This window comes from Gilliamella sp. Pas-s25, assembly GCF_009795885.1.
GTDB lineage: Bacteria > Pseudomonadota > Gammaproteobacteria > Enterobacterales > Orbaceae > Gilliamella.
The window spans coordinates 62,707-120,377 of record NZ_WTEV01000007.1 but is presented as its reverse complement, the minus strand read 5'-3'; the positions used below and the strand labels follow the sequence as shown (position 1 = coordinate 120,377).

Genomic DNA, 57,671 nt, shown 5'->3' with positions numbered 1-57,671 from the left:
ATGGTTGCCAGCCGATGCGGCAATAACGCCACATTTACGTTCGTCTTCATTTAGACTGGCTATCATTGCTTGGGCACCACGGATTTTGAAACTGTGGACTAATTGCCGATCTTCGCGCTTTACAAAAATTTGGTTTTTTAATCGTGTCGAGATTTTTTCCATCTTTTCTAGCGGGGTGACTTCGGCCACGTCGTATACGGCGCTACAGAGTGTTGCTTTTAAGTAATCAGCACCAGTGAGCTTGTTGTTATTTTGTTGTTTCACGTTAACCACCTAGTTTGCTTTTATCACGAACGGCACCTTTATCTGCACTTGTTGCTAAACTGGCGTAAGCTTTTAGTGCATAAGAGACATAGCGATCGCGATTGTGAGGGGTAAAGGCTTTGTCGCCACGGGCAAGTTCGGCTACGCGGCGGCGTTCAAGTTCGTCATCAGGGACTTTTAATACTAATTTGCGATTTGGAATATCAATATCAATAATATCTCCATTGCGCACAAGACCAATAATACCGCCATTTGCGGCTTCGGGTGAGATATGACCAATTGATAAGCCCGAAGATCCACCCGAAAATCTGCCATCGGTGATCAGAGCGCAGGCTTTGCCAAGCCCCATTGATTTTAGGTAGCTTGTTGGGTAGAGCATTTCTTGCATACCGGGGCCGCCTTTTGGACCTTCGTAAATAATGACAACTACATCACCAGCCACAACCTTGCCCCCTAAAATGGCCTCAACAGCATCTTCTTGGCTTTCAAATACTTTGGCTGGGCCTTGGAAAATTAAATTTTCAGCAGCAACGCCTGCGGTTTTAACAATTGCGCCATCAAGGGCTACGTTGCCATAGAGTGTGGCAAGCCCGCCGTCTTGACTATAGGCGTGAGCTTTATCGCGAATACAACCATTTACACGGTCGTCGTCAAGTGTCTCCCAATAGCAATCTTGCGAGAAAGCTTTGGTAGTGCGAATGCCAGCAGGCCCACTGCGATACATTTTTTTGACCGCTTCGTCGCTGGTTTGGGTAATGTCGTATTGGGCAAAAGTTTCTTGCAACGATAAGCCTAGTAGGTTGTGAACGTTACGGTTGAGTAGGCCAGCTTTGTCTAATTCAGACATGATTGAGACAACCCCACCTGCACGGTGTACATCCTCCATATGATATAACTGAGTACTCGGTGCCACTTTACATAAATGTGGCACTTTACGTGATAGTCTGTCGATATCAGACATGGTGAAGTCGATTTCGCCTTCTTGCGCGGTGGCAAGTAAATGCAGTACCGTATTGGTTGACCCCCCCATAGCAATATCAAGTGACATGGCATTTTCGTAAGCGGCTTTAGTGGCAATTGAGCGTGGTAGATACGAAGCATCATCATGTTCGTAATAGCGTTTTGTGATTTCAACAATGCGCTTAGCGGCATTTAAAAAGAGCTGTTCACGTTGTTTATGGGTAGCAACTAATGAGCCATTGCCCGGTAGTGAAAGCCCTAATGCTTCGGTTAAGCAATTCATGGAATTGGCGGTAAACATGCCAGAGCAAGATCCACAAGTAGGGCAAGCGGATTCTTCAATCGCTTTGCTATCTTCGTCACTAACATTTGGGTTGGCACTTTGGATCATGGCATCGACCAGATCTAATTTAATAATTTGATCGGAAAGTTTGGTTTTACCCGCTTCCATTGGCCCACCAGATACAAATATGGTTGGAATATTTAAACGAAGCGAAGCCATTAACATGCCAGGGGTGATTTTGTCGCAGTTTGAGATGCAGATCATAGCATCGGCACAATGCGCATTAACCATATATTCAACAGAATCAGCAATGAGTTCACGCGATGGTAATGAGTACAGCATACCACCATGCCCCATGGCGATGCCGTCATCAACGGCGATAGTGTTAAACTCTTTGGCAATACCACCCGATGCTTCAATTTGTTTGGCAACTAGTTGACCAATGTCTTTTAAATGGACATGTCCCGGTACGAATTGCGTGAATGAGTTGACCACCGCAATGATGGGTTTACCAAAGTCTTCATTTTTTACGCCAGTTGCACGCCATAATGCGCGGGCGCCAGCCATGTTTCGGCCTTCGACTGACGTTGCTGAACGATATTTAGGCATTTCTTGCTCCCAATTTTTTATGCAAGTGACCGTGTTTAACGGTCTGTAGTTCTTTAAAATCAATCATTAAGTGAAAATGTTATCCGCCAAGTGAGTTGGCGGAGTTTGATTTTTCGTTTTATTTAATCAGATCTAACCAACCGTATTTATCTTCGGTTTTACCATTAAATAAGCCAAAGAATGCTTGTTGAATTTGTTTAGTGATTGGGCCACAGCGACCAATGCCAACTTGGATGCGATCAACACTACGCACTGGGGTAATTTCAGCTGCGGTACCAGTCATAAACACTTCATCGGCTAAATAAAGTGATTCACGTGATAGTGTTTGTTCACGTACTTCAATACCCATATCACGCGCTAGGGTTAATACAGCATCACGTGTAATGCCCGGTAGCGCAGAAGATGAAAGAACCGGTGTGTATAAGATACCGTCTTTAATGATAAATAGGTTTTCGCCAGCACCTTCAGATAGGTGACCATGCACATCTAACGCAATGCCTTCTTGGAAGCCGTTAGCACGAGCCTCAGATCCGATTAATAATGACGATAAATAGTTACCGCCCGCTTTAGCTGCTGCTGGAATGGTGTTAGATGCCACGCGATGCCAAGAAGAGACCATGGCATCAATACCTTGATCTAAGGCTTCGTCGCCTAAATAGGCACCCCATGGGAATGCGGCAATCATGACATCGGTTTTATAACCCTCACGCGGGTTTACGCCCATACCGACATCGCCAATAAAGACTAATGGGCGAATATAGGCGCTTTCTAATTTGTTTTTCTTGATCGTTTGGCGTGTAGCTTCCATGATTTCTTCAAGCGAATAAGGTACAGGAAAACGATAAATCTTGGCTGAATTTAATAATCTTTGGGCATGTTCTTTATGGCGAAATATAGCCGGTCCTTTGTGCGTGTTATAACAACGGACGCCTTCAAATACCGATGTGCCATAATGTAAGGCGTGTGACATGACGTGTACTTTGGCATCTGCCCATGGAACCATTTCGCCATTAAACCAAATATAATCCGATTTTGCTGTAGAACTCATGTTGTTTTCCTCTTTATTTTTTCAATTTGCTAAGTAAGTACTTTGCTTTAGGTATTTTCGCTTTAACGGCTAAGCATCATACTATACTTGTTTATTTAACGTATTATTTAACAATAAGTTGTTTGTAAAAATTATTATTCAACCGCTATGACATCTTCTAATTTTGCTACTTGATTTTGTAGTGTCGATAGCGGTCTTTCGGTGGTTAATATTAATGTCATAGTCAGTACATTATTTTCAATTGTTTGCATTTGCAATGATTGAATATGCCCACCTCGATGCCGGATAACTCGTAATATACGTTCAAGTGATCCCAATTTGTCATAAGCCCTTATGGTCAATTGATATTGCGCTTGTTCGTTCATCACTTACTCCTTGCAACTTTTATCTAGCATGTTTTCGTTTGCTGCCCCAGGAGGTACCAGTGGCCATACGTTTTCTAATTCATCTATGCAGACATGTAACAAATAAGCGCCTGTTGAGTTAAATAGGTTATCAAGCGCTGTATCAATTTGTGATTTTTTGCTGATGCTTTGCCCCGGTATGTCAAACGCGTTGGCTAACATTAAAAAGTCGGGGTTGTCTGATAGATTTGTTTCGCTGTATCTTTCATTAAAAAATAACTCTTGCCATTGGCGAACCATGCCTAGACGTTGGTTATCTATTAATACGATTTTTATGGGTAGTTTTTTACGTTTAATGGTGGTGAGTTCTTGGACATTCATCATAAAAGATCCATCACCCGATACACAAATCACACAGTCATTAGGCCTTGCCATTTGTGCGCCAACTGCAGCCGGTAAACCAAATCCCATTGTGCCAAGTCCACTTGATGTAATAAAGTTTTGCGGGTGAGTAAAGCGCATATGCTGGGCTGTCCACATTTGGTGTTGTCCAACATCGGTAGTAATAATTGTCGTTGCTGATTTTTTTTCTGAGATAGTTTTTAATAAAGCCGGTGCGTAGATAGCTTCGCCAGGATGATCGTAACGAGTTGGGTGCTCTGCTTTTAATTGATTAACTTTTTTATGCCACTCTTGAATCGAAACCGTTTGATTTAGTTGTGGTAAAACTTGCTTTATATCACCTTGTAATCCTAAATGGGTTTGGCGTAATTTGTTGATTTCAGCCTGATCGATATCTATATGAAGTACTTTAGCATGTCGCGCAAATTCATTAAGATTGCCGGTCACTCTATCATCAAATCGAACACCTAAGGCAATTAATAAATCACACTCTTGTACGGCTAAATTGGCGGCTTTGGCGCCGTGCATACCAATTAATCCTAAGTAATAAGGATTATTCAAATCGGCAACACCAAGTCCTTTTAAGGTTGATACACTTGGAATGTGTGTTAAGGCCATAAAGTCTCTTAGCTCGGATATAGCACCAGAAAGTCCAACACCACCACCAATGTAAAGTATCGGTTTTTGCGCTTGGGCGATCATTTCTTTGGCTTGTTTTATATCATCAAGCGAGATTGGATATAGTTGATTGTTATCTTGTGCGGTTTTTAATGACGATGGCGTAAAATATTGTTGATAGTCAAGATTTGCAAGTTGTATATCTTTGGGCACATCAATCAATATTGGTCCTGGTCTGCCTGAATTGGCTAAGTTAAATGCCTGTTCTAAAGTATTTGGTAGGTCTTTAGCGTCATCAATTAAATAACTATGTTTGGTGCAGGCTAGTGATAATCCTAATACATCCACTTCTTGAAAGGCGTCAGTACCAATAAGTTTGGTTGGTACTTGACCGGTTATAGCAACAATCGGCACTGAATCAATTAACGCATCGGCAAGCCCTGTGATGATATTTGTTGCACCTGGGCCTGATGTGGCAATACAAACGCCGGTTTTTCCGGTTGCACGAGCATAGCCGATTGCGGCCATTGCAGCACCTTGTTCGTGACGACAAAGTACATGCTCAATTCCACCATCATACAGTGCGTCATATAGAGGCATAATTTGTCCACCGGGATATCCAAAAACGGTGGTAACGCCTTTTTCTTTTAAGGTTTTTACTATCCACTGTGTTCCTAACATTTATTCCTCACTTGTTCTTATTTTATTCATTTACTGTTTATAAAACATTGCTTATAAGCCGTTTGTAAAAAATATTCATAAAAAAACCCCCGCTTTTTGGGGAGCGGGGGTTTTTGATTTTATGTATGAACACATTTTTAATTCAAAAAACGCCCCCGCGTTGGAATAATGACCACGCTGACAATAATGTTGATGAGGACGATTTTGAGTGAAAATTTCATAATGCGATATAATTAACTTTTTTGTCATTTTTAAAAATTATTTTTAACAAAATACTCGTTTTAAAAAAAAGTGCAATAGTTTTTTGTTGTTTTTGTTATGTAAAATAAATCAGCTGTAAAAAAGTTTCAGGAAAGCTGGTGTTTTAGTATAAAAATATTATGGGATAATGATTTATTTTGGTATTTTTTATAATGTAGCTGTAGGAATTGTCCGTGTTGTTTACAGTAATTTGAGAAATGGCGGTAATGAATATACAAAAAACAAAACTAACACCGTTTACAGACAAGAGATGTGACGCTTATATCAAAAAGAAAAAATAGCGGTTACCGATTTGGCTAAATGCTTTATGGTCAGTTAGCTGACCATGTATAACGTGCTAAAAAAAGCCTGATTGAAGGTGTGTGTTCTTTCTCATGACCAGTAACAACGAACCTTATAAAACCATGCGATGTGGTATTAAATGTAAGGCTAAAGTTAAAATTTTTTTGTAAAAAATATTCAGGATTCTATACCGTTTCGTGATTAATTGAGCATTCGTAGCATCTATTGGTTAAAACGTGTGATAAACATCGTATCAATCAAAAACTCTTCAAAATAACCTGACCGCAAACAAATGGCAAAGCCTAAGGGCAATAGATACTTTAATGAAAATGTAGTATTCACTTTTAGGTTATATTTTTGTAAAAAATATTCAGGATTCTATACCGTTTCATGATTAATTGAGTATTCGCAGCATCTATTAGTTAAAACGTGTGATAAACATCGTATCAATCAATAACTCACAAAAACATCTTGACCTAAAATGAATAGGGGAGCCGAAAGAGATCGCTACTTTAAAAAAGAGATGTAGTGAAGATAGTGACTAAATAGACAAGCTTAAGAACAATTTTTTTATGGTGTTAGCTATCGCTACGATATTAATAATAAGTAAATTTAAATATTTTACATAAAATCAATGTGTTAATTAAAATAATTTAATTTGTTATCGCTAGCTTAGTTAAATTTAATTTGATACACTAAATCAGGTGCAAGATTATGCAATATTTACGGCTTAGGCATTACAACTTCCTCTGACCTCGCCAAGCCTATCATGGAAAGCCACCTTTATTAATTATTAGCCTCAGTTGTTTATTTTTAAATTTTGGGGATGATATTGAACAATACGATTAAGTTTTAAGAAAGAATATTCTAATTTATGTTGTCAGTAAATATAATTTATTGAATTAATTGGGTATTTTAAAGATTAAAATATGCTTAGCAATAGGATTTTGTGATTATTAATTGATTTCATTTAAGTTATATTGAATTTGTTTTCAAATACATGTTTAACTTAGGAGAAAATTATGAACAAACAAATCTATAATCCACTTACCAAATATCATCATGATAAGTTTCCAAAACAAAAACAGGAGGCGCCAGCTTTACAGTGCGAAATGAATCCGCTTCCTGATTGTGGGGAAAAAAGCTATCAAGGTCATAATCGTTTAGAAGGGCGCAAAGTGCTTGTGACTGGTGGCGATTCAGGTATCGGCCGAGCCGCAGCAATAGCTTATGCTAAAGAGGGGGCAGATGTGGCAATAAATTACCTTCCTGTTGAACAAAAAGATGCGGAAGAAGTCGCTAAAGTTATTCAAGCTGCTGGGCGCAAAGCCGTATTAATTCCTGGTGATTTAAGTGACGAGGCTTTTTGTAAAAAATTAGTTGATGAAGCACACCATAAATTAGGTGGATTAGATAATTTGACATTGGTTGCCGGTAAGCAAACTGCAGTTGAAGATATTATGGCGCTTACCACCGAGCAAATTAAGAAAACCTTTGAAGTTAATGTGTTTTCGCTTTTTTGGATCACTAAAGCCGCTTTAGGATATTTAAAACCAGGTTCAACAATTATTACAACTTCCTCTGTTCAGGCTTATCAACCTAGTGGTAATTTATTAGATTATGCTGCAACTAAAACAGCTATTATCGCGTTTACTCGTGGCTTAGCTAAGCAATTAGCGCCAAAGGGCATTCGTGTAAATAGTGTCGCTCCAGGTCCAGTTTGGACACCATTACAAATTTGTGGTGGTCAACCAAGTGATGTTATTCCTGAATTCGGTCAACAAACACCATTACAACGAGCAGGTCAACCGGTTGAACTTGCTGGTGTTTATGTGTATTTAGCCTCAGAAGAATCAAGCTATACAACGGGCGAAACGTATGGTGTTACTGGCGGTATGCATATTAACTAATTAATATTTGAGACGGCAAAAGGGCTTAATAAGTCCTTTTACTATTAATGTTATAAATTATTAATTTTTAAAATCAACGGACGATGATGAATCAATTCATCATCGTCACAATATAAAATAGAAAACAGAAAGGACAATAAAATGAAACTTTTTAAAGTGACTACTTTAGCAGTGTTAGGGCTTTTTTTAGTCAATTGTGATAATTCAAAATCAAATGTCGATGATATTAAACAAAAATCCGAACAAACAGGCTCACAGATGAGTGATAATGCTCAGCAAGTGGGGTCAGATTTGAGTGACAAAGTTCAGCAAATGAGCGCCGATGTTAGTGACAAAGCTAAGGAAATAGGTGCAGAGATTAGCGATAAAGCTAAACAAACAACTGCAGCCATTAGTGATAAAGCGAAAGATTTGTATGAACAAACAAAATCTGAAAAAGAAGATATGCTTAAGAAGATACAAGAAGGTAATTATAGTGTTGCTGAAAATTTGATGATTAAGGCGATTAAAGCAAAATTACCAGCGACAATTGATCAGAACACGACTTTAGTTGATGTATCGACAGATAACAAAGCGATCAATTATAAATATGTAGTGAATAATACCACAAAAGATGCGTTACAGGCTGAAAGTAATAAAAAAGAAGTACGAAACAAACTGATCGAGTCTTACTGTAGTGATGATTCTAGTATGAAAACACTAAGATTAGTATTTCCAAGAGGAGCTAATTATAATTACTATATCAATGATGATAAAGTTTTTTCAGTGGATGTAAAATCGACTGATTGTGATGATGACTAGATAGATCTTGGTTAATTTGAACAAATAGTTAGAATTTATTCGTAATAAAAGGGCTACTTGAAGCCCTTTTATTTTGACCATTCTTCTTTTATATTATTTATTTACTACTCTTTAACGGGTAATTAAAATTTATTATTAGTGTTTTGTATTTTTCTAGTCTATCTTTTACAAATTTATTAGTATTTTATAAGGTAGCGAGTAGTCATGAATTAGCTTGGATAAGAATAAAAGTGAAAGGCATGAAAGCAACAGTTGTAATGTTTATAGCAATAATATTATTTGGTTTTGATAATTCAGAAGCAAAAGTTATAGATACTGAGCAAATCGATATTCAAGAAAATATGGATATTGTTGAAAGAGGAATAAAAATTATGACTCAATCAACACCTGAAAAAATCAAGCAATTTAATAATCAAAAAGATAGTGATTATCGTTTTGCTCAAGATTCGGTTGTTGCAGGCATAAAAGAAAAGTTACCCATTGTGGTTGATAAATTTACGATGTTCGATGATATATCAAGAAATAATAATAAACTTATCTATAAATATATTATGAAAGGTCTGCCTAAAGAAGTGATATTGCTAAAGCAAAATCAGGAATCTGTATTAAACAAGATAGTTACTTTATATTGTGGTAATGACCCAAATGTTAAGGCGTTTAAACTCTTATTCCCAAATGGAGTAAGTTATAATTATTATCTTGCAAATGAAAAAATTATGTCGTTTGATTTGAAACCGAGTGATTGTGATTCTAAATAACTATTACTCAATTTAAAAAATAGTAGAAATCATCGGTACTACATGAAGCTTATTAAAGCTTCTTTTTATTTATTATTTATTTTTTGTGTTAGATTGTAATTTCTTTATGTACTTTTCTCGCTGATATTTTACAATTTTATCGCACGCCTTTTAAATAAGTGGTAAACATGTAATTTATAAAATGCACTTAAAGGAATAATGATGAAAAGTTTAAAAACAGTGTCAGCAATTTTGATAAGCTTGGTTCTTTGTAGTTGTGATTCGTCAAAAAACACCGAACTTAGTCGTTTGCAAGAAACTATTATTAACGAAGCAAAAAAAATGCTTCCAGTAAAAATTGATGCAAAAACTAATTTGATTGATATCACTAAAGATAATGATTTAATTAATTATAAATATGTGATTGATAGTTCAAAAGATGAGGTATCAATTCCTGATACTCAAAAAATGACGACAGAAAGTCTAAAAACACTTTATTGTAGTAATAGCCCAGAAGTTAAACAACTTAGGGATGCATTCCCAAATGGCGTTAGTCATAATTATTATATTCATGATGAAAAATTGTTTAGTGTTCTATTGACGCCAGCTTCTTGTACTACTCACTAAAGATAGTTTGATTTAATTTTTTGATGAAATTAATCAATAGCACATAAAAAAACAGGGCAATTGCCCTGTGTATAACTTTATTCGAGTTCTTTGCCTTTTGTTTCTGGTATTAAAAAGACAAATGCAGCAGCCGATAATAAATAAGCGGCAGACAGTAAAGCTAATGCGTAGCTAATTGAGTAAACGGTGGCTAAATAAGCAATTAGTACTTGCGATACACCGGCAATGCCTCGACCGACATTGAAAATAATATTTTCAGCACTTGAACGGGCATCTGTTGGGTAATGTTCAGCAAGTAGTGCGCCATATCCACCCATCATGCCATTGACAAAGAAGCCAATTACTGAGCCAAAGATAATTAATATAAACATATCGGTTTGATGAAAATAGAACCAAATTGAAACGGCCGAGATGAATAAAAAGAAGATATAAGAAGGGCGACGACCAAACTTATCACATAACCAACCAAAAATTAGAATTCCTAATGACATACCTATAGTGGTTGAAATAGTCCAAAACATAGTATTTTTAAATGGCAATTTGAGCTCAGTTGCAATCATATTTGGCATCCAAACCATGAGTCCATAAAAACCGAAGTTTTGTACTGCACAAGCGATGGTTAATCCTATTGTGGTTGCTATGGTTCTTGGGTTTTTAAATAATTTGCCAACGGCTATTTTGTTTTTGTTTTGGTCTTTTAGATTTTGCCATATTTCTGGTTCTTTTAGACCTTTACGTGTCCAAGCGACAAATAGCGCAGGTAGCACGCCCATGGCAAAAGCCCAGCGCCAACCATGAATTTCACCAATAAAATTGACGGTTAGTGCGGCTAAAATGATACCGACTTGAAAGCCTAATGCAACAATAGATGTTGCTCTTGAGCGTTTATTTTTAGGCCAGCTTTCAGAAACTAAAGTCATTCCAATCCCAAATTCACCACCCAGGCCCAGTCCACTTAAAAAGCGAAATATTAAAAAGCACTCGTAATTAGGTGAAATTGCACATAATCCAGTAAAAAGAGAGAATATCAAAATAGTCCATGAAAAGACTCTTACTCGACCATATTTATCTGCAAGTACACCAAATAAAATGCCACCTAATACGGCTCCAAGTAAGGTTACTGATGTTAAAGTACCTAAATCTGTTTTTGTTAAGTTGAAGCTGACTGAAATTAGACTAAAACAAACACCTAAAATCATCATATCCATACCATCGAGTGCGTAACCAACGGTGGATGCAAATAGAGTTCTTTTTTGATATGGGGTTGTGCATTTGCTTTCACTTTCTGCTTGCAGGGCTGCGTTTGCTTCGGTTTTCATGTATACCTCTAGTTTTTAAAATTAGATAGTTACTTAAAATTTCCATTTTATGATGTTTAATTTATGATTAAACGGCGGGTAAATTAAAGCGGGGGCAAGTATATCCTTAAAAGTTAAAAAAAGCCAAGCTTAAAGCACTAAATAGTCGTTTTATCTGCCGATTTTATTATCGGCAGAGACGGTATGTTACTCTTCGGTAAAGTACCAATAGCCTTTGTTTACAAAATCGTGCATGACTTGCAGTGTGTTTTTATCTTGTAACTGCTCGTAATAGAGTGTTTCAGTTTTACAAAGAAGATCAATGACGGGCATTGGTAGATTAATTTGTTCGCCATGGATGTAGCCACAATCGCCCACCTTAAGGATTCGAATACTTGGTACTCGGTTTAGTTCTGCTCCATTTTTTAGCAGTGATTCAAATTCGTTATAATCGTATGGTGGTTCAACTGGCACAATATTTAAATCGTGCATTGGTAGTGTAATGTGTTTACCGAACCAATCGTTAAATAACTCAGGTGTTTTGATTAAATCGATGATTTGATCTTGCAGTTTTGCTAGTTCATAAGGTTGAACTTGGTATGGATCTTTAGGTCGTTTTAAATTTGGATCTTGATAATAAATACCATTTGGCAGATTATCAATGACATAATCTGCAAAGCTACTTAATAGCTCTTGTGAGGTTCGTGTCATAAAACCAACAGAATAACTGAGTGATTCACCAATGGATGTGCCATTATGCGGGCAACCTAGTGGAATGTATAAGATGTCGCCAGCGGTGATTTCTTCGTCAATGATCGGTTGATATTGTTCAACATGTAATAATGCTTTATGTGCATTAAATTGTTTATAATTTTGGTTGCGATCGCCAACTTGCCAACGCCTGCTACCCATGCCTTGAATAATAAATACATCATAATTATCGATATGGGGACCAACGCCAGCACCTTGTGTTGCGTAAGAAATCATTAGATCATCAAATTGCCATTGTGGCATGCATTTAAAAGGCTCAAGTAGGCTGGCAGCTTGCTCGTGCCAGTGATCAACAGCTTGTACTAGCAAACTCCAATGCTCTTCACCTAAGTTATCATATTGAGTAAATGGTCCAAATCTAGCATCCCAAACACCATTTTTATTCGAGACAATACGGCTATCGATTTCTTCTTCCATTGCTAAACCCGCTAGTTCGTCTGGTGTAATGGGATCAATAAAATGCGCAAATGCTTTGCGTAGGATTACCGGTTTTTTTTGCCAATAGTTTGTTAAAAAATCATCCCAATCAATGGCTAATTTATAATTCATTTAATTTTCCTTGAAGATTGAATAATTGACAAAAGTTAGATGTGGTTTTGTGTGCTATCTCTTCTAAACAGACACCTTTTAAAGCAGATAAATATTGCGCAACTTCACGAACATAAGCGGGTTGGTTTTCTTTGCCTCGGTATGGAACGGGGGCAAGATAAGGTGAGTCGGTTTCGATCAAGATACGATCAAGCGGTACATATTTGGCAACTTCTCGTAGAGCTTCGGCATTTTTAAAGGTGATAATTCCTGAAAATGAGATATAAAAACCGATATCTAATAGTTGTTTTGCTGTTTCAATATCTTCTGTAAAACAGTGTAAAACGCCAGAATGAACATGCTCATCTTTTAAGATTGTTAAGGTATCTTCTTTGGCATTACGTGTATGGACAATCACGGGTTTACTTAGTTTTCGACCTAATCGAATATGTTCTTTAAATATAGTTTGTTGTAATTCTAGGTTGTCTTTTTGGTAGTAATAATCAAGACCTGTTTCGCCTAGTGCTACAACGTTATCTTCTTGCGCTAATCTTTGAAATCGCTCGGCATCGTATATTTCGTCATCAAGGTTAAGTGGGTGAATTCCACACGAAAAAGAGCATTGATTTTGATAAGCTGTAAGCTTATGTTTCATGGATTGATAGCCCGACAGTGTTGTTGCCACGCTTAGGCAATGTTTAACCTCGTTGTTGGAAGCTTCTTGTAACACATCTTTGATAGATTTAGTACTAAAGTCTAAACTATCTAAATGGCAGTGAGAGTCAATTAAAAACATAAAAATCTCTTTTTTATTTATCTGAATGTTGTTCAAAATCACGAACAGGTTTTATTGTCGACCACGAACGGCAAGCAGGGCATAACCAGTAGATTGAGTTAACCGTGAATCCACATTTTTGGCATCGATAATTGGGCACAGTTTTTATCTGTTCGCCAACCATATTTCTTAAAAGTAACAGGCTTTCTTTGGCTTTACCTTGTTCTGCATCAGCAACATGATAGTTCATTAATCGATAAAATCCCTTTAAGTTAGGATGTTTAAGTAATTCACGATACATAAAGTATTGTGCAGCGTCTAAACCTTTTTGTTTTTCAATAAGATCAGCAAGCATCAATTCGGCCACATTACCGGTATCTTGATCGACGCATAATTGTAAAAATTGCTGAAATTCATGTTGGTTATTTAGTGTTAAATAGCACTCTTTTAATAAAGGTAGTGCTTCACCAATAAAGGCTTTGTCTTGTTGTAATATTTGTTGAAAAGATTGGATGGCTTGTTCTGTTTTATCTTGTATCATAAGAACTCGACCCAACATGAGCGAAGTGCGAGCACATTTAGCATCTGCCATTGCTGATTTGTGTAATAGGCTATTTGCCTTATCAAGATCATCATTAGCAATAGCCTGTGACGCTAATTCACAATAAAATTGTGCGATATCGGTTTTGTATTTTTCATTGCCAAGTTTGACCAATTTAGTTGCCATATTAATGGCATTTATCCATTCACTGGTTGATTGGTATATGATGATAAGTTGCTGTAGTGCGTATTGTTGAAAGTCTTCTTCATCAATGAGTTGCAAAAACATCTCTTCGGCACGATCGTAAAGGCCGGCAACCATATAATCCCGCCCTAGTTGTTGAATAGCTAATAATCGTTGTTCAAATGTTAAAGATGAGCTTTCTAACAATGCTTGGTGGATGTGTATCGCTCTGTCAAGTTCACCCCGAGAGCGAAATAGGTTACCTAATGTTAAATGTGCCTCAAGTGTGCCATCGTCCTCTTTTAGCATGTCTAAGAAAAGATCGACAGCTTTGTCTTTTTGGTTAGACAATAGAAAATTTAAACCATCTACATATTCACGCGATAGCCGATTAGATTGATTTAGATTTTTTTGTTTTGCATTTCTGTCTCCCATATACCAACCGTATCCGGCGGCGATAGGAAGTAACAGAAATAACAGTTCAAACATAGTAACCTATTCTTAATTGCTTTTAGTTAAGTGTATTTGTTGATGATTAGCCATATCTTCATCATATTTTTTCTGTAATTTGCTCAGTTTACGTTTTGTTGATGAGTGTTGGAATTTAGCTTTTAAAAAGAAGATGCCAGTTAATATCCAACCGACAATAAAACCAGATCCAAATAAAATAGCTAATAACACTGATAAGCGGAGGTCAGTTTTAGCCACCAAATAATTAAAAGTTACTATTTGATCATTAGCTGAACCTATTGCTATCGAGATAGCAAAGATGATAATTATCAATAAAATTGATATAACAAATTTCATAATGTTGACCTTTCTTTTTATTTTTAATTAACGTTTTGGTTATTATACTAGACTGTTTATACAAATTGTTTTGATTAGTTAAACAGTTATCAATGATATTCAAAAAACAAATCCGTCTGTAGTAAATGGCAGTTTTTCAAAAATAGTATTTATAAATTATTTGTCTACTATATGCCATTTTCTAGCATAAAAATAGCTGATTAATGAAATTATCCAAGCGATTAATATGCTTGTTATTAGATCAATTGGACTGTGCATACCTAATAATAGCCGGCTAATTTCAATTAATATCGACCAAATAATGGTAATTGATACTATCACATAATGTTGTTTAAATTTAAGTAATGTTAAAGCTAAAAATGCCCAAGTTACAGCAAATAAAGTATGTCCAGAAGGAAAAGCAAATCCAGTTTCATTTTGCCAGTGGTTAGATAACCAACTTGGAATTGTGGATGAATTTTTAAATAACTGTTCAATAAGTTCTTTTCTTTCTGATTCCGATTTCGAATAAAATTGTTGGTTACTAATATTAAATTCTTTTGCCATCCAAAGTACATAAGGTCTTGATTCGGCTGTCTGCGATTTTAAAAAACTTTTTATTGTCTGACCACTTAATATTGCACTAACAAGAAGCAACCATAATAATATAATTTTTTTTGGGGTTTTACTGGATGATAATAGACAAAATACTAAGAATAAAATTGTCGATGTAATTATTGCCCAAGGAAAACTTGCTGTTTCAGTTATTACGAATAAATATTTAGATGTATCATTTAATGATGCTGGTTGCCAATGCCAATTTATGGCTATAATAACTAAAGGCACAACTAAGAAAATAGCCAATATGGCTATTGTTTTTTTTATTACTAACCCCATTTATAAACTCAATTAAGTACAAATTGCTTAATATTTTAGCATAAAAGATAGATTTATTTTTATAAAATCTTAGCTATGTTTTATTTAAAACGGAGACAATAATGCAATTAAAACGTGTTGCACAAGCGAAACTGCCAACGCCATGGGGATGTTTCACTATTGTTGGATTTGAAGAAATTGCAACAAAAAAGGATCATGTAGCATTGGTATTTGGCGATATATCTGGCGATACACCAGTTCTGACAAGGATTCATTCGGAATGCTTAACCGGTGATGCGCTTTTTAGTTTACGCTGTGATTGTGGCTTTCAGTTAGAAGCTGCCTTAAAACAAATTGCAAAAGAAGGTAAAGGGATTTTAATTTATCATCGTCAAGAAGGGCGTAATATTGGTTTATTGAATAAAATTAGAGCTTATGCATTGCAAGATCAAGGTTTAGATACGGTTGAAGCTAATGAGCAATTGGGTTTTGCAGCGGATGAGCGCGATTTTACTTTATGTGCAGACATACTGAATTTATTAGGGGTATCACAAATTCGTTTGTTAACCAATAACCCAGAAAAAATAAGAGTGCTTGAGCAGTCTGGCATTAAAATTACGCAACGAGAGCCGTTGGAAGTTGGCGAAAATCCGGATAATGAACACTATTTAGAAACCAAAGTGAACAAAATGGGGCATTTGCTTCATCTGCATCACGGCAATTGTAAACATTAATTATCTGATTTAATAATAATCAATTTATCTGTGATTAATTTTAGTTAATTTAGTCAAAATATTGGAATAAAAAATCTCAAAATATATTTTCTATTTTGAGATTTTTTTATGGAGCTTGATAGACAAAAATGGCTTTTAACTTATTTATACCGTTATTTTGCCCATTATTAGACAACGTTAAAATTAATCTTTATCACTGCGTAACACGCCACCATTAGCAATCTGCTCTTTAGATATTTCGTGCATGATGATTTGAACAGCTTCTGGTTTGCAGTTAAGGGTTTCGACAATTGCATCTGTCACACGTTTTGCCATTTCCCTTTTTTGTTCTATAGTACGACCTTCTAAAAAGTCGATAACAACATTTGGCATAAATATCTCCTAGTGATTACTAATTTGGGCAAGCTGTTCATCAGACAACGCGATTTCATTATTATGGCATATGCCTATACCAGATTTTATAATTTGTTCAGCGATGGCTTTGGCCTCATCTAGTGAGTGCATTTTATAAGTACCGCATTGATATTCATTTAATTCTGGAATTTGATTTTGCGATTTAACCCCTAATACATCATGCATTGATTTGAGCCATGCATCAACAACTAATCCTTCGTCGGGTTTACCTATTAAGCTCATGTAAAAACCAGTGCGGCACCCCATTGGTGAAATATCGATTATTTCAACTTTATCACTATTGAGATGATCGCGCATAAAGCCTGCAAATAAATGCTCTAATGTATGAATCCCTTTTTCTGGCAGATTGTCTTTGTTTGGAATGGTAAAGCGTAGATCAAACACCGTAATATCATCACCTTTTGGGGTTGCCATGGTTTTGGCAATTCGCACAAAAGGAGCTTTCATTTTGGTATGATCGACTTTAAAACTATCTAATAAAGGCATAATGTCCTCCTTGTTTTTTGCTTGTTATTTTAATCAATCTGCTAATAAGTACCAATGGATTTTATAGTTACTCGGCAAGTAAATTTACCATTTCTTGCTCATCAATAACTTTTATTCCCAGTTCTTGAGCTTTAGCAAGTTTAGAACCAGCGGCTTCTCCGGCAATCACAAGGTCGGTATTTTTTGATACACTGCCTGTTACTTTTGCGCCTAACTGCTTTAATCTATTTTTGGCTTCATCACGCGTTAAAATCGATAAAGTACCAGTTAATACGATAGTTTTACCTGAAAAGGGTGAGTTTGTATCGGTTGCTTGTATTTGCGGGTTAATATCTTGCCAGTGAATGCCAATTTTATCGCTAGTTAGCTGTTCTATTACATTGCGATTATGTGGCTCTTGGAAAAAGTCTATAATGCTTTCGGCAATAACGACGCCAATATCGTTTACCATTTGTAATTGTTCAAGTGAAGCGTTTTCGATTGCCGATAAACTACCCAGTTGATTCACTAAATTTTCGGCAGTCACTTCACCCACATTTGGAATTCCAAGCGCAAATATAAAACGGCTTAATGTGGTATTTTTAGATGCCTCTAATGCATTTAATAAATTATTGGCAGATTTTTCGCCAATTTTATCCAAACTACATAGCGTTGGTAGATTAAGTGTATAAAGATCTACTGGGGTTTTGACATAATCTTTATCCACCAATTGCTCAATGATTTTATCCCCCATACCGTCGATATTCATAGCACGCCTTGATACAAAATGTTTTAAAGCTTCTTTACGTTGTGCTGGGCAAATTAGACCACCGGCACAGCGCGACACCGCTTGGCCTTCGTCGCGCACTATTTGTGATCCACAAATAGGACAGTGAGTTGGGAATATGATTTCTTTTGTGTTCGCAGGTCTTCTATCCAATATGACAGCGACAATTTTAGGAATAACATCACCTGCTCGGCGTACTGTTACATAGTCGCCTTCCCGAATGCCTAATCGTGTAATTTCATCACTATTATGTAATGTCGCATTGCTAACAATAACACCAGCGACTGAAACTGGTTCAAGTCTTGCAACTGGTGTAATTGCGCCTGTTCGTCCAACTTGAAAGTCCACCTTGTTTAATTGTGTGACTTCTTCTTGAGCTGGGAATTTAAATGCAGTTGCCCATCTTGGTGCACGAGCGACAAAGCCAAGTTCTTTTTGTAGTTCAATGCTATTAACTTTGATAACCACACCATCAATATCAAAGTCTAATGACATGCGTTGCTCGCCAATTTGTTTAAAATAATCTAAAGCAGCCTGTGCACCTTGACGTTTTTGAACTTTATCACTGACTGGTAATCCCCAAGCTTTAAATTGCATTAAACGGTCATAATGAGTATTAGGTAACGTAGTGCCTTCGACAATACCCACACCGTAACAGAAGAATGTTAAAGGTCTTTTGGCGGTGATTTTAGGATCCAACTGTCGTAATGATCCAGCAGCAGCATTACGCGGATTGGCAAATACTTTCTCGTTTCGCTTTTCAGCATCTGTGTTGAGTTTTTCGAAGCCTTTATGTGTCATAAATACTTCACCACGGACTTCTAATCGGGCAGGAATGTTGTTGCCCCTTAGCACTAGCGGAATTGTTTTGATGGTTCTTACATTTGCTGTTATGTCTTCTCCAGTTGTGCCATCACCTCGCGTCGCAGCTTGTATAAAGTGACCATTTTCATAAAGTAGGCTAACGGCAAGTCCATCAAGTTTGAGCTCACAACAATATTCAACATGTTCAGCGTCGCTTAAATGAAGTCGATCTTTAACTCTTTTATTAAATGCAATAAAACTAGCATCATCAAACACATTATCGAGTGATAGCATGGGCATTTCATGTTTGATAGATGCAAATTGTGCTAATGGTGAACCACCAACTCGTTGGGTTGGTGAGTCGGGCGTAATAAGAGCTGGATGCTGTTGTTCTAATGTTTGTAGCTGTTTTATTAGTTTATCATATTCAACATCGGGAATTTCTGGTGTATCAAGTACATAATAACAGTACTCATGGTGCCTAATTAGGTTTCGTAGTGAGGTCAATTGTTCTGTTATATCTTTAATCGATTCAGATAAATTTGCTGGATTTTCGGTGTTATTCGATAGTGACATGATAATAGGCTCTTAATTAAAACGTAGGTTTTGGGAATATCATTACAATTGCATTAATCTAACTGTAAATAATGCATAGATAAATTAAATCATTTAAGTAAATGTTTTACAGCAATATCTATTTATAACCACCAACCTAAGTTGGTGGAATTTGTTAAAGCTTTATTGAAAATACTGTGGTTAAATCTCGTTACAGGCTTTTTTTATGCGATCTTTGTAACTATTGATTTTTTGTGGTGTTAGCATGTGATGCTCATCATCTAATACTACACCGTCAACATCATCAGCTATGCGTTGTGCTGTTTGTAACATTAATTTGAAATTTTGTTGGTTGTTACCTTCAGTCGGTGCAATCATAAAAATAGATACGCCAGGTGTAGTAAATTCATGCATTGTTTCTGGATCTAAATAGCCTGGTGTGACCATATTGGCTAAACTAAATAATGTTGGACCATTACCAGCAGGATCCACATGACGGTGGAAAATCCGCATGTCACCAAACTGAAAACCTGATTGCATAATACTAGCAAGTAATACATCTCCTTGAAGGAGCTTTCCGTTAAGACCAGTGACATTTAACACGATAATTTCAGTTGTAGATTGCTTGTCGTCAATATTTGGCTTTTTAGATTTGTCATTAGGCTGGGGTTCGCTATCAGTATTTACTTGGTTTTCTTTTGTTGTTTGGGTTAAATCAAGTTGTTTTTCGTCTAATTTTTCATCTTCAAAAAGATCACGATTAACGTTGATAACAGGTTCTTTTTCCGTATCAGTATTAACTTCTTGTTGGCTATCATTATCAACAAATAGATCTACTTGTTGAGGTGCATTTTCTTGTTCTTCTACGGCATCATCATTAACTACTCTATTTTTTTCAAGACTTTCATTATTTTTTATTGTGCTGGATTTGATCAAAATTACATCATCTTCTTCCATATTATTCATAGCGAAGTCTTGAGATTGTTGAGAGTTTTGTCCAAATTTTTCTTCTTTATTTGAACTAAAAAGCGAAGAACGTTCTTTTTTATTGATCCAAAACCCATGGATGAGCAATGCAATAATGACCAAGGATGCAACAACAATTAGAACAATACGTAAATTATCCATAATAACCATCTCTGTATTAAATTAAATATAGACCTAAATTATTCAATCATATTTTGAAAAAAATGATTACGGAGTACAGCAATGTAAATTTTAACTTCTTTAAAAATTTAGATTAATCTTCATTAAAGCAACCGCACTTTGATCTTTAGTATAACATCTTCTTTAAGATACGTTATAGCACTAAAAATTAATTAATATATATATTACTTGATTTCTGGCAATATGCATAATTATCAATATATTTTTTTAATATCATAATTTAGTTAGCTAATTTTTAGAACTCCGTGCTATTAACATGTAAAGTTACTTACAATTTATGCATATTTTTTGTAAAATCGCTGGTCACGTTTGAATAAAAACTATTATTTTTAAATAGATAACGATTAAGTTCACTGAGGTCATTTTTTATGAGATTTAACAAGCTATTCTTAGCCTTGCCTGTAGCGTGCGCCAGCCTACTTTTATTAACAAGTTGTGATAATGGTAAATCACAAAGCGGTAAGAATCAATTACCGAAGGTAACAGTATTTAAAGTTGAACCATTAAACTATACATTAAAGATTAGTTTACCTGGCCGTGTTGTTGCGTCTCAAATTGCTGAAATTAGACCTCAAGTTAGCGGTATTATATTAAAACGAGAGTTTGATGAAAGCTCGAATGTTAAATCTGGGCAGTCACTTTATCAAATTGATCCCGCTATTTACCAAGCTAATTATGACAGTGCTGTTGCAAGTGTAGCTAGTGCTAAAGCCAATGCCAACATTGCACAACTTACTCTTAAACGTTATGCTGGGTTGTTAAATACCAAATCAATCAGTCAACAAGATTATGATAAAGCAGCGGCGGATGCTAAACAGGCTGAAGCTGCCGTATTAGTTGCACAAGCGGCAGAGCATACCGCTAAAGTGAATTTAGACTATACAAAAGTATATTCGCCAATTGATGGATATATAGGTAAGTCAAGTGTTACTGAGGGAGCATTAGTTGCAGCTGGTCAATCAACACCACTAGCCCTAGTTCAACAACTAGACCCCATTTATGTTGATATGACCGAAGCGGCTACTCGCTACAATAAATATCTTCAAGATGAAAACGTAATTTATGAACCAGTTAAAGCTAATAATGTTGAATTATACTTTAATGATGGTTCTAAATACGCTTATCCAGGCAGTGTTAAATTTTCTGATATGACGGTTAATGAAACAACGGGCACTGTAACTTTGCGCTCGCAGTTCACAAACACTGAAGGCAAAATTTTACCAGGTATGTTTGTTAAGCCACAAATGACATTAGGTTATATCAAAAATGCTATACTTGTTCCACAACAAGGAATTACCAGTAATAAGTTAGGGCAATATACCGCAAAAATCTTAAGGCCTGATAATACAGTGGAATATCGACAAGATATCCAAGTATATACTGGAATAGGTGGTTATTGGGTTGTAACAAAGGGAATTAACGTTGGTGAAGAGGTTATTATTACAGGATTACTTAATTTAACTTCTGTCGAGAACCCCAAAGAAGGTACGCCACCTATGAAAGTAGAAAAAGTCGGACAACCTAGTAAACTTTCGCAAGAGCAATTAAATAATATCATCAAAAACAGTGTGAAATAAAACAGGGGTAGATTTAATTATGGCTAAGTTTTTTATTGATAGACCTGTTTTTGCATGGGTAATTGCTATCATGATGATGCTGGGAGGCGCTTTATGTATAAAGCTGTTAGCAGTTGAACAGTATCCTGATATTGCTCCACCAGCCGTTACCGTTAGTGCAGTTTACCCAGGTGCCGATGCGCAGACTATCGAAAATACGGTTACTCAGTTAATTGAGCAGAATTTAACTGGATTAGATAATCTCATTTATATGAAATCAACCAGTAGTGCTCAAGGTGTTGTTCAAACAACGTTGACTTTTTCGCCAGGAACGAATCCTGACTTTGCACAAGTACAAGTATTAAATAAAGTAGAAAGTATTAAGTCTCGTTTACCTGAAAGTGTGCAAAAAAATGGTGTATCGGTCGCGAAAAACAACAATAACTTTTTGAAAGTTGTCGGTTTTTATTCAACTAATCCCCAAAAAACACAGGCTGATATTGCTGACTTTGTCTATTCTACTGTGCAAGATCAAATTCGACGTGTGCAGGGTGTTGGTGATACACAATTATTTGGTTCTGAATACGCTATGCGTATTTGGCTTGATCCAAATAAATTGACCTACTTTAATTTATCCATTGAAGAAATTATAGCGGCTATTCAAGCGCAAAATGCCCAAGTAACCGCAGGGCAATTGGGTGCTTTACCAGCAACAGATGGACAAGAACTTAATGCAACAATTACTGCACAATCGCGTTTAAAGACGCCTGAACAATTCCAAAATATTCTTGTTCGAGTCAATATTGATGGCTCTAACATTTTATTAAAAGATGTAGCCACAGTTGAAATTGGTGCATCTGATTATAACTTTATTTCGCGTTATAACGGTAATGCATCAGCCGGTCTAGGGATATATCTAGCGACCGGTGCAAACCAATTAGATACGTCAGACAAGGTAGATAAAAAGCTAGAAGAGTTATCTAAAATCTTCCCTGAAGATATTAAATATGCTTTTCCATACGATACTACACCATTTGTTAAGTTATCGATTAGTAATGTAATTCATACACTAGTTGAAGCAATTATTTTGGTTGTTATTGTAATGTATGTGTTTTTACAAAACCTGCGTTCGACACTTATTCCTACTATCACCGTACCGGTTGTGCTGTTAGGTACCTTTGCGATTTTATATATTTGTGGATTTACTATCAACACGTTATCAATGTTTGCGATGGTACTGGCTATTGGATTATTGGTGGATGATGCGATAGTTGTTATTGAAAACGTTGAGCGTATTATGCATGAAGAAGGCTTATCGCCTTATGACGCAACAGTTAAATCGATGGAACAAATCACCTCAGCATTGGTAGGGATTGCGGTGGTATTATCTGCTGTATTTGTGCCAATGGCATTTTATGGTGGTGCCGCAGGTGGAATATATCGTCAATTCTCAATTACTATTGTAACTGCAATGGCATTATCCGTGTTAATGGCAATTGTGTTAACACCTGCACTTTGTGTTCAGATTTTAAAAGCACCATCTAGAAGTAAAGTAAGAAAATCTTCACTAGGTGAAAAATTAGAATCAATCCCTCCATTTAGTTGGTGTTCTATCGGTTCCAAAAAATTCTTCGTATGGTTTAACAATTTTTATGAAAAAGGATTACGCTCTTATGAAAAAGGCGTAATTAAGGTTATTCGTTATCCTTTGATTACATTTGTTTGTTATGCCTTAATTTTTATTGGTTTAATTTTTGGTTTTAATCGTTTACCCACTGGCTTCTTACCTAATGAAGATCAGGGTGTGCTTTTGGTTATGGTTGAGTTACCACCAGGATCGACATTAGAACAAACCATGTCGGTATTAAATAAAACTTCAAAATTTTATACCGAGCAAAAAGCTGATTCAGTTGAAGAAATATTTACTGTTGCTGGATTTAGTATGGTTGGGCGTGGACAAAACATGGGACTAGGCTTTGTTCGCTTAAAAGATTGGAATAAACGTAAACGAGCTGACCAGAAAATTGATGCTTTAGTTGCTAGTGGTTGGGGATTTGCATCTACTATCACCGATGGTCGAGTTATTATTGTTAATTTACCTGCAGTACCATCTTTAGGTATGGCTAATGGCTTCTCTTATATGCTTAAAGATACAGCAGGGCAAGGGCATGATGCTTTAGTTGGTGCATTTTTCCAATTATTTGGTCAAGCATCACAACATCCAGATCTACAGCAAGTTCGCCCAGGCAGTATGCTAGATGTTCCACAGTACAAAATTAATGTTGATTTTGAAACAGCGCAAGCACTTGGAGTGTCAGTCAGTAGCGTTAATACCGTATTATCCACAGCATTAGGTTCTGCTTATATTGATGACTTTGTTTATAATAACCGAGTTAAAAAAGTCTATCTGCAATCTGATGCACCTTACCGCATGTTACCTGATGATTTTAGTTATTGGCATGTCAAAAATAAAAATGGACAAATGGTACCTTATGACGCTTTTGCCACAACTTCAAAAAGTTACGGTTCACCATCATTGGTTCGTTATGATGGTGTAGCAGCAATGGGTATTAGTGGCTCTGCTGCACCAGGCATGAGTTCTGGGCAAGCAATGGCTATTATGGAAGAGTTATCTAAAAACTTACCTAAGGGTTTTTCGTTTGACTGGACAGATATTTCTTATCAAGAACGTCAAACAGGATCACAAACCACCACGCTGTATATTATTTCAATTATTGTGGTGTTTTTATCATTAGCAGCCTTATACGAAAGTTGGACTGTGCCAATTTCGATCTTATTTGTTATTCCTCTTGGAATTTTAGGTACTGTGTTTGCAACGATGTTTAGAGGTCTTGATAACGATATTTACTTTATCGTGGGGTTATTGACAACAATGGGGCTATCAGCTAAGAATGCTATCTTGATTGTAGAATTTGCCAAAGATGCGATTGAAAAAGAAGGTAAATCGTTAATTGATGCAACACTTGAAGCTTGTCGTTTACGATTGCGTCCAATTTTAATGACTTCATTTGCCTTTATTCTAGGTGTATTACCATTGGCATTAAATACTGGAGCAGGTTCTGCAAGTCAAAATGCAGTAGGTACTGGTGTAATTGGTGGTATGTTAACTGCAACGTTTTTAGCTATATTTTATGTACCATTGTTCTTCTTATTTGTAACAAAACTATTTACGAAGCATAAAAATAAACCAGTTTTATTAAGTAGAAAAAATACGCTTAAATGATTTATATGTAAATTAATATAAAACGCTTATATTTATCTAGCTTTGGCTATGCATAAGTAAGAACAAAAATATTTTTTACACTTAATTGTACCGATTATTTTGCTAATAACTTTAGAATAAAATAATTAACTTTAAAATGCGCTATTTGAGATTAGCGCATTTTTATGCTTTGCATAAAATAATTGAGGGTTGGATATAACTATATTATAATAAATTTTTATTTTATAATAATTTAAAAATTAAAGACTTGCATTAGGTTGAACAGCATATAATGATTTGTTTGATATTTGCTAAATAAAATTAGTATATGGCATACTTTCGACGAGGCTATAAACTAAATATTTATATTGTTAATAGTGGTTTATCAAAGGTAAATTAACAGTAGTCAAATTCATTGGTGTTTTTCTATCCATTGAAGAATGGAAAATGCCAAACATTTTAATTATAGAAACTTGTTTATAAATAAGGTACTCAAATATGTTAATAATATTTATCTTAATCCTAATTTTAGGGTGGCTATTTTTTTCATACAACAAACTTAGAGGTTTAGCTGAAAATGTAAAACAGAAGCAATCAAATATTTATGTGACAATAAAGAAAAGACATGATATAGCGCAAAGACTGTCTGATATAGCGTCTAGTTATGGTGATCACGAGAAGCTAACTCATTTTAATATTACTGAGAGTGATGGCGTTGCTAGTGCAAATGCTGCTGCTTTTGAAACTTCTCGAGTTATAGGCAATGTTCAAATGTTAGCTAACCGTTTTCCTGATTTAAAAGCAAACTCAACCTATCAACAATTAATGGTTCAACTTGATGAAATTGAAAATACTATCTTAAAAAGAAGAGAGGCGTACAATGCAGCTGTTCAAATCTATAATTCGACTCGTGGTAGTATTCCTCATTTATTTTATGCAAGCAAATTTGGATTTGTTGAAGCTACGTATTTTGAAGTGGATGAGAATGGAATAGAACAACTTGCTTCATTTAAAACTGATGATGGAAAAATCCTAAGAGATACAATGGGAAGAATGGCATCTGTTGCAGCTGAAAACGTTAAGAAAATTAAAGGAAAAACAGAACATAATACTGAAGAAACTAATCAACAAAATACTAATCAATAATATTATACTTAGCTTCTTTTGTTGGTGAAAAATAATAAAAAGGAACGTAGGTAAAAACTTGTAAAGCAAATATATTATTAGCTCTGTTTGATTACTTTTTGTGGAAATATTATAAAAGTATTTTACGACTCTTTCCCATTAGTTGAAACATTTGTGTTCCCTAATAATCAGATAACATTGGAATTGTTATAATTTTATTTACGAGATTTTATCAGCTGTTGACTGGTGTGGGCATGGGTTATTGCTATAGCCAAAGCATCGGCAGCATCGGCTTGAGGACTAGCGGGTAGCTTTAATAATAATTTGACCATATGTTGAACTTGTTTTTTATCGGCAGCGCCTGTCCCTACTACGCACTGCTTAACTAAACGAGCAGCATATTCAAAAACAGGTAGATTATTATTAACAGCTGCGACAATTGCTGCACCTCTTGCTTGACCCAATTTCAATGCCGAGTCGGCATTACGAGCCATAAACACTTGTTCAATTGCAAACATATCTGGTTGGAATTGTAATATAATTTCACTGACACCAGCATATACGCGTTTTAAACGGGTAGGTAAATCATCAACTGCAGTACGAATGCATCCACTGCCAAGGTAAGTGAGTTGACGTCCCGTTTGTTGGATTACGCCGTAACCCGTCAAACGAGAGCCAGGATCGATGCCAAGAATAATGGCCATTAGAGTGTTGCTGCTACCTCATCTGAAACTTCACCATTATGGTAAACTTCTTGAACATCATCACAATCTTCAAGCATATCAATTAAACGTAATAGCTTTGGTGCAGATTCAATATCAAGATCTACTTTTGTCGATGGAATCATAGATACTTCGGCCGCTTCGGCAACTAAACCTGCTGCATCAAGTGCATCTTTAACTTCACCGAAAGTTTCTGGTGTAGTAAATACATCAATAGCACCATCATCATAAGTTACAACATCATCAGCACCTGCTTCAAGTGCTGCGTCCATGACTTTATCTTCGTCTATGCCAACAGGATATGAAATAACTCCTTTTTTAGTGAATAAATATGAAACTGAGCCATCGGTACCTAAGTTACCACCTGATTTAGTAAAGGCGTGACGCACTTCTGATACCGTACGGTTGCGGTTATCACTCAAACATTCAACCATGACAGCTGTACCTGCGGGACCATAGCCTTCATAAATAATTGTTTCCATATTGCTATCATCTTCACCGCCAACACCACGAGCAACGGCTCGATTCATGGTATCTCGAGTCATATTGTTCGATAATGCTTTATCCATTGCAGCGCGTAGTCGTGGATTTGACGCTGGATCGCCACCACCAAGTTTTGCTGCGGTTACCAACTCACGAATAATTTTGGTAAAGATTTTTCCGCGTTTTGCATCTTGTGCTGCTTTGCGGTGTTTGGTATTGGCCCATTTACTATGACCTGCCATAAAATTCTCCAGATAATAATTTAAAAATCACCATATTTTAGCAAATATTTACCTAAAATTCATCATCAATATACTGATAAGTTTTTACGTTCTGTAAAATTATTATTTAACAATAAGGATTCTATTTTTATATATGTAGAAATTATTCGTATTGTTTACAGTAATTAGATAAGTTCTGTAATGAATATACATAAAAAACAAAACTAACGCCGTATCACAAATATGTGATACGCGCCTATATCATAAAAAAATAACCATCAACGATTTGGCCGAACATTTATGCTCAGTTGTCCAACCATTTATATCGGGCTAAAAAGCTAGATTGAAGTTATTTATCCCATTAACTTGTAAGAACTTTATAAAATAATTAGCTAATTAATTAAGCATCTGGTCAAAATTAAAAAATCCATTGAAAATAAAATAGGTGGCTTAATTTTATATGCAAGTTGTGTGATGCCTATGAGGTATTTACCCGATTGTTCTCTTTTAAGCTATATTTTTGTAAAAAATATTCAGGATTCTATACCGTTTGATAAATAATTGAGCTTTCACAGTAGAAAGCGATACCTACTTTAATTGATATATAACATAATCCGCAAAATAGCTAGCGATTCAACAGATAAAACGCTTTATGAGTTTTATAGGGTTATTTTAACCATGAGGTGAAAACAGCTTGGTGTTTCCCTACATATTATAAATTTTTAAAACTGTATGCTTAGCTGAATCATTTCACATTGATCAAGATCACAAGTTTAAGTTTTATATATTGCAACGGTAATCTATCCGGTAGATGATAAGTATCGAAACGTTTCGATATTGATTATTATTTAGCTATCCAAGGATTACGTTATGTATAAAGGTCAATTATTTAATTCTGAAATTATTCAGGTCTTATCCAAAATGGGGCATACAGATCAAATTGCGATAGGTGATGCTGGCCTACCCATTGCAAGTGATACTCCACGCATCGATTTAGCAGTGACTTACGGTGTACCATCATTTATTCAAGTTTTCCAAACAGTGTCACAAGATATGCAGATTGAAAAAGTGATATTAGCTGAAGAAATTATTAAACGAAATTGTGAAATGCATAAGCTAATATTAGAACAAATTAAGAAACTTGAACAGGCCCAAAATAGCAGTATAGAAACTATTTATGTTAGTCATGAAAAACTAAAACTTCAAACTCGTCACTGTAAAGCTGTTATTAGAACTGGCGAATGTTCTCCATTTGCTAATGTAATTTTACAGTCTGGTGTTATTTTTTAAACCTCAGTTATAAAGCTAAATAATGAGTGATTTATGAACGATAATCTTTTACAGCTTATAAATATTCACAAATCCTTTCCTGGTGTAAAAGCGCTTGCCGGAGTTAATTTAACTGTACGCGCAGGTCAAGTTATGGCTTTGATTGGTGAAAATGGTGCGGGTAAATCAACTTTGATGAAGGTTTTAACAGGAATTTACCAAAAAGATGAAGGTAATATTATTTATTTAGGTAATAAAGTGAACTTTCATGGACCTAAATCTTCACAAGAAGCAGGGATAGGCATTGTTCATCAGGAATTAAATTTAATTCCACAACTTAGTATTGCTGAAAATATATTTTTAGGGCGTGAATTTACCAATAAATTTGGTTGTATAGATTGGAGAAAAACATACGTTCAAGCCGATAAATTACTCGCCGAACTTCACCTGAATTATGACAGTCGTCGTTTAGTGAGTGACTTATCTATTGGTGAGCAGCAAATGGTTGAAATAGCTAAAGTTCTTAGTTTTAATTCTAAAGTAATTATTATGGATGAACCTACTGATGCGCTTACAGATACTGAAACAGTTTCTCTTTTTGAAGTAATAAAGAAACTTAAAAAACAAAATTGTGGTGTGGTTTATATATCGCATCGATTAAAAGAAATTTTCGAAATTTGTGATGAAGTGACTGTATTACGTGATGGGCAATTTGTTGGTGAAAAAAAGATTGATCAATTAAATGAAGATACGTTAATTGAAATGATGGTTGGTCGAAAGCTTCAAGAACAATATCCAAGAATTAATGTACCTCGAGGTAACATTGCATTAGAAGTTAAAAATTTAAATGGCGTAGGGGTGAATGATATTAGTTTTAGTCTTCATGAAGGTGAAATACTGGGTATTTCAGGTTTAATGGGGGCTGGGCGAACGGAATTAATGAAAATGATTTATGGTGCTAACCCTGCAAAGTCAGGTGAAATCATTTTAAATAATAAATCAGTTCAAATCAGTTCACCGCGTGAAGGTTTAACAAATGGTATTGTTTATATTTCTGAAGATCGTAAAAAAGATGGCCTAATTTTAGGCATGTCAGTGAAAGATAACATGTCACTTAATGCTCTAAATTATTTTGCCAGCAAATTTAAGAAATTACGGTTAACTGAGGAACAAGAAGTAGTTAAAGACTTTGTAGGATTATTTAATATTAAAACACCGTCAATTAATCAAACAATTGGCTTCTTATCTGGCGGTAATCAACAAAAAGTTGCTATTGCTAAAGGTTTAATGACTCGCCCAAGTATATTAATTCTAGATGAACCGACACGAGGGGTAGACGTTGGAGCTAAAAAAGAAATTTATCAACTCATTAATCAATTTAAAGAGCAAGGTTTAAGTGTCATTTTAGTTTCATCAGATATGCCTGAAATACTGGGTATGAGTGATCGTATTTTAGTTATCCACGAGGGAAGAGTGACAGGACACTTTTTAAGTTGTGAGGCAACACAAGAAAAACTTATGGCAGCAGCCGTTGGAAAAACACAGGAGAGCGCTGATGTTGCAAAATAAAACATTTAAGAACATATTAATTGAACAAAAGTCCTTAATCACTTTACTAGTTTTAATTGCTATTGTTTCTTGTTTAAGTGATAACTTTTTTACGTTAAATAATTTTTTCAATATATTACAGCAAACTTCAATTAATGCGGTTATTGCTGTTGGGATGACTCTAGTCATTTTAACTTCTGGAATTGATTTAAGTGTGGGATCAATATTTGCTTTAACAGGTGCAATTACTGCTTCTATGATTGGTGCAGATATTTCACCTTTTATTGCTATTTTTGTCTCTTTGACTTTAGGGTGGTTATTGGGTGCTTTTTCGGGGCTTATTATAGCTAAAGGGAAACTTCAAGCCTTTATTGCCACCTTAGTTATGATGCTTATTCTACGGGGGGTAACACAGGTCTACACTAAAGGTAGTCCTATTTCTACTGGTAGTAATGATAATTCTGAATTATTTGAATGGGTTGCATTTGGTCGAGTACTAGGCATTCCTGTGCCAATATTAATTATGACTATTGTTTTTATCTTTGCATGGTACCTATTAAAATATACTCGCTTGGGTCGCTATATCTATGCACTTGGTGGAAATGAGGCTGCAACTCGTCTTTCAGGAATTAATGTTGACCGGGTAAAAATTATTGTTTATGCCATTAGTGGTCTACTTTGTGCTGTTGCGAGTACTATTGAAGTGGCACGATTATCTTCAGCACAACCAACAGCGGGTACTGGTTATGAAATGGATGCAATAGCTGCTGTTGTTCTTGGTGGTACTAGTATGTCTGGGGGGCGAGGAAAGATTATCGGAACACTGATAGGTGCTTTAATTTTAGGCTTTTTAAATAATGGATTAAATATGTTGGGTGTGGATGCTTACTACCAAATGATTGTAAAAGGTGTTGTTATCTTATTAGCAGTTTTAGTCGATAAAAAGACCAATAAATAGTTGCTTTAAACTAGGTGTCTTATTTTAGGAGAAAGTTATGAAATTCGGAAAAATTTTTACAGCTATTGTTGCCATTACATTAAATTTTTCTTTTGCCTCTCAAGCTTTAGCAAAAGAAAATATAGCTTTAGTTGTTTCAACCCTTAATAATCCTTTTTTTGTTAATTTAAAAGAAGGTGCAGCAAATAAAGCTAAGGAGCTTGGTTATGAATTAGTGATATTAGATTCACAAAATAATCCCGCTAAGGAACTTGCAAATGTTGAAGATACTATTGTTAAAGGGACTAAAGTAATACTTATCAATCCAACCGATTCAGAGGCAGTTGGTAATGCAGTACTTGCTGCAAATAAAGCGGGCATTCCTGTTATAACACTTGATCGTGCTTCTGTTAAGGGAGAGGTTATTAGCCATATTGCATCGGATAATGTTGCAGGAGGTAAAATGGCTGGTGATTTTATTTTTCAAAAATTAGGTGCTAGTGCAAAAGTAATTCAATTACAAGGTATAGTTGGTACGTCCGCTTCTCGTGAACGTGGTGAAGGTTTTATCAACTCAATGAAAGATAACCAATTTACTATTTTAACTGCACAACCAGCTGATTTTGATCGTGCTAAAGGTATGAATGTTATGCAAAATTTATTAACTGCTTATCCTTTAGTGCAAGCGGTATTTGCAGAGAATGATGAAATGGCATTAGGGGCTGTGCGTGCAATTCAAACTGCTGGACGAAATGATATTTTAGTGGTTGGCTTTGATGGTACTGAGGATGGCATTAAATCTGTTGAACGTGGAAAAATGGCAGCAACGGTGGCTCAACAACCAGAAAAAATAGGCTCAATGGGTATTGAAATTGCAGATAAAATTATAAAAGGTGAAAAAGTTGATACAAAAATCCCTGTAGAATTAAAACTTATCACTAAATAAACTCTTTTAGGACGCATTCTCGCGTCCTATTGCTATGTGATTATGGAGTAGTTATATGAATTTAAATAAATTAATTGTGATTGGTAGCGTAAATATTGATCATATCTTAAATGTAAATGAATTTCCTAAACCAGGCGAAACATTAAAAGGTTCAAACTATAAAATTTCATATGGAGGTAAAGGTGCTAATCAAGCTGTTGCTGCTGGGCGTTTAGGTGCCAATGTTCAGTTTATTGCAGCGGTGGGAAATGATGATTTTGGTAAGAAATTTAAGCAACAATTAGAAAGCGATCATATAGATACCCATACTGTTGCTGTAGTTGAAAGCAAAAATACCGGTGTTGCATTGATTTTAGTCAATAAACAAGGAGAGAATCAAATTGCCATCCATGAAGGAGCAAATTCAGCCGTTACACCTGAATATGTAGGTCAATTTGAAAATGATATAATAAAAGCAAATGCGGTATTAATGCAACTTGAAACACCATTACAAACTATAGAGCATGTAGCAAAATTAGCTAAACAAAATAATACCAAAGTAATTTTAAATCCAGCGCCCGCACAAAATTTATCAGATGATTTACTTAAACACATTGATATTATTACACCAAACGAGACAGAAGCTGAGTATTTAACAGGTATAAAAATTGTTACAGAACAAGATGCACAAAAAGCATCAGCATTTTTACATAATAAGGGTATTAACACCGTTATTATTACACTTGGTAGTAAAGGCGCTTGGGTAAGTTATTGTGGTAAGGGTGAAATCGTGTCAGGATTTCATGTTAAAGCTGTTGATACTATTGGTGCTGGTGATACCTTTAATGGCATGTTAGTAACAGCCTTATTAGAAGGAAAAGCACTCAACCAAGCTGTTAGATATGCTCATGCTGCTGCGGCACTGTCGGTGACTAAAGCGGGAGCGCAGACATCAGTGCCAACACGTAATGAAGTGGAAGATTTCGTTAAATTACAAGGTTTATAGGAGAGTAATAAAAACTTGGTTACAATAAAAGATGTCGCAAAATCTGCGAATGTATCAACTTCAACTGTTTCTCATGTCATCAATAATGATCGTTATGTTAGCCCTGCTAAACGTGAAAAAGTTGAGCTGGTCATCAAACAGCTAAATTATACCCCTTCAGCTATTGCTCGCAGTTTGAAAAGCAATAAAACTTATACGATTGGTATGTTGGTGACAGCAAGTAATAATCCTTTTTTCTCAGAAGTAGTGCAAGGTGTTGAACGTAGTTGTTATGAGCTTGGTTATAATTTGATTTTATGTAGTACCGAAGGTGATCATCAGCGTATGCTTGATAATATTGAACATTTACTGCAAAAGCGTGTTGATGGTTTACTGGCTATGTGCACTGAAACTTATTCAATTCCAAAGCAGATATTTGCTCGATATCCCAAGCTTCCTATCGTAATGATGGATTGGACACCATTTGATGGTATGTGTGATATCATTCAAGATAACTCTTTTATTGGTGCAATGATTGCTACACAATATCTGATTAAGCAAAACTACAAACAGATAGCTTGCATCACAGGTCCTTTAAATAATACTCAAGCGCGATCTCGCCTACAAGGATATCGCCAGGCTATGCAAAATGCTAATTTAGCAATTTTAAGAAAGTATGAAGCACAAGGTGACTTTCAATTTGCATCAGGAATTGTTGCTATGCAAAATTTATTAAAACTATCTATTCCCCCACAGGCAGTGTTTTGTTCTAATGATGCTATGGCTATTGGTGCTTATCAAGCACTTTATCAAAATGGCCTTGAAGCAGGAAAAGATATTGCAATTATTGGTTATGATGATATCGAAATTGCACAATATATGACACCACCTTTAACTACTATCCATCAACCAAAAGAAGAATTAGGACAATTGGCTGTTGAAACATTATTAAATCGATTTCATAACCCTACAGATTCACTCCATACATTAACTTTAACACCTACATTAATTAAACGTTTGTCTGCTTAGTAAATATTATAAAAGTAGATCATTGAATGAATTTTGTAATTGTTTTCTAAAATACAAAAAAAGCACCTTATATTAAGGTGCCTTTTTATATTATAAGTATGTTAAATAATAGATGATTAACTCATTCCGTATTGTTTTAATTTTTTGCGAAGTGTACCGCGGTTGATACCAAGCATATTTGCTGCTCGAGTTTGATTGCCACGTGTATATTGCATAACCATATCAAGGAATGGATGTTCAACTTCAGCTAACACTAATTCATAAAGATCTGTAGGATCTTCACCATTTAATTGAGATAAATAGTTTTTTAAAGCTTGCTTTACGGAATCTCGTAATGGCTTTTGTGTTATTTGGTCCTGAGAATTTACAGTTGTAAATTTAAGTGCTGCAGCTGTAACGCGTTGTTCTGACATAGTATTCTTAACTCTTTGGGTTGTTTCTAATTTGACTAAAAAATGCTTTTAGAGTGTTTACTTGCTCACTTGTATTGCTAAGTACACTAAATAAGCGCCTGAATTGATCGCTGTCAGCATAATTCTTGGTATACCAATTTACATGCTTTCTGGCAATCCTTAATCCTTTGTATTCTCCATAAAATTGATAAAGTTCATCAAGATGTGACAATACAACTTGTTCTACTTCATCAATACTTTTATTTTTCTGTAACTGTCCATGTGTTAAATAGAATGCAATTTCTTCAAATATCCAAGGTCGCCCCTGTGCCGCTCGGCCGATCATTATAGCATCAGCTTGCGTATATTGAAAAACATCTTTTGCCTGTTCAGGTGTACAAATATCCCCATTGGCAATTACAGGAATTGTAACTTTTTCTTTCACTGCCTTAATAGAATCATATTCCGCCACACCATTGAATAAGCAAGCACGTGTTCTTCCATGAATAGTAATTGCCTTTATGCCACAGTCCTGTGCAATTTGTGCGATTTCTATGCAATTTCTATGATCTTTATTCCATCCAGTCCGCGTTTTTAATGTTACCGGAACATCAACTGCACCGACAACTTTCTGCAAAATTTTTTTAATAAGTTCTGGATACTGCATTAAAGCAGATCCTGCCAACTTTTTATTGACCTTTTTAGCTGGGCAACCCATATTGATATCAATCAATTGAGCGCCATGTTTGACGTTAAATTCTGCAGCTCTAGCCATTTCGTCGGGATCAGAACCAACAATTTGTACTGCACGAACACCAATATCCTCGCTTGCAACCATCCGCAGAGCTGATTTATCGGTATGCCAAACATCCGAATTTGCTAAAAACATTTCTGAAACTGTCATACCAGCACCAAACTGATAGCACAAATTACGAAATGGTTTATCGCTGATTCCAGCCATTGGCGCAGCAATTAAATTATTTTTTAATTTAATTTCACCAATGTTAAGCAAATTAAGGCCGGCTATATTACGCATTTTTTCTCTAACTTAAAAGGGGGTAACGTTATTTTTTTAAATTTTTTTACCAGTAATGCGACACCACTCTTCCTGTTCAATAACAGGATCTAATGTAAAATGAGGTTTATAAGCCATGCAAACACTTGGTGATTGAGTTGCTAAAATACCCGATAAGCCTAGCTTACCTTGAGGTTTTACTAATTTGCTTATATGTGGTTCAAGTTCTTTTAATGGACCGGCTAAAATATTGGCAACAAGAATATCAGCTTGTAAATTATCAGGGACATCTTTTGATAAATAAAGTTCTAACTTTTCGCTGACATCATTACGCTGCGCATTGTCACGGCTAGCTTGAATGGCTTGAGGATCAATATCGATACCAATTACTCGCTTTGCGCCTAATTTAAGTGCTGCAATTGCCAAAATACCAGACCCACAACCGTAATCAATTACTAGTTTATCTTTCAGATCTAAACTATCCAGCCAAGTTAAACATAATGCAGTTGTAGGATGAGTGCCTGTGCCAAAAGCTAAACCAGGATCTAACATAACATTGACTGCATTTGCATCCGGTACATCGCGCCAACTTGGGCAAATCCAAAGTCGCTTACCAAATTGCATAGGATGAAAGTTATCCATCCATTCACGTTCCCAGTCTTTATCTTCTAGTTGTTCAATCTTATAAGAATATTGAGCAAGATTTAGTATAGCTTTTAATTCATTGATATCCGTTTGAGCATCATATAGGCCAATGACATCGGTATTACCCCAAAGTTTTGTTTCGCCTGGTAATGGTTCAAAAACAGGATTATCATAAGTGTCTTGAAACGTGACTGATGCAGCTCCTGACTCTTCTAATTGTTCGCTAATTTTTTCGGCATGATCGTTAGTTGTATTAATTCTGAGTTGAATCCAAGGCATAATTTTTTCCTGCGCTACCAAACATATTGGCAATGATAAACACCACCAATCCAATAATTAAGGATGGGATAATCGGATGAAAAGCATAAAGCTTTATATTATAAGCCGCCAATAAAATATAGCTTATTGCGCCGGCAAACATAGAACATAACGCACCTGTTGAATTGGCTTTTTTCCAATAAAGTCCAAGCACTAATGGCCATAAAAATACCGCTTCAAGCCCACCAAATGCAAGTAAATTTAGCCATATAATCATATCGGGTGGGTTCCAAGCTGCTAAAATAAGTAATCCACCAAAAATAAAGGTGATGATAACAGATATGCGCGTTAACATTTTATCACTATAGCTTTTGTTATGCTTCATGCTTAAAAATAGGTCTTTAATAATCACTGATGAAACTTGTAGTAACTGGGCATTAATTGTTGACATAATTGCGGCAAGCGGAGCAGCTAAAAAGATACCAGCCGCTAATGGTGGCATGATGTTAATTATTAGGGTAGGAACGATTTGATCTGGAACTGTTAAATCACTAATAATCGCTCTACCAAGCGCACCAGATAGGTGCATGGTCAACATAATGACTGTGACAACAATCGTACCAATGATAATGCCTTGATGTACGGCTTTACTATCTTTGTACGCCATGCAACGAACCGCTGTATGAGGTAAACCAACTACGGCAAAGCAGACTAAAACCCAAAATGATGCCATAAAAGGAAAGTCCATAAAATTGCTAGGGCCTTGTGGTGTGAGTAGTGCAGGATCGATTTCATTTAAACGATGAATAATTGCTGTTATACCCCCACCAGCATAGATAATCGCTGTTAATAGCAAGATAGCACCAATTATCATTACTAGACCTTGGAAGGCATCATTTAAAATACTCGCTCTAAAGCCACCAAAAGCGGTATAAATAACGGTACCAATACCAAAAATTAATAATCCGATATCGTAAGAAATGCCAACCGACGATTCCAATAATCGTGCACCACCAACAAATTGTACTGTCATAGCGCCAATAAAAGCAACAACTAATGCAATACTAGCAAGCCAAACTATGGCTTTACTTTTATAGTGTGCATAAAGCATATCACTTAAGGTTATTGCATTATATTTACGTGCTAAAATGGCGAATTTTTTGCCTAAAATACCAAGTGAAAGTAGTACCGTTGGGACTTGGATCATCGACAATAACACCCAACCAAGACCAAATTTATAGGCTGCACCAGGGCCACCAATGAAAGAGCTGGCACTAATATAAGTTGCAGCTAATGTCATGGCAAGTAAAAATCCACCCATGGTTCTATTGCCGATAAAGTAATCAGTAAATTGATTCACCTTTTTGCGTTTCATATAAGCATATATTGATAAAGCAAACACGAAAATAAGGTAGATGACAAGCGGTACAATAATATCCAAATGCATTGTTTTATCACTTAATTTGTTCTAATGAAATGTTTTTGAATTGAAATTTTACAACCACCCAGCAAAGTAATACAAAACCAAAAGGTACCATGATGCAAGATAGTTCAAACCACAATGGAAGACCTAAACATCCTATATTATCGCTAACGCAGTAAGCACAAACAATCCATCCAAGAAGATAAATAAAAGTTAACAATAACGAAAGTTTAGCTTCTTTATTAGCTTGTTTATATCGAGCATCCATATTGATTGATTGATAAATTGGGGGTGGCTTAGATTAAAAGAAAGTATTTAACTTAGCAAGTTTATTGCAATTTATGCAATATTGTATTTTAAATATATCAATTTTCGCAATATAAAAAGTACTATATAGTGATTGATAGTCGATTATGAATAACCCAACGCTTGGAGAGAATAATGTCAAACTATTTTAATACACTCAATTTACGCGAAAAATTAGAACAATTAGGTCAATGCCGTTTTATGGCTCGTGATGAATTTGCAACAGAAGCTAATTTTTTAAAAGGTAAAAAAATTGTTATTGTTGGTTGCGGTGCACAAGGTCTTAATCAAGGTCTTAATATGCGTGATTCAGGTTTAGATATATCTTATGCATTACGTAAAGAAGCGATTGCTGAAAAACGAGCATCATGGAAAAAGGCAACTGAAAATGGTTTTAAAGTAGGAAGTTATGAAGAATTAATTCCAACTGCTGATCTTGTTATTAACTTAACGCCTGACAAGCAACATTCTGCTGTGGTGCAAGCAATCCAACCACTAATGAAACAAGGCGCAGCACTTGGCTATTCACATGGTTTTAATATTGTTGAAGTAGGCGAAAAGATCCGTTCTGATATTACCGTTGTTATGGTAGCACCAAAATGCCCAGGGACTGAAGTGCGTGAAGAGTATAAACGTGGCTTTGGTGTACCGACCCTGATCGCCGTTCATCCAGAAAACGATCCGAAAGGTGAGGGTTTAGCAATCGCTAAAGCATGGGCCGCAGCAACCGGTGGACATCGTGCAGGTGTTTTACAATCATCATTTGTTGCCGAAGTTAAATCAGACTTAATGGGTGAACAAACAATACTTTGTGGTATGTTACAAACTGGATCGTTACTTTGTTTTGATAAATTGGTTGCAGATGGTGTCGATCCTGCTTATGCATGTAAATTGCTTCAATTTGGTTGGGAAACAATCACTGAAGCGTTAAAACAAGGTGGAATTACCTTAATGATGGATCGTTTATCAAATCCGGCTAAATTAAGGGCAAACGCTTTAGCAAAAGAATTAAAAGTGATCATGACTGATCTTTATCGCAAACATATGGATGATATTATATCTGGTGAATTTTCATCAACCATGATGAAAGACTGGGCAAATGATGATGTTAACCTACTTAAATGGCGTAAAGAAACTGGCGAAACCGCATTTGAAAAAGCAGCTGAATATCAAGGTAAAATTGATGAACAAGCTTACTTTGATCAAGGTGTCGTTATGGTTGCAATGGTTAAAGCTGGTGTTGAACTTGCATTCGAAACGATGCTTGAGTCAGGCATTTTACCTGAATCAGCTTATTATGAATCGTTACATGAATTACCACTCATTGCTAATACTATTGCGCGTAAACGTCTATATGAAATGAATGTGGTGATTTCTGACACAGCTGAGTATGGTAACTATCTATTTGCTAATGCCGCTGTACCGCTATTAAAAGAAAAATTTATGCCAATGTTACAACCGGGTGATCTTGGTAAAGCAATTCCTGAAGGTAGCATTGATAATGCTCAATTACGCGATGTAAACGAAGAAATTCGTAATCATCCAATAGAAAAAATTGGACGCAAACTCCGTAGCTATATGACTGATATGAAACGTATTAATGTTGCAAGCTAAACCATAATTTATGACTAAATGGCAGGGTGCTGAAAAGCACCTTTTTTTATGTGTAGAGTTTGCTATAAAAAAGCGATCGAAAAGGATCAAAATTAGATCTAACTTATATTTTTCGGATCCTTTCAGTTATAATTTAAAATTTTTAAAAATTATATAATTAAATAATTTTTATTTTAAATTTTTATTTATTTTTTATCTAATTTATGTTATCTTTTTGGCCAAATTTAGTTCAATTAACGAGGATGATACATCAATGAAAATGGCTTTTCGGCCGACTGATTGTTGGCGTTGGTATTTTGACAGCGAATACGATAGCCTAATGCTTGAAGTTTCATCTGAAATGTTATTCCGTTCTTGTTATCCAAGTAAAATGCTAATTCCTGATGTTTTTTGTGAATTTTCATTTTCTGTTAGCGATGCAACATCTTATTATCAATTTCATGATAGTTGCCAGTCGCTTAATTTGACGGATGCACAAAAAATTGAATTATCCATTAATGCTATTGTTGCGGCTAATTTTTTAAAACCTCAAATGCCTAAAAGCTGGTACTTTTCTCAACAGCCAATGTTATACGTTCCAAAAGTTGCCGATGTTGTCGAGGTGAGTTTACAAGAAGGTGGACAAAAGGTTTGTTTGATGATTGTCGAGGCGGGTGAAAATGCTTCGCTTTGTATTATTGCGCAACCCTCTTTTGTTGCTATGAACAAGACGTTCAGTTTTTCTGAAGCTATTAAAGTCATGAATGACAGATTAAAGCCTATGTCGCAATCTTTATCTGAGCAGATGGGATTGGTAGAACATTGTGAATTAGAAGCTATTTCTTAATAGCAAAAAATCGAAATAAGTAGCATAGTTGTCATATCAGTTTCATCCTTTTTTGGATGATTCGATAGTAATATCTCCTTTAGGAATGCAGCTACAGGCTAAAATTCGATTATTACGTTTTACAGCTGACTGAGTTAATGCATTTATTTCTCCCTTTTTCAAAACAACTAAGCAACGCCCACAAACACCTGAACGACAGGAATATGGTAATGCTAGTTTATGTTGTTCTAACTGCTCTAAAATGGTTTGTTTATTATTACCTTTAATAGTTTTACCTTCAAAAGTAATTGTGCAAAGTTGTGTTTTACTTTTTATTTCTGCGGGAAAGGTTTTTATATAGTTTTTGGCTACTTGCCTTTCTAATATCTCTATTTTATCGTGAATCGAAATGGTGCCACGATTTCGGGCAATCATATTCATACCGAAATCAATTTGACCTTGTTCATCAGCTCTAAAATATCGTAATGTATTAAGCGGTTCATTATTGGCTAATGGTTTTACTGAATTGACATCAATTGTTGTTAGTACACAGCGAGTACAAGGTTTAACGATATCAAAAATCACCTCGCCAATTTTGATTGTCTTCCAACCATCTTCAGCAAAAGGGAGTGCTCCTTGAATAATAATATTACCTCGAAATTGCCTAATATCGAGTTGTTCAGGGCATTGATGTTGTAAATAATTAAATGAAGCTTTGTTTAATAACAAATAAGGATAACCATCAGCAAAACTAACAGGTACTTCTGGGTAGCGTTTTGTTCGACGAGTTAATTGTTGCCCAACCCATCGTAATTGCACGTCTTTGTGTAGAATTTGGCTGAAAAATTGATTTACTCGTATGGGAGCAATTTGCGAGGTGAAATGATTTCCCCAAACTTCGGTCGGCTCATTACTTAATGAAAACTCATCAAGTTTGAATTTTATCATTTTTGTCGAAGATAGCGAAACGTATACTTCATTTTTTACTATGAATGTTTTGAATTTCAAAAGTTCAGGGTATTGCCTTGCAGTAATGAATGAACCATCGGGTTCACTAAGCATCAAAATACGATCGTGTTCAAAGCCCCCATCGCCAATATTTGCCTCTGTTAGCGGTATGCCTTGCATCGATTTGATTGGATAGATATAGAACTGATCAATGAAAATCATAATAAATTAAATTAATTATCAATATGTTAGTATGATTATATACTTAATGTTTAATAATTTATATAGTTAAACCTCTAACTTTGTGTAGCTGATCTCTACAATATAATAAAACATTTTGCCATTTGGGGTGATAACGGTTATTTCATCATCAACTTTATGTCCTATTAGTGCTCTTGCGACAGGGCTGTTGATAGATATCCAATTTTTTTTAGGATTAAACTCATCAGCCCCTACAATGCGATAAACGTGTAGATTTCCATTTTCATCTTCTAATTTTATCCATGCACCAAAAAATACTTTACCCTCTTGTCTTGGATCTGGATCGATAATAGTTAATGATTCTAATCGTTTGGTAAGAAAACGAACTCGTCTATCGATTTCTCTGAGTCTTCGTTTACCATAGATATATTCGGCATTTTCACTGCGATCTCCAAGCGCTGCAGCATCTGATACCGCTTGGGTTACTTTAGGCCTTTCTTCTTTCCATAAATATTTTAGCTCACGATCGAGTGCTAAATAGCCTTCTCTTGTTATATAATTAGCTTTTTGCATGTTGAAGATAAATTCCGTTAATTGACAAAATATTCAGAGATACCATGATAAATAATCAAATTAGTCATATTATAGCTGGTGAACTTATAGTAAAACCAGAACAAGTTTTAGCTGCGATTCAATTATTAGACGAAGGCAGTACTGTTCCATTTATTGCTCGATATCGAAAAGAGGTAACAGGTGGGCTTGATGATACCCAATTACGTACTCTTGATAGCCGATTAAGCTATTTACGTGAACTTGAAGATCGCAAAAAAACGATTTTAAAGTCCATTGAAGATCAAGGTAAATTAACGCCAGTATTAAGTGAACGTATTGTATCAACGTTGAGTAAAACCGAACTTGAAGATCTTTATTTGCCATATAAACCTAAGCGCCGTACTCGCGGTCAAATTGCCATTGAAGCGGGTCTTGAACCACTTGCCGATGACTTATGGCAAAATCCTGCATTAAATCCAGAAATCGAAGCAGAAAAATATCTCAATGTAGATAAAGGTATTACTGATACAAAATCAGCTTTAGATGGTGCGCGTTATATTTTAATGGAAAAATTTGCTGAAGATGCGACATTACTGGCAAAAGTACGTCATTATCTTTGGAATAACGCTCATTTAGTTTCACAAGTGGTGAGTGGCAAAGAAGAAGAGGGGGCAAAATTCCGAGATTATTTTTCGCAAAGCGAACTTATTTCTAAAGTTCCATCTCATCGTGCATTAGCTATGTTCCGAGGGCGAAATGAAGGCTATTTACTGCTCTCGTTAAATGCCGATCCACAATTTGAAGAGCCACCAAAAGAAAGTTATTGTGAACAAATTATCACTGAATATTTAGGTGTTCATTTTAATGATCAGCCAGGGGATAAATGGCGCAAAGCCGTTATTAATTGGACATGGCGCATTAAAATTTTAATGCATATGGAAACTGAATTAATGACAACATTACGAGAACGCGCCGAAGAAGAAGCGATTAATGTATTTGCTGCCAACTTGCATGATATGTTAATGGCAGCTCCGGCGGGTATGAAAGTGACTATGGGTATGGATCCAGGGTTACGTACTGGGGTCAAAATAGCGGTTGTTGATGCAACTGGCAAATTAGTTGCGACTGAAACAATTTATCCACATACTGGGCAAGCCGATAAAGCCGCTATGATGGTGGCAGCGCTTTGTATCAAATACCAAGTTGAATTAGTTGCTATTGGCAATGGTACGGCTTCGCGCGAAACTGAGCGTTTTTACCTTGATGTTCAAAAAAAATACCCAGAGGTCAAAGCGCAAAAAGTGATTGTTAGCGAAGCTGGAGCGTCAGTGTATTCAGCATCCGAACTTGCGGCGCAAGAGTTTCCTGATCTTGATGTATCGATTCGAGGTGCGGTATCTATTGCTAGGCGTTTACAAGACCCATTGGCAGAGCTTGTTAAAATTGATCCTAAATCAATTGGTGTGGGTCAATATCAGCATGATGTAAGCCAAACTCAGTTAGCTAAAAAACTTGATGCAGTTGTTGAAGATGGTGTAAATGCCGTTGGTGTTAATTTGAATACCGCCTCAATGATGCTACTTGCACGTATTGCTGGACTTAATAAAGTGATTGCCCAAAATATCATTGATTGGCGTAATGAAAATGGACAATTTACCGACCGTAAGCAGTTATTAAAAGTATCACGCTTAGGTCCTAAAGCATTTGAGCAGTGTGCTGGTTTTTTACGGATTATGGATGGTAAAAATCCACTTGATGCATCAGCGGTTCATCCAGAGGCTTATCCTGTCGTAGAGCGAATTTTAGAAAAAAATCATAAATCATTAAAAGAGATTTTAGGTGATACAAATTACTTAAAATCGCTTAACGCAGTTGATTATGTTGATGACCATTTTGGCGTTCCAACTGTAACTGATATTATTAAAGAGCTCGATAAACCAGGACGTGATCCAAGGCCTGAATTTAAAACCGCTCAATTTGCTGATGATATCGAAACGATGGAAGATCTAAAAGTTGGCATGATTATGGAAGGTTCGGTAACCAATGTAACCAACTTTGGTGCTTTTGTGGATATTGGGGTGCACCAAGATGGTTTAGTGCATATTTCGGCACTCTCAGATAAGTTTGTTGACGATCCAAGAACAGTGGTAAAAGCTGGTGATATTGTTAAAGTGAAAGTGATTGAAGTTGATATTCCACGCAAACGTATCGCTTTATCAATGCGGTTAAATGATCCTGCTATTTCGAAAGCTGACAATCGTCAATCTATTAATAAAGGGAGCGTCAATAATACTCAAAAAACGCATACATCGTCTAGCGTCAATAATGCGATGGGTAATGCATTTGCTGCCGCGTTTAAAAAAAATAAATAAACAACATGTTAAAAATTAAGGGACGATTGTCCCTATTTTTTTATTAAAGTCTTTCCGATATATAGCTATTTTAATATTGAATATTATCAATATGAATTTTAGTTTTTTAGCAAAAATCATCAATAACAATCTGTCCAAATATTGTTCTAGAACAGATAAGAAAAATGAGCAAACTTATCACCTTACCTAAATCATGTTACAATCAAAAATGGATTATTTCTTAAAAGATTTATCAGAAATAAAAGTAATAGGAAAAGGACTATCAAAAACAATGAAAAAATATTTTAATGTTGTTCCACTGACATTATTGGTTATGCTGTCAGGATGTGATAAAAGTAAAGTAAAATTAACGGAAGAAATTAAAGCAACACTGGAAGATCAAGACAAACCAATTTGTTTCTATCTAGGCAAAGTAACATTCCCTTACCTTAAAAAAGATCTCAGTTATCCAGCAAACGAACGATCGGAAGTGTGGATAAACAACGAATTAAATCGGCGATTAGAAGTTTTTACGAGCTTAGGTTTATTAGACTGTTCACTAGATGCTAACAACCAAACATCAACCTATCAATTAGCTAAATTAAACAGTGACACAAAATTTAAAAAAGGTAGTTTTTGTTTTGGACAAGTGACTTTAGATAAACTATTTGTTTTAGATATTAGCAATAATGTAAATTCATTTGCAACAGTCACTTATACTATTAAACAAATTCCTTCTTGGGTTAATAATGATATTTTTAAACAATATTTTTATGCTGGAGAGTTAGACGAAAATAAAAAAGGTGCGCATTTTGCCTATAGTTACCCTAAACTCATCGATGGGCAATTTCCAAATCAAATATCGTCTAGTATTAAGTTAGCTAAATTGGTCAATGGTGGGTTTATCTTTGATAACGATGATTCAGTAAGACAGTCATTTTTTTATAGTGAAGATGAGAACAAATGGGATCAGGAACATTTTACTTATGCATATTACGATAAAGAAAAAGTAGCAAAAATAAGAAAATATTTTTTTTCATATAATCGCATCATTAATGATTGGGGTATAGAATCAGATCCCGTATTATTTGCAAAAACAAATCCTTCAGAAAATTTAGCTCGCTCAACTAACCAAGTTGTAATGTATTACTTTTTTGATCATGCCCTTACCCAAAATCGTATCAAGTCGGCAACAGGTAATATAAAAAATAAGTTATTGGGTCAATACCAAAACTTGCTGAATAATGGTGGTAGCTCTGTTTTTGAAATGAATTTCGATGATAGTGGGTTAGTTACTTCTTTTGTTGATACAAATAAAGGTTATAATTATGTAATGAAGCGTAGTATTGTCGCTTCTGACGATTTAGAAACAGAACGAACGAGCTGGAAGTTTTATGATGATTTTACCATGTCTTTGCCTAGCCAAGATCAAAACTATCTTAATCCATTTGCAACCGATAATTATAATAAAACCGATTTATTTGATATTTTCCAAACAGACTACAGCACAAAATTTGTTCAAAGAATGGGTGAGTTAGATAAACTCCGCTCTGTTTATGTCGGTTACGATGATGAAGATAAGATACTATTTTTTGATAATAATATGACATTTCAATATAATAATAAAAATCAGTTGATTTCTAGAGTGATCGAGAATTACACATATACTATGGAGTATAATAAACAAGGTCAGCTAATCAAATTAAAAAAATATTTTGATAACAACAAGAAAGCAACTCTTGAGTGTCAATTTTCTAAACATAATGAAAAAGGTGATTGGATAGTTAAAGAGTGTGATGATCACATGATAACTACACGAACTATTGAATATTATTAATAAATTTCATGATATTTGGATAAGTTACTAAATAATACTCATTCAATATTAAACACAACAAAAAAACTGTAGTGCCAACAATGGGGTATAAACCTTGAATACGGCACTACAGCTATGTTAGCTTAATTACGATTACCGAATAATAGGGTGATTATTCTCGAACAATGTATCCCTAATAAATATTTACGCTCAGGCATCCTTAAATAATTTAGTTGTGTATAAATTGTGTTGGTTCATAATCAGATGCATTAATAGGTGAATGTTCCTCAAAATATTGTTTTACGACATCAGCATCTCGATAACCAGTATCTACATAAGTTGGTGAAGTATTGGTTATTGGATAACTATCACCACCAGCTGCTAAAAAATCTAGTGTAGCAATACGATATGATTTTTGTAAATCAATGGGTTCATTTTTAATTTTTACATCTTTAATGTTATCGCCATATCGTGTTAGGGTGATATTTTTCATGTGTGGATATCCACCCGAACCTTGTTTTTTATTGAGTGCTATTTTTAGGTAATCGATTAATTCGCTACCAGTCAATTCAAAATAAACAACACTATTACCAAAAGGCTCAACTTTTAGGATGTCGCGATAAGTAATATTACCTTCAATTAATGAATCGCGAATCATGCCACCAGACATAATGCCAATGTCAGCCTTGGTTTTTTCAACAAAAGCACTGAGTAACAACTGTCCCATATTACTTTGTTGATATCTTACAACATTGCGATCACCTTCAAGGCGACCGATTAATTCACCACTTTTAACCAGTAATTGTTGTTTACCTTGTTCTTGATAAGGTTTTAAATTTTCGAGTAATGTTTTATCTTGTAAGATCTCTTTAGTGTAATATTCAAGGCGTTTTGTACCGTCACCATTATCTATTTCTTTTTTTAAATTGATTGGAATTAACTGGTAATTTTGCAAAGTTATTTTGCCATTTAAAAAGATAAAATCAGCACGCCCAACATATTTACCCCATTCATGGGCTTGTACAATCCATGTGCCATTTTGTTTATCGGGTGCGCATGGAGTACCCGGTACATATTCGGTAATGCGTTTATTTGGGCTTGCCATACAAACAGGATTTTGTGAATGACCACCGACAATCATATCTAATTCGCCACTTTGCAAGCCTCGGGCTAATTCAACATCACCGGGTGCCATCGAGCCATGTTCACCATTTTCGTAATGTCCCATATGTGTAACGGCAATAATCATATCTGGACTTTCTGTCTTTTTTATTTGGGCAATAACTTTTTGTGCTTCGGGTAATGTTTTTCGAAATTCAACGCCATCAGTATTTTTGGGAGAGGCTAAAAAAATTGTATCATCTGTGGTTAATCCAAATACCGCTACTTTAATGCCATTTAAATCAAATATTTTGTAAGCATCAAAAACACGATTATCAGTACCTTTAAAGTAAGTATTGGCAGATAAAAATGGAAAATGGGCCCATTTTTGTTGTTCACGAATAACGGCTAAAGGGTGATCAAATTCATGATTACCCGCCGCCATTGCATCATATCCAACTTCATTCATACCCAAAAAATCTGGTTTGGCTTGAAGTACATCAGATTCAGGAACACCAGTATTAATATCACCACCAGATAGAAGTAACAACTTGCCACCTTTCGTGACTACCTCCTTTCTTATTTCATCAACAACTGTTTTTTGTGCAGCAAGACCATATTCACCGATATCATTTTGCCAAAAACGACCATGGTGGTCGTTAGTGTGTAAAATAGTAAATTTATAAGGCTTGTTTTTTTCCCAACTTGGTGTTGTTGATTGTATTGTTGGATCAGCCGCTATAGCGTTAACTGAAAATAGCCCCCAAACAACAAGCAGTGATATTTTTTTATAAAAATTTGAGTTATACATGGTGCATCCTAAATCCTTATTGCCAATGATTACTCAGTAATCACTTTATAAATCAATTGCGGTTCATTGGCACAATCACTAATAATAATATTGTCATATAATTTTTGCTTAATCGCATCAAGTTTATCTGTACTCGCATGAATGGTTAACAACGTTTCACCTTCGGCAACCTGATCGCCCACTTTTTTATGTAACACGATTCCAACTGCTGGATCAATAATATCCTCTTTGGTTGCGCGCCCAGCGCCTAGTTGCATTGCCGCAATACCAATTTGATCTGCAATAATTTTTGATACATAACCTGATTTAAGAGCCGGTAGAGCAATTTGGTAAGGTGCACTAGCCAGTTTTTCAGGATGATCAACAATTGAACTATCACCACCTTGTGCTTCAATTAAGGTTTTGAATTTCTCGATAGCTTTGCCATTTTTAATGACTTTTTGAAGTTTTGCTCTAGCTTCTTCCAAGGTTTTGGCTTTATTGGCAAGCACAACCATTTGGCTACCTAATGTTAAAACTAATTCAGTTAAATCAGCGGGGCCATGACCCTTTAAAGTATCAATGGCTTCTTTTATTTCTAGCGCATTACCAATTGCAAAACCAAGTGGTTGTGACATATCTGAGATGATTGCCATGGTTCTACGACCAATTTGGTTACCGATATTCACCATTTCATGGGCTAATTTTTCGGAGTCAGCCATATCTTTCATTAGCGCGCCATCACCAGTTTTGACATCCAGAACAATAGCATCAGCGCCAGCGGCTAATTTTTTGCTCATAATTGAGCTTGCAATAAGCGGAATAGAATTAACTGTTCCTGTTACATCCCGTAACGAGTATAGCTTTTTATCTGCTGGTGTTAGATTGCCAGATTGGCCAATCACGGCAAGGCCTTTATGATTAACTTGATTAATAAAATCTTGTTTACTTAGTTCAATTTTAAATCCTGGAATAGACTCAAATTTATCGGTGGTACCACCGGTGTGCCCAAGTCCACGTCCTGACATTTTAGCTACAGGCACATCTAAGGCTGCAACTAAAGGAGCAAGCACTAATGTTGTTGTATCGCCCACGCCACCTGTTGAATGCTTATCCACTTTAATGCCTTTAATTGAAGAAAGATCTACTGTATCGCCTGAATGCATCATTGCGCCGGTTAAATCTGCACACTCTTTTGATGTCATACCTTGATAGTAAATTGCCATTAATAAAGCACTAACTTGATAATCGGGAATTTTGCCGTCAGTGTAGTTTGTAATAAAAAATTGTATTTCCTCGGTTGATAGCGCTTTTCCGTCGCGTTTTTTTTCAATAATATCAACAAATCTCATAACGATACTCTCTTATATTGATAATAGGGTGAATCTTTAATTGTTAAATCACCCTAAGTGTAATGGCTTAATTAGGAAAATGATTAAGATTAAATTAGTCCAAATCACTTGGTGAAAAAGACCAAGGTAATAATTCTCCAACAGTGGTTTCCTGAATTTTACCGTTCATATTGGTCAAAATAACTGGCATATTTTTAGCACAAAACTCGCTAATAACTTGGCGACAAGCACCACAAGGTGAAATAGGTCCATCCGTATCACCAATTACCACCAATTTTTTGAACTTACGTTTACCTTCTGATACCGCTTTAAAAATCGCTGTGCGTTCTGCGCAGTTAGTTAAGCCGTAAGAGGCATTTTCAACATTGCAACCTAAAATTGCTTCATCATCTTCAGTAATGAGCACTGCGCCAACTTGAAATTTAGAATAAGGTACATAAGCTTTAGAACGTGCTGCTTTAGCAAGCTCAATTAGTTTTTCTATTTTCATATTTATAAATCCTTTAGGGCATAATAATACTAATTAATTTTGGATCTGAGTGTTAACCAATGATTGTAAATCAAGTCGATAAACCCCAAAACCTGAGGCATCTTTTTCGATAAAGTGAATAGGGTATATTGAATGTTTTTCAATATAATCTTTAGCTTCATCAGTTGGTGATGATTCAAAACGAATATCCAAATTGGTATCGCTAATTATTGGGGCAATTCGCCAATTATTGTCGACGGTAACTTCTACAGCGCCGTATTTTTGGGTGGTGTTGGTGATATAAGCTGAAAGAATCACTCTTAAATCATCAGGTGAATTAAATTTGACGTTTTTTTCACCTGTTCCCGGAAATATACCGCTATAAGCACGATAATTATTGGTGGCAATTAAAAATGTTTGGTTGGGATCAATCGGTTTTTGTTGATAAGTCAGATTCTTAATTCTTTCTGATGAAGGGTTAACTAACTGACAATTTGCATCATAACGCGGTGGTTTAGTGACATCTATTTGATAATTCACACCATCAATGGTATCGAAATTATAGGTTCTAAATTTGTCCCAATTAATCAAATATTGTGGTTGAGATGAATGGGAATCGATTTGGTTATAGACACTAGCTGAACATTCTAACCACTCTTTAACGTCTTTACCTGTCAGTTTTATAGCAGATAAAATATTCGGATAAAGGTAGATATCTGCCGCATTTCTAAATGACAAATTACCTTTTTTAACATCAACAAAAGCGCTGGGATCGTTTTTCCTGCCACCTGCTTTAAATGGTGCAATGGCCGATAAAACAGGTAATCCATCAAGGTCAGGATCGCCTTGAATAAATTGCTTAACGTAATCGATCTGCGCATCGCTAATAATTTGTAACGCAGAGCTATCTTCAACCAAGGCCAAATAACTAGTAATATCAATTGAAACCTTACCAATTGGTTTGCCAACAAATTCACGCGTACCTTGGTGATCTTCGGTTAGAATATCAATAATTTTGGGGTCTGCTTCAACTAGTGCTTTTTTATTTTTGACATCATAAATCGGTCTAGCTTCAGATTTGCCTGACGTCACTTGCCAATTAGATTTATCGCCATCAAGCACTAAATCCACCACGCCCAAATGGCTACCCCAATGTCCGGGCATAACAGCTGGCACATGATTAATGTTACCTGTTTTGATATCGGTATTTGGTAATGATTTAAACTCCTCGCTTGGGAACACGCCATGGGCATGGCCAAACATAATTGCATCAATACCTTTAACTTGACTTAAATAATAAACCGAATTTTCGGCTAAAGCTTTATAAGGTTCAGAAGAAACACCCGAATGGGGAATGGCAATAATGATATTAGCGCCTTGCTTTTTCATTTCTGGAACCAAGTGCTTGGCTGTTTCGGTAATGTCTTTAACTACAACTTTACCATCAAGATTAAGTTTGTCCCATTGCATAATTTGTGGTGGCACAAAGCCAATATAGCCAATTTTTATTGTTTGTTTATTGCCGCTTCTATCAACGACGGGGGTATCGACAATAAGATATTGCTTAAAGAACGGCTTATTGGTTTTAGCATCATAGACATTTGCATTAACATAAGGGAATTTAGCACCAGCAAGGCTTTTTTGTAAAAATTCCAAGCCAAAATTAAATTCATGATTACCAATATTACCAACAACATAATCAAGTGTATTGAGTGCCTTATAAACGGGGTGAATATCGCCATCATTAAGGCCTTTATGCACGGCATAATCAGCCATTGGGCTACCTTGAATCAGATCGCCATTATCCACAAGAACGCTATTTTTAACTTCACTTCTTGCTTGATGAATTAAATTGGCTGTTTTTACTAATCCAAATGTATCTATAGGTTGATCTTTAAAATAATCATAGTTCATCATATTACCATGTAAATCGGTGGTTTCTATAATTCTTAAATCAACCGTTGCAGCATTAGCAATACCGGAAATAAATAGGGGTAAAAAGGTCAGGATGCGTTTATTTTTTTTCATGCGAATCTCCTATTATTCTGCTAACTAAATTAGTTAACGGACATGGCTAGCAACTGCTTTTGATATTTTAAAAATCGTTCAATGATTGCTGGATTATATTTCTTATCATTAATGCATTTTTTCATCACCTGCTTATCATCAGAGGTAAAACATGAAAAAACATGCTCTATCAAACAACTTTTAACCGATTCTTCGGCAAATGCGGCCTGAATGCCACACAGCGTTATGTCGAGCAATTCTAAGCGTGAAAATGCAAATATGGATTGGGCAATGCTATATTCTTTTTCAATATCGGTGCCGAAAATTCCTGCATCATCGGTATTTAGCGTAATGCGAACGCCTTGGTCATAAAGCCGTCTTATTGGGTGCTGATAGATATCGCCTTGTAGTTCATTAACCAAAATACGATTACTGGTGAGTGCAACTTCTAGGGTGATGTTGTTCTTAATCAGTTCATTAATTAGATTTTGATCATCAATGGCTTTAATGCCATGCCCAATTCTTGTTGCGCCATGTTTTAATGCTTGAATGATGCTTTCTGCTGGCTCAATTTCGCCTGCATGATAAGATTTTTGTAAGCCTAATTTAGATGCTAATTGATGTGAATCTTGAAAATCATCGAAATGACCTGCTCTTTCATTGCCTGCAATGTTGAATCCAGTAATAAAATGGTGAGGATTATTTTCAATAAATTTCAATGTTTCATGGACAATTTTAGCACCAAGATGTCGAACGCCGATAACATGATACCTAACGGTAATATTATGATTTTTTTGGACGTCAATAATGGCTTTATCCATTTGCGTTAAGGTTTGTTGGAATCGTTTTTTATCCCAAGTCATCTTGCCATCAAATTCGGTTGCACAGATATGGTAAGGAGAGATAAAAAGTTCACAGTAGATGAGTCCCTGTTTGGCATTTCTACTCAAAAAATCAAATGTAATTAAATAATAATCTTCTGGCGTTTTTAAAAAGTGAGAAACGGCATCATAAGTTTGAATAAATTCTATGAAATTTGTTTCATCATATCGATAACGTCCATTTTGATACTCTTGCTCATCATATTCTCCCTTTTTATAACATAAAGAACTAGGAAAGGGGATCTGATTTTTATCAGCTAACTTTTGAGCCATAATAGGAGTAATGCTCCCTTCAATGTGCTCATGTAATATGACTTTGGGTATTATTTGATTGTTCATTAGGTGTTTAATCTATTTAAAATGAGCTAAATGGTTTTTAGTAATAATGACATTAAAACACTTATCAAAACTAAAAATAGCATATTTATTGTTGTTAATTATAAGCTAGGGTATTTTACCTTGATAAGACATCTTTCTGCCATACCTTTTGCATTACTTATTTATATTTTTGTTTGGTAAATCATATTTTTACGCTAATTTTGTGCTAGAAAAAGGCAACAACTTATATTGCTGCCTGCATATTGATTAAGTGGTTGGAATGAACAACCACTCAATGAATTATTTATTGATGGTCGCAGTTGCTTGTGGATTTGGATTCTCGTTTTTAAAAATCAACATAAACACAATAGCTAGAACCAAAGCATAACTTGCAAAAACAAGCCAGACCGTTTGCCAATCAATGCCACTTGTAGTTGTGTAATGATCGACTACAAAGCCACTAATTACTGAACCTAAATAAGCACCAAGTCCATTAGTCATGGTCATAAATAATCCTTGAGCACTATTACGAATGGTTGGAGATACTGATTTTTCAACATACATTGAGCCTGATATATTGTAAAAGTCGAAGGCACAACCATAAACAATCATTGAAAGAAGTAATAGTACAAAACCGACAGGAGATGGGTCACCATAAGCAAATAAACCGAAACGTGCCACCCAAGCAAACATACTAATTAGCATAACATATTTGATACCTAAACGTTTCATAAAGAAAGGTACAAATAAAATAAATACCACTTCTGAAATTTGAGAAATCGACAACAATACAGAAGGATACTTAACTACTAAACTATCGGCATATTCTGGGAATTTTTCAAAATCATGCAAAAATGGGTTACCAAAAGTATTGGTGATTTGTAAAATGCCGCCTAATAAAACCGCAAATAAAAAGAAAATAGCCATTCTAGGTTGTTTGAATAAAACGAAAGCATCTAATCCTAATGAACTAATGATGCTTTTTTCTTCAGTAGCATTTTTAGCAGTTGGAATCAGTGGTAATGAGAGAGAATAAAGGCTAAGTAACAAAGAAGATGCAGCAGCTATATAAAGTTGCATGCTACTAAGTTCTAACTGTAAAAAGCTCACAAGCCACATGGCAACAATAAAGCCGATGGTGCCAAATATTCTGATACAAGGGAACTGAGTAATAACATCAAGTCCTTGTGATTCTAAGCAGGAATAAGAAATTGAATTTGAAATTGCGATAGTAGGCATAAAAGCTAAGCAATGAATAAGTATTACAATCATCATCAAGAAAGGGGATGTTACAGAAGCAGCTATAAACAGTGTTATAGCACCTATCAAATGACAAAGAACATATAAACGATTAGCGGGGATCCATCTGTCAGCAACAATACCAAGCAAACTAGGCATGAACAACGAAGCAATACCCATTGTGCCATATACTGATCCTACTTCAATGCCAGTAAAATCTAATTTACGCATCATGTAAGAACCCAAGGTAATTAACCAGCTTCCCCAGATAAAAAATTGTAAGAAAAATATAACTTTAAGCTGATACTTAATATTCATTTATGATTCCTTATTAATGAGATCTTGGTGTAATCTATTATCTAAACACGAATATAATCATTATTTGATAAATAAAAATAAAAAATGGCAGATTACCTGCCATTTTTTTAGTTTTGATTTAATAAAACAGATTCTAGTGCAACTGTGATCATTTCTTTAAAGCCTAACTGTCTTTGCTCTGCCGACATTGCTTCGCCTTTTCGAATATGATCCGAAACCGTGCAAATGGCCAGTGCTTTAGCGCCATATTCGGCAGCAACTCCATAAATCCCAGCCGCTTCCATTTCAACACCTAAAATATTATATTTTTCCATAACATCAAACATATCAGGCTCAACGCTATAAAAAAGATCGGCAGAAAAAAGATTACCCACTTTCACATTTACACCTAACTTTTTAGCCGCATTGACGGCATTACAGGTCAAATCAAAATCAGCGATAGCGGCAAAATCATGATCTTTAAAACGTAAGCGGTTAACTTTTGAATCGGTACATGCACCCATTCCAACAATAACATCGCCCACATTAACATTAGGGCTAATTGCACCACACGAACCAATACGAATAATGTTTTCAACACCATAAAATTTAATTAGTTCGGTTGTATAAATAGAGCAAGACGGAATACCCATTCCATGTCCCATAACTGAAATTTTTTGGCCTTTATAATAACCCGTAAAACCTAACATGGCTCTTACATTAGTTACTTCTTGGGCATTTTCTAAAAAGGTTTCTGCAATAAACTTTGCTCGTAGCGGATCGCCAGGCATTAAAACGGTTTTTGCAAAAGCATTATCAATGGCATTAATATGCGGGGTAGACATCAACTTCTCCTGATATTTGTTTCTAAATCAATATTACTTAAACTTAAATTACTTATTTTTTTATAAACGATTTACCATAATCCATTGGTGATAAGCCAAAATAATCGGCAATACTTTGCCCAATATCGGCAAAGGTTTCACGATGACCTAAAGATCCAGTTGGCACACTATTTCCATAAACAATGACAGGTATATGTTCGCGAGTATGATCAGTGCCAGGCCAAGTAGGATCGCAACCATGATCGGCACTAATAATAAGTAGATCGCCGGGATTCATAAGCGCTAACATTTCAGGTAGGCGACGATCAAAATATTCTAACGCAGCAGCATACCCCGAAACATCGCGACGGTGTCCATATGAGGAGTCAAAATCGACAAAATTAGTAAATACGATAGTGTTATCTTTTGCTTGTTTGATTTCTTCAAGTGATGCATCAAATAAAGCTTCAATACCAGTTGCTTTCACTTTTTTGGTAATTCCAACTTGGGCATAGATATCGGCAATTTTACCGATGGACACCACTGTGCCTTGTTTTTCATCAACCAACTTTTTAATCATTGTTGGCGCTGGTGGTTCAACAGCAAGATCGTGACGATTACCAGTACGCACAAATTCGCCCGCTTTTTTACCAACAAATGGTCTTGCAATAACACGGCCAATATTATAATTACCCTTATTTAGTTCATCGCGAGCAATTTCGCAAACTTCATAAAGTCTATCTAAGCCAAATGTTTCTTCATGACAGGCAATTTGAAATACTGAATCAGCAGAAGTATAAAAAATAGGTTTGCCAGACGCCATATGTTCTTCACCAAGTTCATCAAGAATAATTGTGCCTGATGAGTGACAATTACCAAGATAACCGGGTAGTTTTGCGCGAGAAACAATCTTATCTAAAAGATCTTGAGGAAAGCTGTTAGTCGTATTAGTAAAATAGCCCCAGTCAAAAAGGACTGGTACACCTGCAATTTCCCAATGTCCTGAAGGTGTATCTTTACCTGATGAAATTTCACTGGCATAACCATATGAACCAATAATTTCGCCTTCTGTCATCATGCCTTTAGGATATGCTCCGGTTGACTCATAGGCGGCTTCTATTAAGCCTAATTTTCCTAGATTAGGTAATTTTAATGGTCCACTTCGACCTTGTTCCGCTTTACCTAATGCACAAAACTCAGCGATATGACCCAATGTATCAGCACCTTCATCCCCAAATTTTTTGGCATCTGCAGCGCCGCCGATTCCAAAGGAATCTAGGATCATAATAAAAACTCTTTTCATAATTTCCTCTAACTCATAAGCAAAACTTAACTTGCGCACAATCAATATAATCAATAATTGCTAATCAAATAACATTGGTTGTTTTTCGTGCTAGCAATAAGTAATTCAGACTATAATTTATAAAAAACATCGCTTGGTTAGTTATAATACACGATAACAAAAAACAAAAAAGATTTAAGCGTTACTTTAGTCGAATATTTGTATAAATAATGTGATGAATTTGATAATAG

General features: G+C 35.5%; 49 protein-coding genes and 1 pseudogene (1 of these 50 running past the window's edge). 18 read left to right on the top strand and 32 right to left on the bottom strand.

Annotation, left to right across the window (positions count from 1 at the left end):
• The 5 genes from ilvA to ilvG form a co-directional block, all read right to left on the bottom strand.
• Positions 1-264, bottom strand: the 5' end (the start) of a protein-coding gene (gene ilvA / locus GQ593_RS05280; protein WP_160431109.1) for a threonine ammonia-lyase, biosynthetic. Its footprint begins 1,275 nt before the window's first position; the window shows 264 of its 1,539 coding nt (coding positions 1-264); the start codon lies at positions 262-264; its stop codon lies beyond the left edge, outside the window.
• 1 nt (position 265) lies between these two features.
• On the bottom strand, positions 266-2,116 hold the full coding sequence (gene ilvD / locus GQ593_RS05275; protein WP_160431108.1) for a dihydroxy-acid dehydratase: 1,851 nt from the start codon (positions 2,114-2,116) through the stop codon (positions 266-268).
• Positions 2,117-2,234: 118 nt separating this feature from the next.
• Positions 2,235-3,164: a branched-chain amino acid transaminase gene (locus tag GQ593_RS05270; RefSeq protein WP_160431107.1), complete on the bottom strand. Its 930-nt coding sequence runs from the start codon at positions 3,162-3,164 to the stop codon at positions 2,235-2,237.
• A gap of 134 nt (positions 3,165-3,298) precedes the next feature.
• Positions 3,299-3,529: an acetolactate synthase 2 small subunit gene (ilvM, locus tag GQ593_RS05265; RefSeq protein ID WP_160431106.1), complete on the bottom strand. Its 231-nt coding sequence runs from the start codon at positions 3,527-3,529 to the stop codon at positions 3,299-3,301.
• A gap of 3 nt (positions 3,530-3,532) precedes the next feature.
• Positions 3,533-5,209: an acetolactate synthase 2 catalytic subunit gene (gene ilvG / locus GQ593_RS05260; protein WP_160431105.1), complete on the bottom strand. Its 1,677-nt coding sequence runs from the start codon at positions 5,207-5,209 to the stop codon at positions 3,533-3,535.
• Between the two features lie 1,562 nt (positions 5,210-6,771).
• Between ilvG and GQ593_RS05255 the strand changes: the two genes are divergently transcribed.
• The 4 genes from GQ593_RS05255 (at position 6,772) to GQ593_RS05240 (ending at position 9,827) form a co-directional block, all read left to right on the top strand.
• On the top strand, positions 6,772-7,662 hold the full coding sequence (locus GQ593_RS05255) for an SDR family oxidoreductase (protein WP_442903590.1): 891 nt from the start codon (positions 6,772-6,774) through the stop codon (positions 7,660-7,662).
• Positions 7,663-7,803: 141 nt separating this feature from the next.
• On the top strand, positions 7,804-8,463 hold the full coding sequence (locus tag GQ593_RS05250; protein WP_160431103.1) for a hypothetical protein: 660 nt from the start codon (positions 7,804-7,806) through the stop codon (positions 8,461-8,463).
• Between the two features lie 239 nt (positions 8,464-8,702).
• The gene (locus tag GQ593_RS05245; RefSeq protein WP_160431102.1) at positions 8,703-9,221 is read left to right on the top strand and encodes a protein K; all 519 of its coding nucleotides are present in this window, start codon (positions 8,703-8,705) and stop codon (positions 9,219-9,221) included.
• Between the two features lie 201 nt (positions 9,222-9,422).
• Positions 9,423-9,827, top strand: a complete 405-nt coding sequence (locus GQ593_RS05240; RefSeq protein WP_160431101.1) for a DUF1340 domain-containing protein — start codon at positions 9,423-9,425, stop codon at positions 9,825-9,827.
• 77 nt (positions 9,828-9,904) lie between these two features.
• Here GQ593_RS05240 and GQ593_RS05235 read toward each other — a convergent pair whose 3' ends face one another.
• The 6 genes from GQ593_RS05235 to GQ593_RS05210 form a co-directional block, all read right to left on the bottom strand.
• Positions 9,905-11,146 carry an MFS transporter gene (locus GQ593_RS05235; protein WP_160431100.1) on the bottom strand — a complete coding sequence of 414 codons (1,242 nt, stop codon included), beginning with the start codon at positions 11,144-11,146 and terminating at the stop codon, positions 9,905-9,907.
• Between the two features lie 186 nt (positions 11,147-11,332).
• The gene (locus tag GQ593_RS05230; protein WP_160431099.1) at positions 11,333-12,445 is read right to left on the bottom strand and encodes a ribosomal protein uL16 3-hydroxylase; all 1,113 of its coding nucleotides are present in this window, start codon (positions 12,443-12,445) and stop codon (positions 11,333-11,335) included.
• The gene (locus GQ593_RS05225; protein WP_160431098.1) at positions 12,435-13,220 is read right to left on the bottom strand and encodes a YchF/TatD family DNA exonuclease; all 786 of its coding nucleotides are present in this window, start codon (positions 13,218-13,220) and stop codon (positions 12,435-12,437) included. The genes GQ593_RS05230 and GQ593_RS05225 overlap by 11 nt, the downstream gene beginning before the upstream one ends.
• 13 nt (positions 13,221-13,233) lie before the next feature.
• Complete coding sequence (gene lapB / locus GQ593_RS05220; protein ID WP_160431097.1) at positions 13,234-14,412, bottom strand: lipopolysaccharide assembly protein LapB; 1,179 nt, start codon at positions 14,410-14,412, stop codon at positions 13,234-13,236.
• Positions 14,413-14,424: 12 nt separating this feature from the next.
• Positions 14,425-14,730 (bottom strand): LapA family protein, encoded by a 306-nt coding sequence (locus tag GQ593_RS05215; protein WP_194240574.1) that lies wholly within the window; start codon positions 14,728-14,730, stop codon positions 14,425-14,427.
• A gap of 156 nt (positions 14,731-14,886) precedes the next feature.
• Positions 14,887-15,606 carry a phosphatase PAP2 family protein gene (locus tag GQ593_RS05210; RefSeq protein ID WP_160431096.1) on the bottom strand — a complete coding sequence of 240 codons (720 nt, stop codon included), beginning with the start codon at positions 15,604-15,606 and terminating at the stop codon, positions 14,887-14,889.
• Positions 15,607-15,707: 101 nt separating this feature from the next.
• On the opposite strand from GQ593_RS05210, the gene ribA reads away from it, so the two are divergent.
• Positions 15,708-16,319, top strand: coding sequence for a GTP cyclohydrolase II (gene ribA, locus GQ593_RS05205; RefSeq protein WP_160431095.1), 612 nt, complete (start codon positions 15,708-15,710; stop codon positions 16,317-16,319).
• Between the two features lie 183 nt (positions 16,320-16,502).
• Here the strand turns inward: ribA and GQ593_RS05200 are convergent, their stop codons facing one another.
• From GQ593_RS05200 to zipA, 4 genes are all read right to left on the bottom strand, one after another.
• Positions 16,503-16,691: a 2-hydroxymuconate tautomerase gene (locus GQ593_RS05200; protein WP_160431094.1), complete on the bottom strand. Its 189-nt coding sequence runs from the start codon at positions 16,689-16,691 to the stop codon at positions 16,503-16,505.
• Between the two features lie 9 nt (positions 16,692-16,700).
• Positions 16,701-17,219 (bottom strand): S-ribosylhomocysteine lyase, encoded by a 519-nt coding sequence (luxS, locus tag GQ593_RS05195; protein ID WP_160431093.1) that lies wholly within the window; start codon positions 17,217-17,219, stop codon positions 16,701-16,703.
• A gap of 67 nt (positions 17,220-17,286) precedes the next feature.
• Entirely contained in the window at positions 17,287-19,317 is a 2,031-nt protein-coding gene (gene ligA, locus GQ593_RS05190) for an NAD-dependent DNA ligase LigA (protein WP_160431118.1), read from the bottom strand.
• Positions 19,318-19,545: 228 nt separating this feature from the next.
• Positions 19,546-20,475: a cell division protein ZipA gene (zipA, locus tag GQ593_RS05185; protein WP_442903589.1), complete on the bottom strand. Its 930-nt coding sequence runs from the start codon at positions 20,473-20,475 to the stop codon at positions 19,546-19,548.
• A gap of 404 nt (positions 20,476-20,879) precedes the next feature.
• On the opposite strand from zipA, the gene GQ593_RS05180 reads away from it, so the two are divergent.
• From GQ593_RS05180 to GQ593_RS05170, 3 genes are all read left to right on the top strand, one after another.
• Positions 20,880-22,088: an efflux RND transporter periplasmic adaptor subunit gene (locus tag GQ593_RS05180; protein WP_160431091.1), complete on the top strand. Its 1,209-nt coding sequence runs from the start codon at positions 20,880-20,882 to the stop codon at positions 22,086-22,088.
• 19 nt (positions 22,089-22,107) lie between these two features.
• On the top strand, positions 22,108-25,311 hold the full coding sequence (locus GQ593_RS05175) for an efflux RND transporter permease subunit (protein ID WP_160431090.1): 3,204 nt from the start codon (positions 22,108-22,110) through the stop codon (positions 25,309-25,311).
• A gap of 477 nt (positions 25,312-25,788) precedes the next feature.
• Positions 25,789-26,436, top strand: coding sequence for a LemA family protein (locus tag GQ593_RS05170; RefSeq protein WP_160431089.1), 648 nt, complete (start codon positions 25,789-25,791; stop codon positions 26,434-26,436).
• A 194-nt stretch (positions 26,437-26,630) separates the two neighbouring features.
• Here the strand turns inward: GQ593_RS05170 and ruvC are convergent, their stop codons facing one another.
• Both ruvC and GQ593_RS05160 read right to left on the bottom strand, forming a co-directional pair.
• Positions 26,631-27,119, bottom strand: a complete 489-nt coding sequence (gene ruvC / locus GQ593_RS05165; protein ID WP_160431088.1) for a crossover junction endodeoxyribonuclease RuvC — start codon at positions 27,117-27,119, stop codon at positions 26,631-26,633.
• Positions 27,119-27,862, bottom strand: a complete 744-nt coding sequence (locus GQ593_RS05160; RefSeq protein ID WP_160431087.1) for a YebC/PmpR family DNA-binding transcriptional regulator — start codon at positions 27,860-27,862, stop codon at positions 27,119-27,121. The genes ruvC and GQ593_RS05160 overlap by 1 nt, the downstream gene beginning before the upstream one ends.
• 849 nt (positions 27,863-28,711) lie before the next feature.
• Here GQ593_RS05160 and rbsD point away from each other — a divergent pair.
• Genes rbsD through rbsR form a run of 6 tightly spaced genes read left to right on the top strand, consistent with a single transcriptional unit; the run spans position 28,712 to position 34,534 of the window.
• Positions 28,712-29,131, top strand: a complete 420-nt coding sequence (rbsD, locus tag GQ593_RS05155; RefSeq protein ID WP_160431086.1) for a D-ribose pyranase — start codon at positions 28,712-28,714, stop codon at positions 29,129-29,131.
• A 33-nt stretch (positions 29,132-29,164) separates the two neighbouring features.
• Complete coding sequence (gene rbsA, locus GQ593_RS05150) at positions 29,165-30,679, top strand: ribose ABC transporter ATP-binding protein RbsA (protein WP_160431085.1); 1,515 nt, start codon at positions 29,165-29,167, stop codon at positions 30,677-30,679.
• The gene (rbsC, locus tag GQ593_RS05145; protein WP_160431084.1) at positions 30,666-31,616 is read left to right on the top strand and encodes a ribose ABC transporter permease; all 951 of its coding nucleotides are present in this window, start codon (positions 30,666-30,668) and stop codon (positions 31,614-31,616) included. The genes rbsA and rbsC overlap by 14 nt, the downstream gene beginning before the upstream one ends.
• A gap of 37 nt (positions 31,617-31,653) precedes the next feature.
• Positions 31,654-32,541 (top strand): ribose ABC transporter substrate-binding protein RbsB, encoded by an 888-nt coding sequence (rbsB, locus tag GQ593_RS05140; protein WP_160431083.1) that lies wholly within the window; start codon positions 31,654-31,656, stop codon positions 32,539-32,541.
• A 55-nt stretch (positions 32,542-32,596) separates the two neighbouring features.
• On the top strand, positions 32,597-33,526 hold the full coding sequence (gene rbsK, locus GQ593_RS05135) for a ribokinase (RefSeq protein WP_160431082.1): 930 nt from the start codon (positions 32,597-32,599) through the stop codon (positions 33,524-33,526).
• A gap of 24 nt (positions 33,527-33,550) precedes the next feature.
• On the top strand, positions 33,551-34,534 hold the full coding sequence (gene rbsR / locus GQ593_RS05130; RefSeq protein WP_160431117.1) for a ribose operon transcriptional repressor RbsR: 984 nt from the start codon (positions 33,551-33,553) through the stop codon (positions 34,532-34,534).
• A gap of 116 nt (positions 34,535-34,650) precedes the next feature.
• On the opposite strand, the gene fis is transcribed toward rbsR, so the two are convergent.
• Genes fis through GQ593_RS14185 form a run of 5 tightly spaced genes read right to left on the bottom strand, consistent with a single transcriptional unit; the run spans position 34,651 to position 38,535 of the window.
• Positions 34,651-34,947, bottom strand: coding sequence for a DNA-binding transcriptional regulator Fis (gene fis / locus GQ593_RS05125; protein WP_034883623.1), 297 nt, complete (start codon positions 34,945-34,947; stop codon positions 34,651-34,653).
• A gap of 7 nt (positions 34,948-34,954) precedes the next feature.
• Positions 34,955-35,962, bottom strand: coding sequence for a tRNA dihydrouridine synthase DusB (gene dusB / locus GQ593_RS05120; protein WP_160431081.1), 1,008 nt, complete (start codon positions 35,960-35,962; stop codon positions 34,955-34,957).
• 36 nt (positions 35,963-35,998) lie between these two features.
• Positions 35,999-36,865: a 50S ribosomal protein L11 methyltransferase gene (gene prmA / locus GQ593_RS05115; protein ID WP_160431080.1), complete on the bottom strand. Its 867-nt coding sequence runs from the start codon at positions 36,863-36,865 to the stop codon at positions 35,999-36,001.
• Positions 36,840-38,291 (bottom strand): sodium/pantothenate symporter, encoded by a 1,452-nt coding sequence (panF, locus tag GQ593_RS05110; protein WP_160431079.1) that lies wholly within the window; start codon positions 38,289-38,291, stop codon positions 36,840-36,842. Before panF ends, prmA begins: the two co-directional genes overlap by 26 nt.
• A 7-nt stretch (positions 38,292-38,298) precedes the next feature.
• Positions 38,299-38,535, bottom strand: a complete 237-nt coding sequence (locus tag GQ593_RS14185) for a YhdT family protein (protein WP_160431078.1) — start codon at positions 38,533-38,535, stop codon at positions 38,299-38,301.
• A 173-nt stretch (positions 38,536-38,708) separates the two neighbouring features.
• Between GQ593_RS14185 and ilvC the strand changes: the two genes are divergently transcribed.
• A complete protein-coding gene (gene ilvC / locus GQ593_RS05100) occupies positions 38,709-40,187 on the top strand; it encodes a ketol-acid reductoisomerase (RefSeq protein ID WP_160431077.1) in 1,479 nt (492 codons plus the stop codon).
• A gap of 253 nt (positions 40,188-40,440) precedes the next feature.
• Positions 40,441-41,013 (top strand): cell division protein ZapC, encoded by a 573-nt coding sequence (locus GQ593_RS05095; RefSeq protein ID WP_160431076.1) that lies wholly within the window; start codon positions 40,441-40,443, stop codon positions 41,011-41,013.
• Positions 41,014-41,055: 42 nt separating this feature from the next.
• On the opposite strand, the gene GQ593_RS05090 is transcribed toward GQ593_RS05095, so the two are convergent.
• Both GQ593_RS05090 and greB read right to left on the bottom strand, forming a co-directional pair.
• Positions 41,056-42,162: a YcbX family protein gene (locus GQ593_RS05090; protein ID WP_160431075.1), complete on the bottom strand. Its 1,107-nt coding sequence runs from the start codon at positions 42,160-42,162 to the stop codon at positions 41,056-41,058.
• A gap of 66 nt (positions 42,163-42,228) precedes the next feature.
• Entirely contained in the window at positions 42,229-42,714 is a 486-nt protein-coding gene (gene greB / locus GQ593_RS05085; RefSeq protein WP_160431074.1) for a transcription elongation factor GreB, read from the bottom strand.
• Between the two features lie 44 nt (positions 42,715-42,758).
• On the opposite strand from greB, the pseudogene GQ593_RS05080 reads away from it, so the two are divergent.
• Positions 42,759-44,925: pseudogene (locus tag GQ593_RS05080) on the top strand (Tex family protein); the annotation flags it as partial.
• Positions 44,926-45,336: 411 nt separating this feature from the next.
• Positions 45,337-46,881 (top strand): hypothetical protein, encoded by a 1,545-nt coding sequence (locus GQ593_RS05075; RefSeq protein WP_160431072.1) that lies wholly within the window; start codon positions 45,337-45,339, stop codon positions 46,879-46,881.
• A gap of 208 nt (positions 46,882-47,089) precedes the next feature.
• Here the strand turns inward: GQ593_RS05075 and ushA are convergent, their stop codons facing one another.
• From ushA to GQ593_RS05035, 8 genes are all read right to left on the bottom strand, one after another.
• The gene (gene ushA, locus GQ593_RS05070) at positions 47,090-48,772 is read right to left on the bottom strand and encodes a bifunctional UDP-sugar hydrolase/5'-nucleotidase UshA (protein WP_160431071.1); all 1,683 of its coding nucleotides are present in this window, start codon (positions 48,770-48,772) and stop codon (positions 47,090-47,092) included.
• Positions 48,773-48,801: 29 nt separating this feature from the next.
• Entirely contained in the window at positions 48,802-50,103 is a 1,302-nt protein-coding gene (locus GQ593_RS05065) for a pyrimidine-nucleoside phosphorylase (RefSeq protein ID WP_160431070.1), read from the bottom strand.
• Between the two features lie 94 nt (positions 50,104-50,197).
• Positions 50,198-50,593, bottom strand: coding sequence for a cytidine deaminase (locus GQ593_RS05060; RefSeq protein WP_160402586.1), 396 nt, complete (start codon positions 50,591-50,593; stop codon positions 50,198-50,200).
• A gap of 33 nt (positions 50,594-50,626) precedes the next feature.
• Positions 50,627-52,600: a bifunctional 2',3'-cyclic-nucleotide 2'-phosphodiesterase/3'-nucleotidase gene (locus tag GQ593_RS05055; RefSeq protein ID WP_160431069.1), complete on the bottom strand. Its 1,974-nt coding sequence runs from the start codon at positions 52,598-52,600 to the stop codon at positions 50,627-50,629.
• Between the two features lie 29 nt (positions 52,601-52,629).
• The gene (add, locus tag GQ593_RS05050) at positions 52,630-53,799 is read right to left on the bottom strand and encodes an adenosine deaminase (protein WP_160431068.1); all 1,170 of its coding nucleotides are present in this window, start codon (positions 53,797-53,799) and stop codon (positions 52,630-52,632) included.
• Positions 53,800-54,078: 279 nt separating this feature from the next.
• Positions 54,079-55,335, bottom strand: a complete 1,257-nt coding sequence (locus GQ593_RS05045; protein ID WP_160431067.1) for a nucleoside permease — start codon at positions 55,333-55,335, stop codon at positions 54,079-54,081.
• A gap of 107 nt (positions 55,336-55,442) precedes the next feature.
• Positions 55,443-56,159, bottom strand: coding sequence for a purine-nucleoside phosphorylase (gene deoD / locus GQ593_RS05040; RefSeq protein WP_160431066.1), 717 nt, complete (start codon positions 56,157-56,159; stop codon positions 55,443-55,445).
• A 52-nt stretch (positions 56,160-56,211) separates the two neighbouring features.
• Positions 56,212-57,441: a phosphopentomutase gene (locus GQ593_RS05035; protein WP_160431065.1), complete on the bottom strand. Its 1,230-nt coding sequence runs from the start codon at positions 57,439-57,441 to the stop codon at positions 56,212-56,214.
• Positions 57,442-57,671: the final 230 nt, after the last annotated feature.

Excerpts from the sequence above, each read along its gene's own strand:
- deoD (WP_160431066.1), bottom strand. The coding sequence starts at position 56,159 with ATGTCTACCCCGCATATTAATGCCATTGATAATGCTTTTGCAAAAACC.
- greB (WP_160431074.1), bottom strand. The coding sequence starts at position 42,714 with ATGCAAAAAGCTAATTATATAACAAGAGAAGGCTATTTAGCACTCGAT.
- GQ593_RS05095 (WP_160431076.1), top strand. The coding sequence starts at position 40,441 with ATGAAAATGGCTTTTCGGCCGACTGATTGTTGGCGTTGGTATTTTGAC.
- rbsA (WP_160431085.1), top strand. The coding sequence starts at position 29,165 with ATGAACGATAATCTTTTACAGCTTATAAATATTCACAAATCCTTTCCT.
- GQ593_RS05090 (WP_160431075.1), bottom strand. The coding sequence starts at position 42,162 with ATGATTTTCATTGATCAGTTCTATATCTATCCAATCAAATCGATGCAA.
- GQ593_RS05270 (WP_160431107.1), bottom strand. The coding sequence starts at position 3,164 with ATGAGTTCTACAGCAAAATCGGATTATATTTGGTTTAATGGCGAAATG.
- lapB (WP_160431097.1), bottom strand. The coding sequence starts at position 14,412 with ATGTTTGAACTGTTATTTCTGTTACTTCCTATCGCCGCCGGATACGGT.
- dusB (WP_160431081.1), bottom strand. The coding sequence starts at position 35,962 with ATGCGTAATATAGCCGGCCTTAATTTGCTTAACATTGGTGAAATTAAA.
- rbsK (WP_160431082.1), top strand. The coding sequence starts at position 32,597 with ATGAATTTAAATAAATTAATTGTGATTGGTAGCGTAAATATTGATCAT.
- prmA (WP_160431080.1), bottom strand. The coding sequence starts at position 36,865 with ATGCCTTGGATTCAACTCAGAATTAATACAACTAACGATCATGCCGAA.
- GQ593_RS05225 (WP_160431098.1), bottom strand. The coding sequence starts at position 13,220 with ATGTTTTTAATTGACTCTCACTGCCATTTAGATAGTTTAGACTTTAGT.
- GQ593_RS05210 (WP_160431096.1), bottom strand. The coding sequence starts at position 15,606 with ATGGGGTTAGTAATAAAAAAAACAATAGCCATATTGGCTATTTTCTTA.
- GQ593_RS05075 (WP_160431072.1), top strand. The coding sequence starts at position 45,337 with ATGAAAAAATATTTTAATGTTGTTCCACTGACATTATTGGTTATGCTG.
- GQ593_RS05180 (WP_160431091.1), top strand. The coding sequence starts at position 20,880 with ATGAGATTTAACAAGCTATTCTTAGCCTTGCCTGTAGCGTGCGCCAGC.
- GQ593_RS14185 (WP_160431078.1), bottom strand. The coding sequence starts at position 38,535 with ATGGATGCTCGATATAAACAAGCTAATAAAGAAGCTAAACTTTCGTTA.
- rbsD (WP_160431086.1), top strand. The coding sequence starts at position 28,712 with ATGTATAAAGGTCAATTATTTAATTCTGAAATTATTCAGGTCTTATCC.
- rbsC (WP_160431084.1), top strand. The coding sequence starts at position 30,666 with ATGTTGCAAAATAAAACATTTAAGAACATATTAATTGAACAAAAGTCC.
- GQ593_RS05250 (WP_160431103.1), top strand. The coding sequence starts at position 7,804 with ATGAAACTTTTTAAAGTGACTACTTTAGCAGTGTTAGGGCTTTTTTTA.
- GQ593_RS05055 (WP_160431069.1), bottom strand. The coding sequence starts at position 52,600 with ATGAAAAAAAATAAACGCATCCTGACCTTTTTACCCCTATTTATTTCC.
- ruvC (WP_160431088.1), bottom strand. The coding sequence starts at position 27,119 with ATGGCCATTATTCTTGGCATCGATCCTGGCTCTCGTTTGACGGGTTAC.
- GQ593_RS05160 (WP_160431087.1), bottom strand. The coding sequence starts at position 27,862 with ATGGCAGGTCATAGTAAATGGGCCAATACCAAACACCGCAAAGCAGCA.
- GQ593_RS05065 (WP_160431070.1), bottom strand. The coding sequence starts at position 50,103 with ATGAGATTTGTTGATATTATTGAAAAAAAACGCGACGGAAAAGCGCTA.
- panF (WP_160431079.1), bottom strand. The coding sequence starts at position 38,291 with ATGCATTTGGATATTATTGTACCGCTTGTCATCTACCTTATTTTCGTG.
- GQ593_RS05235 (WP_160431100.1), bottom strand. The coding sequence starts at position 11,146 with ATGAAAACCGAAGCAAACGCAGCCCTGCAAGCAGAAAGTGAAAGCAAA.
- ilvM (WP_160431106.1), bottom strand. The coding sequence starts at position 3,529 with ATGAACGAACAAGCGCAATATCAATTGACCATAAGGGCTTATGACAAA.
- ilvC (WP_160431077.1), top strand. The coding sequence starts at position 38,709 with ATGTCAAACTATTTTAATACACTCAATTTACGCGAAAAATTAGAACAA.
- GQ593_RS05045 (WP_160431067.1), bottom strand. The coding sequence starts at position 55,335 with ATGAATATTAAGTATCAGCTTAAAGTTATATTTTTCTTACAATTTTTT.
- GQ593_RS05230 (WP_160431099.1), bottom strand. The coding sequence starts at position 12,445 with ATGAATTATAAATTAGCCATTGATTGGGATGATTTTTTAACAAACTAT.
- ilvD (WP_160431108.1), bottom strand. The coding sequence starts at position 2,116 with ATGCCTAAATATCGTTCAGCAACGTCAGTCGAAGGCCGAAACATGGCT.
- luxS (WP_160431093.1), bottom strand. The coding sequence starts at position 17,219 with ATGCCTTTATTAGATAGTTTTAAAGTCGATCATACCAAAATGAAAGCT.
- GQ593_RS05215 (WP_194240574.1), bottom strand. The coding sequence starts at position 14,730 with ATGAAATTTGTTATATCAATTTTATTGATAATTATCATCTTTGCTATC.
- add (WP_160431068.1), bottom strand. The coding sequence starts at position 53,799 with ATGAACAATCAAATAATACCCAAAGTCATATTACATGAGCACATTGAA.
- GQ593_RS05245 (WP_160431102.1), top strand. The coding sequence starts at position 8,703 with ATGAAAGCAACAGTTGTAATGTTTATAGCAATAATATTATTTGGTTTT.
- ribA (WP_160431095.1), top strand. The coding sequence starts at position 15,708 with ATGCAATTAAAACGTGTTGCACAAGCGAAACTGCCAACGCCATGGGGA.
- GQ593_RS05240 (WP_160431101.1), top strand. The coding sequence starts at position 9,423 with ATGAAAAGTTTAAAAACAGTGTCAGCAATTTTGATAAGCTTGGTTCTT.
- ushA (WP_160431071.1), bottom strand. The coding sequence starts at position 48,772 with ATGTATAACTCAAATTTTTATAAAAAAATATCACTGCTTGTTGTTTGG.
- GQ593_RS05175 (WP_160431090.1), top strand. The coding sequence starts at position 22,108 with ATGGCTAAGTTTTTTATTGATAGACCTGTTTTTGCATGGGTAATTGCT.
- rbsB (WP_160431083.1), top strand. The coding sequence starts at position 31,654 with ATGAAATTCGGAAAAATTTTTACAGCTATTGTTGCCATTACATTAAAT.
- GQ593_RS05060 (WP_160402586.1), bottom strand. The coding sequence starts at position 50,593 with ATGAAAATAGAAAAACTAATTGAGCTTGCTAAAGCAGCACGTTCTAAA.
- ilvG (WP_160431105.1), bottom strand. The coding sequence starts at position 5,209 with ATGTTAGGAACACAGTGGATAGTAAAAACCTTAAAAGAAAAAGGCGTT.
- GQ593_RS05200 (WP_160431094.1), bottom strand. The coding sequence starts at position 16,691 with ATGCCAAATGTTGTTATCGACTTTTTAGAAGGTCGTACTATAGAACAA.
- fis (WP_034883623.1), bottom strand. The coding sequence starts at position 34,947 with ATGTCAGAACAACGCGTTACAGCTGCAGCACTTAAATTTACAACTGTA.
- GQ593_RS05170 (WP_160431089.1), top strand. The coding sequence starts at position 25,789 with ATGTTAATAATATTTATCTTAATCCTAATTTTAGGGTGGCTATTTTTT.
- GQ593_RS05035 (WP_160431065.1), bottom strand. The coding sequence starts at position 57,441 with ATGAAAAGAGTTTTTATTATGATCCTAGATTCCTTTGGAATCGGCGGC.